General features: G+C 38.4%; 50 protein-coding genes (2 of these 50 cut by a window edge). 30 read left to right on the top strand and 20 right to left on the bottom strand.

The genetic code is table 11. The annotated features are described in order from the left end of the window. The 8 genes from DC498_RS11530 to DC498_RS11570 all read right to left on the bottom strand — a co-directional run. A protein-coding gene (locus tag DC498_RS11530) for an efflux RND transporter periplasmic adaptor subunit (protein WP_240627980.1) crosses the window boundary here: on the bottom strand, nucleotides 1-553 show its 5' portion. The gene continues 608 nt to the left of window position 1, outside the view; the window shows 553 of its 1,161 coding nt (coding positions 1-553); it begins with the start codon at nucleotides 551-553; its stop codon lies off the left edge, out of view. Nucleotides 554-595: 42 nt separating this feature from the next. Further along, nucleotides 596-1,954, bottom strand: a complete 1,359-nt coding sequence (locus DC498_RS11535) for a TolC family protein (RefSeq protein WP_116874311.1) — start codon at nucleotides 1,952-1,954, stop codon at nucleotides 596-598. Then, complete coding sequence (locus DC498_RS11540; RefSeq protein ID WP_133176836.1) at nucleotides 1,951-2,589, bottom strand: TetR/AcrR family transcriptional regulator; 639 nt, start codon at nucleotides 2,587-2,589, stop codon at nucleotides 1,951-1,953. The genes DC498_RS11535 and DC498_RS11540 overlap by 4 nt, the downstream gene beginning before the upstream one ends. A 682-nt stretch (nucleotides 2,590-3,271) precedes the next feature. Beyond that, nucleotides 3,272-4,591, bottom strand: a complete 1,320-nt coding sequence (locus DC498_RS11550; protein ID WP_116874314.1) for an ammonium transporter — start codon at nucleotides 4,589-4,591, stop codon at nucleotides 3,272-3,274. A 124-nt stretch (nucleotides 4,592-4,715) separates the two neighbouring features. Then, nucleotides 4,716-5,447 (bottom strand): 6-phosphogluconolactonase, encoded by a 732-nt coding sequence (pgl, locus tag DC498_RS11555; RefSeq protein WP_116874315.1) that lies wholly within the window; start codon nucleotides 5,445-5,447, stop codon nucleotides 4,716-4,718. Nucleotides 5,448-5,624: 177 nt separating this feature from the next. Continuing rightward, nucleotides 5,625-7,136, bottom strand: coding sequence for a glucose-6-phosphate dehydrogenase (zwf, locus tag DC498_RS11560; protein ID WP_116874316.1), 1,512 nt, complete (start codon nucleotides 7,134-7,136; stop codon nucleotides 5,625-5,627). A 2-nt stretch (nucleotides 7,137-7,138) separates the two neighbouring features. After that, entirely contained in the window at nucleotides 7,139-8,551 is a 1,413-nt protein-coding gene (gene gndA, locus DC498_RS11565) for an NADP-dependent phosphogluconate dehydrogenase (RefSeq protein ID WP_116874317.1), read from the bottom strand. Between the two features lie 48 nt (nucleotides 8,552-8,599). Continuing rightward, the gene (locus DC498_RS11570) at nucleotides 8,600-8,842 is read right to left on the bottom strand and encodes a hypothetical protein (RefSeq protein ID WP_116874318.1); all 243 of its coding nucleotides are present in this window, start codon (nucleotides 8,840-8,842) and stop codon (nucleotides 8,600-8,602) included. 152 nt (nucleotides 8,843-8,994) lie between these two features. On the opposite strand from DC498_RS11570, the gene DC498_RS11575 reads away from it, so the two are divergent. From DC498_RS11575 to DC498_RS11655, 17 genes are all read left to right on the top strand, one after another. Then, nucleotides 8,995-9,567, top strand: coding sequence for an acyltransferase (locus DC498_RS11575; protein ID WP_206197595.1), 573 nt, complete (start codon nucleotides 8,995-8,997; stop codon nucleotides 9,565-9,567). Next, nucleotides 9,564-10,586, top strand: a complete 1,023-nt coding sequence (locus tag DC498_RS11580) for a Gfo/Idh/MocA family protein (RefSeq protein ID WP_116874319.1) — start codon at nucleotides 9,564-9,566, stop codon at nucleotides 10,584-10,586. The genes DC498_RS11575 and DC498_RS11580 overlap by 4 nt, the downstream gene beginning before the upstream one ends. A 423-nt stretch (nucleotides 10,587-11,009) precedes the next feature. Continuing rightward, nucleotides 11,010-11,507 (top strand): transcription termination/antitermination protein NusG, encoded by a 498-nt coding sequence (gene nusG, locus DC498_RS11585; RefSeq protein ID WP_116874320.1) that lies wholly within the window; start codon nucleotides 11,010-11,012, stop codon nucleotides 11,505-11,507. An 86-nt stretch (nucleotides 11,508-11,593) separates the two neighbouring features. Next, nucleotides 11,594-12,694 carry a non-hydrolyzing UDP-N-acetylglucosamine 2-epimerase gene (gene wecB, locus DC498_RS11590; RefSeq protein WP_116874321.1) on the top strand — a complete coding sequence of 367 codons (1,101 nt, stop codon included), beginning with the start codon at nucleotides 11,594-11,596 and terminating at the stop codon, nucleotides 12,692-12,694. A gap of 185 nt (nucleotides 12,695-12,879) precedes the next feature. After that, the gene (locus tag DC498_RS11595; protein ID WP_116874322.1) at nucleotides 12,880-13,695 is read left to right on the top strand and encodes a polysaccharide biosynthesis/export family protein; all 816 of its coding nucleotides are present in this window, start codon (nucleotides 12,880-12,882) and stop codon (nucleotides 13,693-13,695) included. 69 nt (nucleotides 13,696-13,764) lie between these two features. Next, on the top strand, nucleotides 13,765-16,149 hold the full coding sequence (locus DC498_RS11600) for a GumC family protein (RefSeq protein WP_116874323.1): 2,385 nt from the start codon (nucleotides 13,765-13,767) through the stop codon (nucleotides 16,147-16,149). A gap of 1,077 nt (nucleotides 16,150-17,226) precedes the next feature. Then, nucleotides 17,227-19,038 (top strand): ABC transporter ATP-binding protein, encoded by a 1,812-nt coding sequence (locus DC498_RS11605; RefSeq protein ID WP_116874324.1) that lies wholly within the window; start codon nucleotides 17,227-17,229, stop codon nucleotides 19,036-19,038. Between the two features lie 102 nt (nucleotides 19,039-19,140). Then, on the top strand, nucleotides 19,141-19,962 hold the full coding sequence (locus tag DC498_RS11610; protein WP_116874325.1) for a hypothetical protein: 822 nt from the start codon (nucleotides 19,141-19,143) through the stop codon (nucleotides 19,960-19,962). Nucleotides 19,963-20,013: 51 nt separating this feature from the next. Next, nucleotides 20,014-20,955 (top strand): glycosyltransferase family 2 protein, encoded by a 942-nt coding sequence (locus DC498_RS11615; protein ID WP_116874326.1) that lies wholly within the window; start codon nucleotides 20,014-20,016, stop codon nucleotides 20,953-20,955. 101 nt (nucleotides 20,956-21,056) lie between these two features. Continuing rightward, a complete protein-coding gene (locus tag DC498_RS11620) occupies nucleotides 21,057-22,220 on the top strand; it encodes a hypothetical protein (RefSeq protein ID WP_116874327.1) in 1,164 nt (387 codons plus the stop codon). A 57-nt stretch (nucleotides 22,221-22,277) separates the two neighbouring features. Then, complete coding sequence (locus tag DC498_RS11625; protein ID WP_116874328.1) at nucleotides 22,278-23,405, top strand: glycosyltransferase family 4 protein; 1,128 nt, start codon at nucleotides 22,278-22,280, stop codon at nucleotides 23,403-23,405. Between the two features lie 23 nt (nucleotides 23,406-23,428). Beyond that, on the top strand, nucleotides 23,429-24,391 hold the full coding sequence (locus DC498_RS11630) for a glycosyltransferase family 2 protein (protein ID WP_116874329.1): 963 nt from the start codon (nucleotides 23,429-23,431) through the stop codon (nucleotides 24,389-24,391). Nucleotides 24,392-24,835: 444 nt separating this feature from the next. Beyond that, the gene (locus DC498_RS11635) at nucleotides 24,836-25,876 is read left to right on the top strand and encodes an MBOAT family O-acyltransferase (RefSeq protein ID WP_240627982.1); all 1,041 of its coding nucleotides are present in this window, start codon (nucleotides 24,836-24,838) and stop codon (nucleotides 25,874-25,876) included. Between the two features lie 125 nt (nucleotides 25,877-26,001). Next, nucleotides 26,002-26,817, top strand: coding sequence for a hypothetical protein (locus tag DC498_RS11640; protein WP_133176838.1), 816 nt, complete (start codon nucleotides 26,002-26,004; stop codon nucleotides 26,815-26,817). 30 nt (nucleotides 26,818-26,847) lie between these two features. Continuing rightward, entirely contained in the window at nucleotides 26,848-28,008 is a 1,161-nt protein-coding gene (locus tag DC498_RS11645) for an acyltransferase family protein (protein ID WP_116874332.1), read from the top strand. Nucleotides 28,009-28,034: 26 nt separating this feature from the next. Continuing rightward, the gene (locus tag DC498_RS11650; RefSeq protein ID WP_165813822.1) at nucleotides 28,035-30,776 is read left to right on the top strand and encodes a LamG domain-containing protein; all 2,742 of its coding nucleotides are present in this window, start codon (nucleotides 28,035-28,037) and stop codon (nucleotides 30,774-30,776) included. A gap of 16 nt (nucleotides 30,777-30,792) precedes the next feature. Next, nucleotides 30,793-31,839, top strand: coding sequence for a glycosyltransferase (locus tag DC498_RS11655; RefSeq protein ID WP_116874334.1), 1,047 nt, complete (start codon nucleotides 30,793-30,795; stop codon nucleotides 31,837-31,839). Here the strand turns inward: DC498_RS11655 and DC498_RS11660 are convergent. Further along, nucleotides 31,799-33,106 (bottom strand): O-antigen ligase family protein, encoded by a 1,308-nt coding sequence (locus DC498_RS11660; RefSeq protein WP_116874335.1) that lies wholly within the window; start codon nucleotides 33,104-33,106, stop codon nucleotides 31,799-31,801. The two genes, DC498_RS11655 and DC498_RS11660, sit on opposite strands and share 41 nt — an antisense overlap. 69 nt (nucleotides 33,107-33,175) lie before the next feature. Here DC498_RS11660 and asnB point away from each other — a divergent pair, with 69 nt between their 5' ends. The 5 genes from asnB (at nucleotide 33,176) to DC498_RS11685 (ending at nucleotide 38,356) form a co-directional block, all read left to right on the top strand. Continuing rightward, nucleotides 33,176-35,035: an asparagine synthase (glutamine-hydrolyzing) gene (asnB, locus tag DC498_RS11665; RefSeq protein WP_116874336.1), complete on the top strand. Its 1,860-nt coding sequence runs from the start codon at nucleotides 33,176-33,178 to the stop codon at nucleotides 35,033-35,035. Further along, the gene (locus DC498_RS11670) at nucleotides 35,022-36,170 is read left to right on the top strand and encodes a glycosyltransferase (RefSeq protein ID WP_116874337.1); all 1,149 of its coding nucleotides are present in this window, start codon (nucleotides 35,022-35,024) and stop codon (nucleotides 36,168-36,170) included. The genes asnB and DC498_RS11670 overlap by 14 nt, the downstream gene beginning before the upstream one ends. 6 nt (nucleotides 36,171-36,176) lie before the next feature. Then, complete coding sequence (locus tag DC498_RS11675; protein WP_116874338.1) at nucleotides 36,177-36,734, top strand: WcaF family extracellular polysaccharide biosynthesis acetyltransferase; 558 nt, start codon at nucleotides 36,177-36,179, stop codon at nucleotides 36,732-36,734. A gap of 6 nt (nucleotides 36,735-36,740) precedes the next feature. Then, nucleotides 36,741-37,490, top strand: coding sequence for a glycosyltransferase family 2 protein (locus DC498_RS11680; protein WP_116874339.1), 750 nt, complete (start codon nucleotides 36,741-36,743; stop codon nucleotides 37,488-37,490). A 125-nt stretch (nucleotides 37,491-37,615) separates the two neighbouring features. Beyond that, a complete protein-coding gene (locus DC498_RS11685; protein WP_116874340.1) occupies nucleotides 37,616-38,356 on the top strand; it encodes a tyrosine-protein phosphatase in 741 nt (246 codons plus the stop codon). Between the two features lie 2 nt (nucleotides 38,357-38,358). On the opposite strand, the gene idi is transcribed toward DC498_RS11685, so the two are convergent. Beyond that, the gene (gene idi, locus DC498_RS11690; protein ID WP_116874341.1) at nucleotides 38,359-38,892 is read right to left on the bottom strand and encodes an isopentenyl-diphosphate Delta-isomerase; all 534 of its coding nucleotides are present in this window, start codon (nucleotides 38,890-38,892) and stop codon (nucleotides 38,359-38,361) included. A gap of 151 nt (nucleotides 38,893-39,043) precedes the next feature. Here idi and DC498_RS11695 point away from each other — a divergent pair, with 151 nt between their 5' ends. From DC498_RS11695 to DC498_RS11710, 4 genes are all read left to right on the top strand, one after another. Beyond that, entirely contained in the window at nucleotides 39,044-39,526 is a 483-nt protein-coding gene (locus DC498_RS11695) for an RNA polymerase sigma factor (protein ID WP_116874342.1), read from the top strand. Between the two features lie 20 nt (nucleotides 39,527-39,546). After that, on the top strand, nucleotides 39,547-40,692 hold the full coding sequence (locus tag DC498_RS11700; protein WP_116874343.1) for a hypothetical protein: 1,146 nt from the start codon (nucleotides 39,547-39,549) through the stop codon (nucleotides 40,690-40,692). A 24-nt stretch (nucleotides 40,693-40,716) separates the two neighbouring features. Next, entirely contained in the window at nucleotides 40,717-41,580 is an 864-nt protein-coding gene (locus DC498_RS11705) for an outer membrane beta-barrel protein (RefSeq protein ID WP_116874344.1), read from the top strand. 505 nt (nucleotides 41,581-42,085) lie between these two features. Beyond that, a complete protein-coding gene (locus tag DC498_RS11710; RefSeq protein ID WP_116874345.1) occupies nucleotides 42,086-42,943 on the top strand; it encodes an OmpA family protein in 858 nt (285 codons plus the stop codon). 142 nt (nucleotides 42,944-43,085) lie between these two features. Here DC498_RS11710 and DC498_RS11715 read toward each other — a convergent pair whose 3' ends face one another. Beyond that, entirely contained in the window at nucleotides 43,086-45,170 is a 2,085-nt protein-coding gene (locus DC498_RS11715) for a M48 family metallopeptidase (RefSeq protein ID WP_116874346.1), read from the bottom strand. A gap of 127 nt (nucleotides 45,171-45,297) precedes the next feature. On the opposite strand from DC498_RS11715, the gene DC498_RS11720 reads away from it, so the two are divergent. Beyond that, a complete protein-coding gene (locus DC498_RS11720) occupies nucleotides 45,298-47,163 on the top strand; it encodes an ABC transporter ATP-binding protein (protein WP_116874347.1) in 1,866 nt (621 codons plus the stop codon). 91 nt (nucleotides 47,164-47,254) lie between these two features. Further along, nucleotides 47,255-47,986 (top strand): SDR family NAD(P)-dependent oxidoreductase, encoded by a 732-nt coding sequence (locus DC498_RS11725; protein ID WP_116874348.1) that lies wholly within the window; start codon nucleotides 47,255-47,257, stop codon nucleotides 47,984-47,986. 734 nt (nucleotides 47,987-48,720) lie between these two features. Here the strand turns inward: DC498_RS11725 and DC498_RS11730 are convergent. Together DC498_RS11730 and DC498_RS11735 are read right to left on the bottom strand one after the other, a co-directional pair. Beyond that, a complete protein-coding gene (locus DC498_RS11730) occupies nucleotides 48,721-49,332 on the bottom strand; it encodes a hypothetical protein (RefSeq protein WP_116874349.1) in 612 nt (203 codons plus the stop codon). A 50-nt stretch (nucleotides 49,333-49,382) separates the two neighbouring features. Further along, nucleotides 49,383-49,865 (bottom strand): hypothetical protein, encoded by a 483-nt coding sequence (locus DC498_RS11735; RefSeq protein WP_116874350.1) that lies wholly within the window; start codon nucleotides 49,863-49,865, stop codon nucleotides 49,383-49,385. 309 nt (nucleotides 49,866-50,174) lie between these two features. On the opposite strand from DC498_RS11735, the gene DC498_RS11740 reads away from it, so the two are divergent. Both DC498_RS11740 and DC498_RS11750 read left to right on the top strand, forming a co-directional pair. Then, entirely contained in the window at nucleotides 50,175-50,417 is a 243-nt protein-coding gene (locus DC498_RS11740; RefSeq protein WP_116874351.1) for a helix-turn-helix domain-containing protein, read from the top strand. Nucleotides 50,418-50,834: 417 nt separating this feature from the next. Continuing rightward, complete coding sequence (locus tag DC498_RS11750; RefSeq protein ID WP_116874352.1) at nucleotides 50,835-51,854, top strand: AAA family ATPase; 1,020 nt, start codon at nucleotides 50,835-50,837, stop codon at nucleotides 51,852-51,854. A gap of 13 nt (nucleotides 51,855-51,867) precedes the next feature. Here the strand turns inward: DC498_RS11750 and DC498_RS26640 are convergent, their stop codons facing one another. From DC498_RS26640 to DC498_RS11785, 7 genes are all read right to left on the bottom strand, one after another. Then, complete coding sequence (locus DC498_RS26640; protein ID WP_255415844.1) at nucleotides 51,868-52,929, bottom strand: S8 family serine peptidase; 1,062 nt, start codon at nucleotides 52,927-52,929, stop codon at nucleotides 51,868-51,870. A gap of 20 nt (nucleotides 52,930-52,949) precedes the next feature. Then, on the bottom strand, nucleotides 52,950-54,314 hold the full coding sequence (locus DC498_RS26645) for a S8 family serine peptidase (RefSeq protein WP_116874354.1): 1,365 nt from the start codon (nucleotides 54,312-54,314) through the stop codon (nucleotides 52,950-52,952). Nucleotides 54,315-54,361: 47 nt separating this feature from the next. Then, nucleotides 54,362-54,952, bottom strand: coding sequence for a virulence RhuM family protein (locus DC498_RS11765; RefSeq protein ID WP_116874355.1), 591 nt, complete (start codon nucleotides 54,950-54,952; stop codon nucleotides 54,362-54,364). 14 nt (nucleotides 54,953-54,966) lie between these two features. Continuing rightward, nucleotides 54,967-55,356: a hypothetical protein gene (locus DC498_RS11770; protein WP_116874356.1), complete on the bottom strand. Its 390-nt coding sequence runs from the start codon at nucleotides 55,354-55,356 to the stop codon at nucleotides 54,967-54,969. Nucleotides 55,357-55,617: 261 nt separating this feature from the next. After that, entirely contained in the window at nucleotides 55,618-56,286 is a 669-nt protein-coding gene (locus DC498_RS11775; RefSeq protein WP_116874357.1) for a hypothetical protein, read from the bottom strand. A 28-nt stretch (nucleotides 56,287-56,314) separates the two neighbouring features. Further along, nucleotides 56,315-57,043 carry a class I SAM-dependent methyltransferase gene (locus DC498_RS11780; RefSeq protein ID WP_116874358.1) on the bottom strand — a complete coding sequence of 243 codons (729 nt, stop codon included), beginning with the start codon at nucleotides 57,041-57,043 and terminating at the stop codon, nucleotides 56,315-56,317. A 117-nt stretch (nucleotides 57,044-57,160) separates the two neighbouring features. Next, nucleotides 57,161-57,671 carry the end of a PVC-type heme-binding CxxCH protein gene (locus tag DC498_RS11785; RefSeq protein ID WP_116874359.1) on the bottom strand. Its footprint extends 2,561 nt past the window's final position, so only the last 511 of its 3,072 coding nucleotides appear in the window; the start codon falls outside the window, past its right edge — the gene reads right to left on this strand; the stop codon is at nucleotides 57,161-57,163.

Consider the following 57,671-nt stretch of genomic DNA (forward strand, 5'->3'; position numbering starts at 1 on the left):
TTTCAATATTGGCCACATTGTTTTTTGCATTCAGCAATTGTACTTCTGTACCAATTTTCTGATCCCACAAATTTTGCTGTCTTTGCAAAAGATCTTTTGCATAAGCCAGCTGGGTGTTCAGCTGGTCAATCTGTTTTTGATAAATAACATCATCCAGTTTCAGCAGCAGTTGCCCCTTTCTTATATTATCACCCTGCTTAACGTATACAGCTTTAACAAGTCCGCCCTGTCCGCGCGGCGCTACATACGCAATATTGGTAGCATCAAGCTTACCCTGCAGGTCAATATAGTGCGTAAAGTTTTCGGGCTCCAGTTTTACTGTAGCAACCAGCCTGGCGTTCTCCTTTTTTAATGAAGGGTCAAGCTTTATCAATTCTTCTTCCAAGGCCGCAACTTTATCATTCAGCGCTTTTTGTTCAGTTTTTAATTTTTCAAGCTGGACTTTCTTATCCGCAATGGCTTTATTATCTCCCGGTTTTGAAGTAGAAGCACCACATGCAGCCAGCAATACCATTGCTGCAATAACCGAAGCAGTTTTAAATGAGTTTTGCATATAATAGTTTTTATAAGTCATTCAATTTTTTTTAAAAGCTGTTTATAATTTTCCTGTTGCTTTAATGTAATCAACTCTTGCTATGATGGCGTTGTACAAAGCATTGATATAATTGGTTTGTGCTGCCTTCATATCCGTTTGTGCCTGTATGATCTCTGTGTTTGAGCCTGTTCCAACTTCAAACTTCTTTTTAGTTTGATTAAAAACAGTTTCAGCCAGCTGCATATTTTTCTTTTGATAATCGAGTGTAGACACTGCGGTGCTGAAATTGTTTTTTGCAGTGGTTATTTCATTATCAATATCATTTTTTAATGCTTCCCGTTGATTGATGCTTTGTTGCAATGACAGGTTAGCCTGTTGGATACGGGCATTGGCAGAAAAACCGGTAAAGAGTGGAATCTGCAGTTGCAGTGTGATAGCAGAAATGCCAAACCAGTCTCCCTTTCCTAAAAAATCAAATTTATTCCGCTGCGCGTTTTTATTATAATAGCCATTAAGCGAAAGAGTGGGTAGCTTGGCAAGCTTATACCGTCTTACATCAAACTCTCCCAGCTTAACGCCCAAATCAGCATATTGAAAATCCTTGCGTTGGCTGTAATCAAAATTGCCGGCATCCAGTAAGCCATCTTTTATTTGTTCATCAGTAATGGTATCAATGAGTATAAGAGCATCTTTAACAGGCATACCCATTAAAACTTTCAACCCCAGCATTCCATTCTGAATTTGATTCAACGCACTTATTTTTTCTGTTTGAAGATTAGCGATCTGCACTGTCAGCTTATCAATATCCAGTTGCTCGGCAAAGCCATTATCAAACATTATTTTAGTGTCGTGCTGCAGTTTATCCAGTAATGAAATGTTGGCATCCAGTAAATCAATTTGTGTTTTGCCGGCTACCAGCTGGTAATATATTTTGGTAATATTAGCCCTGATGGCTTCTTCTGTTATTGCTTCCTTTGTAGTAGCAAATTCCATAAGGGTGTTCCTGGCCTTGAGTCCTATAAAAACCTGTCCGTCAAATAACAATTGATTTAGTGATACACCTCCGGTAGCGCCCCACTTTACACCAAAAGCCAGTTTTTCAAAAGTGCCGGGTTGTCCTCCAAAAAATTCAGCAGGAACAAGGCTTACAGGAAGCTGTGCATTATACACCAGCGAACCGCTGGCGCTGATCTGCGGATAAGCCCTTCCCGTCACCTCACGGTTAACCTGTTGCTGAATCTGTATATCTATCAATGCGTTTTTTACCTGCATGTTGTTTTTACGTGCATAGTCCAATGCCTGCTGAAGGGTGAAGGCATGTTCATGCGCAGTATCCTGCTGGGCATATAGCAAAGTGCTGCAGCATACAGCGCATACTGCTATGCCCCATTTAACCAATTTCCATTCTTTCAAATTCATATATGTTTGTTTTGTCGTTGTTGTTGATATTTCTGTATAAGCTTTACGCCTTTAGGCGTAGCAAGCCCGTACAAAAAATGGATGCTTATCTCTTCCATTATCATATCCAGCTTATGCTTTCCGGGAGGGAAGAAATCAGGGGAGAAGAGCATGAATGTGGTGACAAGCCTGAATCGTGAAAGGATCTCAACATCGATATCATCACGATATATTTGCAATTCAATTCCTTTCTCAAGATTTTCTTTAATCTGCTTATACAGAAACTTATTCTTATGATCACTGATCTTTTGAAAAGCAGCGGGATGGTATTTCTGCAGGTCATACATTACCGTTGGGTTCATTGCTCTCAGCATTTCCTGTACCATCTCTATCGCCACAAAAACCTCGTGGATCGGGTTCTCACTTTTCCGCTGGCAGCAGAAGCATTCATCTTCATTCTCTTTTACCACAATAGCGATCACACTGTCAACCAGCGCATCCTTATCTGTGTAAAACTGGTAAATGGTTTTTTTACTGATGCCAAGCTGTGCAGCAATTTCGTCCATGCTGATGCTGCGAATACCGTACTGTAAAAAAAGATCATGCGCCTTTTGGGCAATTCGTTCCTGTATCTCCATAGCTTCAAAATCAGGCACAAAACTATGGAAACTTTATTCGTAACCAAAGTTTCCGTCAGTTTTTTTTACCGTTTATCTAAAAAATTCAGCTACTAAACGTGAAACTTATCATGAGCGGTATGTGCCGCTATATAGGGCTTGCTGTTTAACTCCATTTTGGTGATATGCTGATAAAGATCATTGTATATTCATGCTTTGGTTATTAAATTGCTGCAAGGGTTTTGAATCAAATTTTTCAAAAGCCATGCAGCTGTTTCGCCATAATTAAATTTTACGAACCTTTTTTGCCTCCACAGCCGGCGGGCTGCGTAACCGGAGCGCCACTGCTTTTTGTCTTTTGAAAAAATATGCTTCGCATTTTTTCAATTTTGCCTTCGGCGAAACCTGACAAAAAGAGGCTGCTAACCCGGTTACTGGTAAAAACTTAAAAAAATAAATACCGGGAGATAAACAGCAAACCCTGGATAAAAAGAGCATAAGATGCCGGGGAGATTTTAACCCGGGTTTTGAGTGTTATAATTTGATTCAAAAAGTATGTTTCGCGCAACGAAAGCAGCGGAGAAAGGTTTGCAAAGTGAAAAACTTTGCTTCCCGGCGAACGGTGCGTGAAAAGCATTCATGATACTTTCAGGAGCTTATTATATCAACCTGTCAATTATCATTTTTTATTATAGTGTACAGGCTTTATATCAATTCTTCCTTATAGTTTTTCATCATGCTGCGAAACATCCAACCCTTCTTCTTCTTCTTTTTCACTTACCCGCATAGGATGTATGAGATCAGTTAATTTAAAAACAACAAAACTCATGGCTAAAGAAAATACCACTACTATAATACAGCCCAGGCATTGCACCAGGAAGAAATGCGTTCCTCCGTAAAACAATCCGTCAGCGCCTGCAGGATTAATGTCCTTGCTTGCAAAAATGCCGGTGCATATCATACCTGTTATACCGCCCACGCCATGGCAGGGAAATACATCCAGTGTATCATCAATGCCTGTTTTGCTTTTCCAATGCACTGCAAGATTTGAAATAATGGCCGATATAAAACCAATAAAGCAACTTTGCGGAAGCCCTACAAAGCCCGCGGCAGGCGTAATAGCAACAAGCCCAACAACAGCGCCTATACAAAACCCAAGCGCCGAAGGTTTTCTGCCGCCCCTGGCATCAAAAAATATCCATGATAAACCCGCAGCCGCTGAAGCAACATTGGTATTTGCAAAAGCATCAACCGCCAGGCTGCTTGCGCTTAAGGCAGAACCGCCGTTAAAGCCAAACCAGCCAAACCACAGTAACCCGGTTCCCAATAAAACATAGGTTATTCTTGCCGGCTTTACCTCTTCTTTGTTGAGATGCACTTTTCTTCTCTTCAGTACGATAGCCCCAACCAATGCGGCGCAACCTGCAGAAATATGAACAACGGTACCTCCTGCAAAGTCCAGCACTCCCATCTTTAATAATAAGCCCTCCGGGTGCCAGGTCCAGTGTGCTATAGGAGCATAGATCAGCACACTAAAAAGTATCATGAACAAAACGTATGAAGTAAACTTTATCCGCTCAGCCGTTGCACCAACAACCAGCGCCGGCGCAATAATGGCAAATTTTAACTGAAACAATGCGAACAACAAAAGCGGGATAGTTGGCGCAAAAGTCCAGGGCGCATGACCGTTTATGCCCTGCATAAACAAGAACGCTGCCGGGTTGCCGATAAAACCGTGAAAGGAATCGCCAAATGCAAGCCCAAAGCCAAATACCAGCCATAGTACACTGATCAGCCCGGTAGCAATAAAGCTTTGCAGCATGGTAGAAATAACATTTTTCTTGCTTACCATACCTCCATAAAAAAAGGCAAGCCCCGGGGTCATTAAAAGTACAAGGGCTGAAGATATCAGCACCCACGACATATCTGCCTGGTTATAAACCCCTGCACCATCAAAATCGCTAACCAGGGGAACAAAAAGCCCTGCCAGTGAAACAAAACCCAATAAATAAAAAGGAGCAGAGCTGCTGAACTTATTCATAGCCGAGTAAAGTTTTTAAGTGCGGGAAGATAAAGGGTTTCTGCTTTTCTTTCCTAAAAGAACTGCATCAATTTTGAATAAAAGGAAGGCTATGGGCGGTAGCTGACTGCCGAAAGCTGATAGCTTACGGCTCACAGCTTAGCTTCGCTGCTGCAGCCGTATCAGTAAACCAATGCAGTTCGCCTGCTTCAGGTTGTATTACCTGTGAGGGATACAGGTCAGGATCAAATTTTCCTTCAAGCACTTCTTTAAGCGCATGAGCTTTGCCGGCGCCAAAAGTGAGAAAGGCGATTTTAGCGGCCCTGTTTACTATCGGAGCCGTAAGTGTGATCCTGAACATCTGCTGGGGGGCAAGATAAAATGCTTTAACCCATAACTTCTTTTCATGAATAACCTCTGTACCCGGGAAAAGAGATAGTGTATGCCCGTCATCGCCCATACCGGAGAGCACGATGTCAAAGCTTTTACCTGTTTCTTCAAAATAACTGTGTAATATCTTTTCATATGCAGCAGCGGATTGTTCCGGTTCAATATCCGTTTGCATAATGTGAACATTCTCCTTCAATACCGGCACTTTGCTTAGCAAATGACTATAGGTCATTTTAGCGTTATTGCGGTCATCCGTAAAAGGAACAGCGCGTTCATCACCCCAAAAAATATGGAGCCTGCTCCAGTCAATGCGTTCATTGTACGGAGCGGTAGCCAGCAGTTCATATAAACGCCTGGGCGAATTGCCCCCGGTTAATACCAAAGTGCATTTATCCTGCTTTTGTAAAACAGACGCTATAGCTGCTGTTATCCATTCAGCCAGTTCAAGGCTTACAGCTTCGGGATTTTGTTGTATATGAAGGTGCATAGTATTAAAGGTGTGAGATTAAAGGTATAAGGCTGAAGGTAGAAGGTTAAAGGTATAAGGAAGCAGGAAGGCCCTCTTGAGCATCCCCTGTTTCCACATTCTCATATTCTCACATTCCCATATTTCCCAATTCTCTCCTCCCTCATTTTCAAATTTTCAAATTCCCCCATTTTCAAATTATGCCCCCTCCGGAGTATTCAGCGTAACCCAGTTAAACCCGTCTCTTGCTATCAGCGCTTCCGCGTCTTCAGGTCCCCATGAACCGGGAGCATAATTAGGGAAATCAACCGGTTGCCTTGTTTCCCAGGTTTCCTGTATCGGCATAATGATCTTCCATGCTGCTTCTACCTGGTCTGCACGCATAAATAAAGTAGCATTGCCCTCCATTACATCCAGCAGCAGGGTTTCATACGCTTCAGGCTCATGCTCATCATAAGCGTCGTAATTAAAGGTCATATCAACCGGGCTGAGGATGAGGTTTTGCCCCGGGCGTTTTGCCTGGAAACGAAGACGGATATCCATTTCCGGCTGAATGCCTATCGTAAGGCGGTTAGGCCGCCAGCTATTGGCTGCTTCCGGAGGAAACGCATAGTTGGGAGCCGGGCGGAACTGTATGGTAATAAATGTGCTTTTACTATGCATGCGTTTACCCGTGCGCACGTAAAAAGGCACATCCTGCCAGCGCCAGTTATCTATATAAAATTTCAGCGCTGCAAAAGTTTCAACGTTTGAATGGGGATCAACATTTTTCTCACCTCTGTAACCTGTCACTTTTTCGCCCTGCATCCAGCCCTCGCTGTACTGACCGCGGACAGCATAATCCTGCACTTCACTATGATCAATCTTACGGATGGCATTCAGTACATCCACCTTTTTATTCCGGATCTCATTGGCATCAAAAGATACCGGGGCTTCCATACCGATCATGCACATCAATTGCAGGATATGATTTTGCACCATATCACGCAAAGCGCCGGATTTTTCATAATACGCGCCGCGGCTCTCCGCTCCTACTGTTTCTGATGCGGTGATCTGTACGTTTTCTATATAGTTACGATTCCAGATAGGCTCAAACAATGCGTTGGCAAAGCGCAACGCCAGTATATTCTGCACGGTTTCCTTACCGAGGTAGTGATCTATGCGGAAAATCTGGTTTTCATCAAACATCGTGCTGAGCAGGTGGTTAATTTCCTGTGCGCTTTTAAGATCATGGCCAAAAGGTTTTTCAACCACAATACGGGTGCATTTGGTATCCGCGCAAATATTCAGCGGTCCAAGCTTGCTGGCGATATCAGGCACCAGTTGCGGCGCAACAGCAAGGTAGAAGATCACATTAGGATGTTCGCCATATTCCTGCTCTTTTGCTTTTACAAAATCGCTGATCTTAGCGTAAGATGCATCATTCTCTGCATCCATCTGCAGATAGCTTACATGCTGCGCAAAACCATTCCATTGATGGTCTACTTCCTCTTTACGGCGGGAGAATTTTTTAATTCCTTCCAATAAATGTCCCCTGTATGTTTCATCAGAATAATCAGATCTTCCTATACCAACAATGCCAAATTTTTCCGGCATCCACTCGTCAAGAAATAAGTTATATAAAGCCGGAGTAAGCTTACGGAGATTAAGGTCTCCGCTTCCTCCAAAAATAAAAATCAGTGAGGCAGGTGGCCGTTTATGGTTTTGCATTTTTATTGCCAGTTGGTGTGAAATATTCCGGGTTCATCAATACGCTGATAGGTATGCGCGCCAAAGAAGTCGCGTTGCGCCTGTATCAGGTTGGTTGGCATTGTTTCGCTCCTGTAGGCATCAAAATATCCCAGTGATACGCTCAGCGCGGCAGCAGGAATACCAGCCTGAACAGCGGTAGCGATGAATTTTCTTGTATTGGCTTCTCTCGATTTAATTAAAGCGGCAATATTGGCATCAAGCAAAATATTAGATAAAGCAGGATTGCTGGTATAAGCCTTGTAATAAATCTCAAGCAAGGTTGAGCGGATAATACATCCTCCCCTCCAGATTTTTACCACCTGGGGTAAAGGAATTTCCATATTATATTCTTTAGAAGCTACATACAATAAGGCAAGCCCCTGCGCATAGCTGATCAATGTGCCGAAAAACAGCGCTTCTCTTGCCTGCTGTATGATTTCTTCCTTTGAAACACCGGTGATTTTAACAGCAGAGGGATAAATTTCAGAAGCCGCAACCCTTTCATCTTTTAAAGCAGAGAGGTTACGCATGCTCACCGCAATATCAATGGTGGGGATGGCAATGCCCAGGTCCATCGCGTCCTGTGATGTCCATTTGCCTGTGCCTTTTGAACCGGCCTTATCTAAGATAAGATCAACCAGTCGCTTTCCTGTTTTATCATCAACTTTAGGGAAGATGTCGCGGGTAATTTCAACAAGAAAAGATTGCAGCTCGCCATCATTCCAGTCTTTAAATACCTGGTGCAGCTCATCATTGGTAAGCCCGTAGCCACGGTGCAGCACATCATATACTTCACTGATCAGTTGCATGATACCATATTCAATGCCGTTATGCACCATTTTTACATAGTGTCCTGCAGCGCCGTTACCCAGGTAAGCCACACAGGGCTCACCATTTACTTTCGCGGAAACCGCTTCCAGCATTGGCCTCACATGAGGGTAGGCTTCTTTATCGCCGCCTGGCATAATGCTGGGACCTCTTCTTGCGCCCTCTTCCCCGCCTGAAACGCCCACACCCATAAAGTGAAAGCCTTTCTCCTGCATATATTGCACCCTGCGCAAGGTATCTGTATAATGAGAATTTCCACCGTCAATTACAATATCGCCCTTATCCAGAAGAGGAATAAGTTCAGCCAAAACAGCGTCTACCGGTTTGCCCGCCTGAACCAGCATCATAATCCTGCGTGGCGTTTTTAATTCCTTAACCATAAGGCTAAGGTCTGAAGTGCCTTTTACAGTTGTGCCGGGCACAATTTCCGATTCAAGCTCGGTTACTTTTTGCGGACTTCTGTTGTATCCTATCACTGCAAAACCATGATCTGCCATATTAAGCAAGAGGTTGCGGCCCATTACGCCCAAACCTATTAACCCGAAATCGAATGATTGATTTGCCATAGTTATTAAAGATGTGATGAAAAAGGATGGCAAATGTAGGTTATTTCATTATTTCACCTCTTCAAAGTCAATATATTCTCCAGCAGGAGTGGCCGGAGACGGCTTTTCTGCCTGTGGCGCATTATTTGATGCAGCCGCCTGTTGTTGCCTCATTTGTTCTTCCATACGCTGCTGCATATCGTTGAACTGCCTTTTAATTTGTTTTCCTGTTCTGAAAACAGGAATTACAAAGCCGGTAATAAACCTGAAGAGAAAATACCCAAGAATAATATATAGTATAAATTTCAACATAATCGGAGTGCTAAGATACCAAATCAGGAGGTTTTTGGTGGTTAAAAGTTGTTAAAGGTTTTGGTATATATTTGCGCACGAAATCCGCAAACATTGCGTTATTAATCACCTGTGATTTAATATTAATCGCTCCGGTTATCTTATTAATAATTATGGACTACTTTGCTCACCCTACCGCGGTTATTGATGAAAATTGTACCATTGGAAAAGGAACCAGGATCTGGCATTTCTCTCACATTATGTCTCACAGCACTATTGGAGAAAATTGTAATATCGGTCAGAATGTAGTGGTATCGCCAGGGGTTATTTTAGGTAATAATATTAAGGTGCAGAACAATGTTTCTGTATACACCGGTGTTATATGCGAGGATGATGTATTCCTGGGGCCTTCTATGGTTTTTACCAATGTTTTCAACCCGAGAAGCGCTGTCTCCCGCAAGGAAGAATACAGGAAAACAATCGTAAGGAAAGGCGCCAGCATTGGTGCAAACGCCACCATCGTTTGCGGCTACGAGATTGGGGAATATGCATTTATAGGAGCTGGTGCGGTTATTACCAAACCTGTGCCTGCTTATGCATTAATGGTGGGAAACCCGGCAAAGCAAACCGGCTGGATGAGCAAGAACGGGCATAAGCTGAATTTTAATAATGAAGGCATAGCTTTTTGCCCGGAAACAAACGAAAAATATATTTTAAAAGATAAAATGGTAACGGCAGCATTATGAACGACGGTAATAAAATAAAATTTGCAGTAGCAGGATTGGGACATATTGGAAAACGCCACGGGGCAATGATCAGCCAGAACGCTGAGTGTGAATGGGTTGCAGGATGTGATATGCTGCCGGAAGCGGATGTTAAATTTACAACACATAAGCCAACACATTACTTTAATTCACTGGAAGATCTTTTGAAAAGCAACACGGAGTTTGATGTTTTAAGCATCGCCACTCCCAATGGCTTTCATGAGGAGCACGCCTTGATGGGTTTAAAAGCCGGCAAGCATGTGGTTATTGAAAAGCCGATGGCATTGACCAAAGCCGGTTGTGAAAAGATCATTTATGAAGCGCTTCACCAGCATAAGCAGGTGTTTTGTGTAATGCAAAACAGGTATTCTCCCACATCCGTTTGGCTGAAAGATATTTTACGGCAAGGCATTTTGGGAAAAATATTCCTGGTGCAGGTTAATTGTTACTGGAACAGGGATGAGCGTTATTATACCAAAGGCAACTGGCACGGCACGGCAAAATTAGACGGGGGAACGCTCTACACGCAGTTTTCTCATTTTGTAGATATCATGTTCTGGCTGTTTGGAGATATCAGCAATATCAGCGGGCGATTTGCCAATTTTAATCATAGCGGTTTAACGGAGTTTGAGGATTCGGGCTTTGTGCAGTTTGATTTTGTAAATGGCGGTATGGGCAATTTCAGTTATTCAACATCCTGCTGGAACAAAAACCTGGAAAGCAGCGTAACCGTAATAGCAGAAAATGGTATGGTAAAAGTGGGGGGTCAGTATATGAACGAGGTAGAGTTTTGTCATATAAAGGATTATGTTATGCCTGAACTGCCGCCGGCTAATCCACCCAACGATTATGGCCCGTATAAAGGTTCGGCAGCAAACCATCATTATATTTTTGAAAATGTTGTTGATGTATTAAAGGGGCGTTCACCTATTACCACCAATGCCCTGGAAGGATTGAAAGTGGTAGAAATAATTGAGAGAATATATAATTTGAAGAAATAGTGCTGTATTCAAAGTGCCATAAACGCAATGATGCTGATCTTTGCTTAAAATACAATGCTGTAAAACCTTATAAGATCATGTCCCTTTCTTTCCCGGTTTTCGGGAAGGGCTGAAACTCAAACATTACTGGAATCTTTTTTACATCTATATTTGCGCTACAAAAACAAGGGCGGCTTCGTTCTTATAATCGCCTGACATTGTTTGAGTTCTTATCCTTACAGCGAAAAACTATGGTATACCGGGCTTCCTGAACAGGACCTGGATTTATTTTAATTAACTATTTTAAATAGAAAATAATGTTTGCCGCGGTATTGATATTACTCAAACAATGATTATGTAACAGCCACAAAAAGAAATATGTGACTGAGAGGGCGAAGCCGTGCAGCTACATGGCACATGTAAAACATTTAAATACCGCCAGGCATGAACTGTATAAAAAGATGGCATGCAGTATATACCAAACCCAGGTGGGAAAAGAAGGTTTTTGCCTTGCTGGAGGAAAAAGGGATTATTGCTTACTGCCCTTTAAACAAAGTGCGGAGAAAATGGAGCGACCGGTATAAAATTATAAATGAGCCCCTGTTTAAGTCCTATGTTTTTGTAAAAATTAATGAAGATGAGAAGAAAAAAGTGCGAATGATACCAGGGGTGGTAAATTTTGTATACTGGAATGGAAAACCGGCAATCATAAAAGAAGAAGAGATTAACATCATCAGGCGGTTCTTAAATGAATACGAGTTTGTAGCAATTGAGCCAGTGCAACTCCGACAACGCCAGAGGGTGAAAATAATGAGTGGAATTTTTATGGACCAGGAAGGCGTTGTTATCCGTTCGGGTAAAAACAAAGTACAGATCATTTTGGAAAGCCTGGGCTTTATGCTTACGGGAAAATTGAATAGAAGTGAAATTCAGCCCATATAATTGTAAAAGAGTATCAAAACGATAGAATATTAAGAAAGCCCAGGTACATTCCACATGAGGGGTGGGACTGGATCCAACTTTAAAGAATGGCAGTAAAGCATATATATATTGTTGTAGGAACCAGGCCTAATTTTATTAAAGTTACTCAGTTCAAAAGGGTCGCTGCGATGTATGAGGACATAGAGATCAAAATCATACATACCGGTCAGCACTATGATACAAAAATGGCAGATGTGTTCTTTGAGCAGTTTGAACTTGTTCCAGACCATTTTCTGAATATACCACCAGGCTCTCCTAATAGCCAGACAGCAGAAATCATGCTTCGCCTGGAAAAACTGATAAAAGAGAACGGCGCCCCGGATTTACTTATGGTGGTTGGAGATGTTAACTCAACGCTGGCAGCAGCGCTCACTGGTTATAAATTAAGCATACCTGTTGCTCATTTGGAAAGTGGGTTGAGGAGTTTTGACAGAACAATGCCTGAAGAAATAAACAGGATTCTTACTGATGAGATATCCGGTTACTTTTTTGTTACTGAACAAAGCGGTATAAATAATCTGGCTAAAGAGGGTAAACCCGAGGATACAATATTTTTTGTTGGTAATACCATGATTGACACCCTGGTAGCCTTCAAAACCAAAATAGATCAAAGCACGATAACAGCGCAATTGAATATTGCTGATGAGCGTTTTGCTTTGATGACTATGCACCGTCCTGCTACTGTAGATAATAAAGAAGGCTTACTTAAATTGCTTACTGTTATAGAAAATATAACCCTGTATTATAAGCTGGTTTTTCCTATCCATCCAAGAACATTAAAGAATTTGTCTGATTTTGGATTGGCAGAATCATTTAATACTAATAAAAATATTGTTACCACCCCTCCCCTGGACTATTTCTCTTTTCAGAAGCTTATTGCTTCTTCTGAATTTGTAATAACCGATAGCGGAGGTATTCAGGAGGAAACAACGTTTATTCAAAAGCCATGTTTAACACTACGTCCAAACACGGAGCGTCCTGTTACCTGTACCGAAGGCACTAATACCCTGGTGCCATTTGATGCAGACTGCATTGCCCGGTATATTGCTGAAATACATAACGGGCAATACAAGTCGGGAAAGATTCCTGATTTGTGGGACGGAAAATCGTCAGAGCGAATTGTAAGGATATTGGCGGATATACTTTAGGAATTATAGCTTTTTTGCATAGTCATCTGTGATTAGTATGAGAATGTAATGTCTGTCGATATCTTTTCTTAATATTGAGAATTCAATTGATTGTTAATCATTTTGGTCTATAAGAATAATATACCTTATTTAACATACGTTAAATCTTCCAAAGAATAAGTTTACAGAGCATATCCTGATTGAAAATGGGTTTACACTATAAAAATAAAGCGGCTATCCCGGTACTGGCAATGTGCTTATTGCTCTTTTCGTGTCGTGCTACCAGGCCAATACAATACCTCCAGGGACCGATTGATACCTCGGCGTTGAGCGCCATAGCCCTGCCGGAACCCCTTATTCAAAAGGGTGATCTTATCGGGATAACGGTTTACAGCGATAATCCTGAAGCAACAGCGGTATACAACCAGCAGATGAATACAACCATGTCTTCCTCTGCCCAGGCTGCAGGAGCCGCCACGACAGGGCAGTCAGGTGCTGTTATGCCGGGTTACCTGGTAGATGCCAATGGCGATATCCGTTTCCAGTCGCTGGGCTTATTGCATGTAGAAGGCATGACCAGGGCGGAGCTGGAACAAATGCTTAAAGAAAAGCTCAGCCCCTTTCTCAAAAACCCTTATTGCAATATCCGGTTCCTGAACTATAAGTTTACCATGCTGGGCGAAGTTACCAGGCAGGGGGTGTATTCCATTCCCAACGAAAAGATCAGCATACTGGAGGCTTTGGGACTGGCAGGAGATATTACCATGTACGGTGAAAAAGACAGTATACTGGTGGTGCGGGAAATAAACGGTAAAAGAAGCTTTGGCTACCTGGATGTGAGCAAGCCGGAAGTAATGCTTTCTCCTTATTATTACCTGCGGCAGAATGATGTGGTGATTGTAAAAGCTAATCCTAAGAAGCCGGGTATTTCAGAACAAACAGCTACCAGGAGATTAACCAGGGTTACTGCCATCATGTCTATTCTAGTTTCGCTTACTTTGATCTTTACGAGAGTGCGGTAAGAGCATTGTGGTGGTAAGATTAAAGATTTGGCACCCTAAAAACAATAAAAGCATATAATTAAATATTACATGTCTGACGATTTTGAAACAGGATTTGAAGGTAATGCAAACCGGAAGGAATTTCAGTTAAAGGAATTTATATTCAAGTACCTGAGGTATTGGCCATTGCTGTTTGCCTTTGTCATTATCGCGCTTACCATTGCTTTTACTGTTATACGGTATAGTACGCCTGTATATAGTGTATCAGGTTCTTTATTTATTAACAAACAACCTACCAACAACTCACCAACAGCAGACCTGCAGAACATGTTCATGTTCCCGGACAATGTGAACCTGAAAAATGAGCTGGAGATCCTTAAATCCAAACCCCTGCTGAAGCGGGTTGCACAAAACCTGGGCTTACAATTTAACTACCTGAATAAAGGTAATGTACGGTCGTCTAATATTTACCGGGAATCGCCTGTTGAACTGGAAATTGTAAGCCTGAAAGATGCTTCCGGTAGTTTTTCCCTTGATATTGAAGCGACCGAGGAGAATTTCAGGTTTACCAATACCAAAGCGGTATTGTTGTACAATGCCGAATTTCAAACAAGGGCAGGAACATTTCGCTTGCATAAAGTACCAGGAAAATCTTTTAGAGGATTTAACAGCAGCAATTATATCATTCAATACAGACCTCTTTCATTGTCTGCTAATATCCTTGCATCTCAGATTAAAACAGCCCAAAACATTGAGCAGGCCACTATTCTTAATATCACTATTGAAACTGATAATCCTGCCTATGGCAAGGATGTGGTAAACGAGCTGATGAAGGAATATGGTAAAATGAATATCGAGGAAAAAAGGGAAATATCGCAGGTAACTATGCGGTTTATTGATGAACGCTTAGATACCATTAAAAACGAGCTGGGTGGCGTGGAAACCGGTTTACTGCGCTACCGGGAAAAAAATGAAGTAATTGATCTGTCAACCCAGTCACAGCAATATTATCAAAACTTTTCTGAGCTTAACCAGAAATTCAATGAACAGCAGGTGCAGATGGGTGTGCTGGATTACCTGCTCCGTTATATCAATGATGCAGGTAATAAGCATAAACTGGTACCCACCGACCTCGGTATACAGGAGCCTGTATTGCTGCCCCTGCTGAGCCAGTATAACACCCTGCAGTTGCAGCGTAATACCCTGGAGCAAACCACAGGTCCTGCCAATGCGGCGCTGGTTAATATGGATATCAGCCTTTCCAAACTCAGGGAGCAGATAGCAGAAGCGCTGAAGAATGTAAAAAGGTCATATACCATAGCAGCAGATAAAATGCAGGAACAGATCAGCCGGGTACAGTCCAGCTTAAAGGCTGTTCCGTCTAAAGCAAAGGGGCTGCTTGACATTGAACGGCAGCAAAAGATTAAGCAAGATCTGTATCTTTTCCTTTTGCAGAAGCGGGAGGAAGCGGCTATTGCCGCTGCCGCTACTATTGCCAACTCCTATCCCCTGGAAGAAGCCGCATCTTCCGGCGCTCCGGTAAAACCCAATAAAAGAAACATTTATCTGGTTGCGCTGCTGGTGGGAATTTTGATCCCGGTTGCCATAATAGCTATCATGGAAATGCTGAATGACAAGGTTACCGAGCGGGAAGAGATTGTGAAGTATACGGCAGCGCCAATAGTGGGAGAGATAGGACATGCCGGTGATGAAAAAACCCTGGTGGTGCTTGCCGGCAGCCGCACCATAGTGGCCGAACAGTTCCGCATTATGCGCACCAATGTGCAGTACCTGGTAAGCAAAGTAGAAAAACCGGTATTGCTGGTTACCTCTTCTGTAAGCGGTGAAGGAAAATCTTTTATAGCCACCAATTATGGCGCCGCCATAGCCCTTACCGGCAAAAAAACCGTGGTGCTGGAGTTTGATATCCGCAAACCCCGGCTGCTGAAAGGGCTAGGCATGCAGAGCGTCAAAGGACTGAGCAATTTTATTATAGGCAATATAACAGATATAAACGAGATCATACACCCAGTGCAGGATTTTCCCGGGCTGCATGTAATCGGTTGTGGGCCCATACCCCCAAATCCTTCTGAACTATTGTTAGACAGCAATGTTGCGCTGCTTTTTGAAAAACTGAAAGAGCGGTTTGATTGTATTATTATTGACAGCGCCCCTGTAGGGTTGGTAAGTGATGCCTTTACCTTAAGCCCTTTTGCGGATGTATGCCTGTATATAGTTCGGCAGGGATACACGCTCAGGCGGCAACTCTCGATGGTGGAAGATTTATATGCTAAGAAAAGGCTAGCAAATATGGGACTGGTTGTAAATGATATTCAGGCCCAGGGCAGGTATAAGGGCTATTATGGGTATGGTGGTGGGGCAGCTTATGGATATGGGTATGGGTATGGATATGGAGGAGATTATTTTCAGAAAGAGTCATTCAAACGACCCAAAAGTAAGTTTTGGAACAAATAATAGCTTTTATAATATAATCTTAATAACCGAAGTCTTAAAAGATTCATTATTCTGCAATACGGTTTTCTTAGTTAATGGCTTAGCTTAGGTAAATGAAAGAAATTTGCGTAGTTGTAGGCACTGGCCATTTTATTAAGGGTACTTAATTTGAACACCTTGCAGAAAGGGTTGAGAATATCAATATACAGGGTGTTCACATCAGGCACATTAATAATGGCAGATGTTTTTTGAGTAATTTGGGCGTACTCCTGATTATTTTTAAAAACAAACGAGACACTCAAAGTAGACTGTTATAATATTTTCAGTCACCGAAAGGAGTGTAAATTAAAATATTGAATAAATACAAATGAGAAGGTAAGTGAGCCTTGGCAATCAAGATACGAAGGGTAAATGGGAGCAAGAAGATAATAAGTCAGCAGACAGTGGGGTTCGGAAATTAATAAAAGGCTCCAAAAATAATATGCAAAGCATTTGAGCAGAAACTAGAACATGTAAAGCAATAGTTGGACAAGGATTACCCTGCTATTAAGAAGCGTGCGGCGAAAGATAGTGCGATAATTTATTTTGGAGATGAAATGGGAATGCGTAGTGATTATCAGGCATGAAGCAGTTGTGCACATAGAGAGCAAACGTCTAGCAAGATCAACGATTCAGAGGGTTTCGTTAAATAGATAATATCAACAATATAGGTCATTTGCAGTGTATGCTGATGGACAAATTTAACGACGAAGTATATATTGAATTTTTGAAACGGATGAACTCCCCATAAAACAAAAAGGTTGAAAGTATAGCTGGAAGAAGATAAAAACCGCATAGAGGGTTTTTCATTCCACCTTATAGCCCGGAGTTGAAAGCCCAGGAACCTGAATAGGATGTAAAGACAAAGTGTGATCGGTAAAATGTCCTATTAATAAAGCGGAAATGTATGCCAATGTGGGAAATTCTATGAATGAAAGAAAAATAATAAAAAAGGTGCAAAAGTATTTTCATGCAGCGCGTAAGATCATGCTGTGTAGAGAATTACACGAACTAAATTGGGTAAAGATTAATAATTCATTTATCTAAAATAACTATTCTTTGATAATTAAACGCAAAAGGGAATTTCTACTCGCTATAGCAATTAGGTTAATTTTAAAGGTACTTCCACGTAAATTTAAAATAAAGGCGGCACTTAATTTATTTTATATTTTCCTCAATTCTGTAATTGAATTGATTGGTATCGCTTTTTTGATTCCTTTATTGATTATTATATTAGATGAAGAAAAAATAAGAACTAACATCTGGCTTCATAAGCTCTATACAGTATTGAATTTTGATTCAAATGGACAGTTCATTATTTTTCTTTCGCTGATGGTATTGCTTATTACGCTTTGTAAGAATATTGTTAGTATTTATTTAATTAAGCTTCAATATAACTTTTCATTTTCACTCTATAAGTTTATTTCGTTGTCTCTCCTTCAACAATATTATGATTTGGGTTTACAGCAATTGAAAACTCATAATTCCAATAGAATTGTCAATCATATTACCTCGGTAACGCTTATGTTTTCTCAGAATGTCGTTAGTTCTGTATCGGGAATCATAAATGAATCATTTGTTTTTATACTTTTTGCAGTTGGGTTATTTGTTTATGATCCTTCCGTGATTTTACTAATTACTTTTACTATTATGCCTTTCGTTTTGATTTTTCTAAAGTTGATAAGAAATAAAATACAAAATATCGGAAAAGAGAAGAATCGAATAGCTGTTGAACAAAGTAAGTTGCTTTATGAAACTTTTCAAGGGTATGTTGATATAGAGATAAGAAATAAAAAAAATTGGGTTTTTAGACGGTTTTTGTCATTGCTTCAAAACATGAGCATTGTACAGATCAGAAATGCCGTATATCTTCAACTCCCATTAAAGTTTATTGAAGTTGTTATTGTATTGGCATTAGTTTCTATCGTTTGTTTTGGCATATGGATGAATAAGAGTATAGAAAGTGTTGGAGTATTGCTGGGGGTCATCGCAGTTGCAGCCTACAGGCTATTACCCGGGATCAATAGATTAATGAATTTTTCGATGACATTACGAAATCATGTCTATACTTTCAGCGTAATAGAAAAGGTTATTCCTGTGAAGAATAAGAAGGTTTTTCAGCATGCGAAGGAGGCTGCAAGTCAAACAATTAAGTTTAATCAAAAAATACAAATTAGCAACATCAGTTTTTCATTTGATGGTAAAATACCTATATTAAATAATGTTGATTTTACCATACAAAAAGGGGAAATCATTGGTTTGATTGGAGGTTCTGGATCTGGTAAAACAACATTGTTAAATATTTTACTACGTTTTTATAAGGAAACTTCAGGTACTATATGTGTTGATGACAAGAAACTAGATGATGTAGATGTAACTTCTTGGAGACAACTAATTGGATATGTACCCCAGGATGTTTTTATATTTGATGGGTCACTTAAGGAAAATATTGCATTGGGCGATAGTATGGAAAATATTGATGAAGGTTTGTTATTAGAGGTCATTGATAGGGCTAATCTTTCTAGTGTAGTAAAAACTTGGGAAAAAGGAGTGGATACAAACCTTGGTGAAAGAGGAGGAAAGCTATCGGGTGGCCAAAAGCAAAGGTTAGGTATAGCAAGAGCGCTCTATAAAGGAGCAGAGATTCTATTTTTTGACGAAGCTACTTCTGCATTAGATATACAGACAGAAGAAGAAATTAATAATTCAATTAAAGAATTAAGTGAAGCAAATAACCAACTTACCATTGTTATTATTGCTCACAGATATACGAGTCTTAAACATTGTACAAAGATTATTGAATTAAATCAGGGTAATGTAGTAAAGGAATGGACATATAACGAGCTGATCGAAAAAAGAATATTTACTTAGTATATAACTAAGTTTCTTTTAGTTACTAATGTATGCTTCATTACTTGTCATGCAATAGCTGATATTCCGTATTGATAGAATGTTAAAAATAATTATCAATAAATGTCTAAATCTTTTTTATTTATTATTCCCTTGACTCCTGATGAATATTTAACTTCAACGAGAAAGAGACTAAGAATATTATGCCTGACAACTCTTAAAGAACAAACTTATAATAATTGGAATGCATTGTTAATTGGGAATTCAGAAGTAGAAGTTCATGATGATCGCTTTGTAATTTTAAAAAAAGAGGGATTAAAAGAAGAAAAATTACAATTTGCAACAAAGCATATCACAATTAATATGCCTGAATGTGATTACATAATTCGTCTAGATGATGATGATATATTTAATCCTAATATTTTAGACAAAATAAGTTCTTTAGAGTTCGATATTTTTGTGGATAAGTATCATTATTACTTCGATTATGAATCAGGAAGTATATCAAGACAGATAAAATACTGGTTCCCTAATACATGCATTCATAAGAAAAAACATGCCCTTGCAAAATTTGGCAATCTATCAAAGAAACATTTACCTGTTTTAAATGAATATGTTTCCTTAATTGAGAATGATCATTCTAAGCTACATATTTATTATAAAAATAGAAAAGTTTTATATGCTTCTCCTAATAATCCTATCTATTTGAGAATGGTTAGCAAAGATTCAATAACAAGTAAAGGAGAAATGGCGTATGAATCTTATTTAAAATTCTTTGGTATGTGGGATAATTCTTTACCTACCAGTTTTAAGGAAATTTTGTCAAAAGCAAATCTATATAAAAGAAATGCCAAAAGGAATATTCCAATATTAAAAAGATTAAAATATAGAATAAATGAGCTTAGGACTTTATTTAATTATCGAAAGATTATGTTTGGAAAATAAGTTAAACGTAAATATTTGTGTATATCCTAAATACTTACATCAATAGCGAATATGCTGATATCTGTCGTTATACCTTGTTATAATGTTGAAAAATATATACAAGAGTGTTTAATTTCAGTATATAATCAAACACATCCTTCATTAGAAGTTATTTGTATAGATAACAATTCTACAGATTCTACATTCGAATATTTAGAATATTTAAGAAATACTTATTATCCAAGTCTAATTGTTTTGTCTGAATCTAGAGCTGGTGCCCCGTTTGCAAGAAATAAAGGAATGTACAATGCTAAAGGAGATTGGATTCAATTTTTAGATGCAGATGATATAATTGAAAAAAATAAAATTAGTCATCAATGTTCATTAATTCCAATGAACGAAAATATCGGCTATATTGTTTCGGGTTGCAAATACAAAGACATTGACGGCAATTTTATTATAAATAGCTTTCTTAGCAATGATAAATTTACATCAGCATTTATAAGACAAAGCGGTAATACATGTTCTAATTTGTGGAACAAGAAGCATCTTCTGGCAATAGGTGGTTGGAATGTTGAGTTAAAAAGTTCTCAAGAGACTGATCTTATGTTTCGATTAACTTTAAACGGATCTTCATATTTAGTCGATAATGAGATTAATACTGTAATACGTGCGAGAGAAGAAGGGCAAATATCTCAGTCGGAGCCTGGTTTACGTTGGAGCAGATTTATCGATGTAAGATTGTGTTATTTAAAATGCCTTAAATCAAAATACCCAAATGTATACAATACAAACCGAGATATTTTTTATAACTATCTTCTATGGGCTATTTTAATTCTACTGAAATATGATAAATCCGCCGCTTTAAAATACTTCACCTATATAAAAAAAGAAAATTGGAGAGTTCTAAATTTGTACGGAATAAGTAAAAAAAAGGGATATTTTATTAGATTTCTTGGTCTAAATGCATATAATGAGTTTATGAGAATAAAAAATATCTATACTAAATTATGATAAAGAATGAATAAGAGATTTTAGATTGCCTAATTAAATCTAACACTTAAATAACCTTTAAGACAACAAAAAAAATAATCAGCATAAGTTTTTATTGAGGTATGAAACAATTTTTTTACTTGACAAATAATGAATTTTATTCAGGAATTTATCAGAGTCAAGTAATTGATGTAATAGAATTCCTGAAAAAGCAATATCAAGTAAATATTCGTCTTATTGCTTTTATACCATTAAAAATATACTTCAGGGAGAAAGCTATCATAAAAAAGTTTTCAAAGGATGCGATTGTTCTTCCCAGTATGCCAAAACAAAGTAATGGCAAGATGTGGAAATACAATCGATATTTATTGTATGTAATATGTATTATCTATAGATGTAAAGGGATAATAGCCCGTAACCCTATTGCAACAAACCTAGCGCTATATGCAAAAAAAAATAGATTGATACAAGTAGTATGTTATGATGGAAGGGGAGCGGTTGCTGCTGAATCTAAGGAATATAACATATATCCTCCTGAGGTAGCAAATATTATTGAACAACTTGAGCAAAAATCAATTTTGGAAGCTACCTATAGGATATGTATCACGAATAACTTGTTGAAATATTGGAAAGAAAAATATAAATATGAAGGAAATAATCATGTCATAATCCCGGGAACTTTGGGATATAGTTTTGTTAATTTTAATTTAGAAGAAAACGAGATATCAAAAATTAGAAATGAATTAGGTTATTCAACGAACGATATATTATTGGTTTATGCAGGTTCAGTGGAAGGGTGGCAATCTTTTGATTTGCTGTATGGTTTTTTAGATCAACAAATCAGGGTAGATGACAGAATAAAAATATTGTTTTTGTCAAAAGCAGATAGAAATATTCAAAAAATAGCTGATGCCTTTCCTGATAAAGTTAAAAGACTATGGCTTAATCCATCGGAAGTAAAAAATGTAATGTCCGCCGCAGATTATGGTTTAATCATAAGAGAAAATTCCACAACAAATGTTGTTGCCTTGCCGACAAAGTTTCCAGAGTATTTGGCTTGTGGATTAAATATTATTGTGAGCAATGCAGTCGAAGAAGTTTATCGTTTTGTGGAATTACATAATTGCGGGATTCTTTGGAATGGAGATAGGGAGATCTCATTTATGCCAAGTACTTTTGAAAACAGGCAAAAAAATAGAAAACTTGCTCTTACGTATTATAATAAATATAGTGAAGAGATAACGAGTCGATATGCAGATTTTCTTAAGAAATTGGATTTATTATAAAGAATTTTAGTAAATAGGTTTTTATAAGAAAATATACTAACAAATTGAAAAAAGCAAATGCGCATAATATTTATTTCAACAATGGCAGGTAATCCTTGGGGAGGAAGTGAGGAATTGTGGGTTAAAAGTGCTGATTATGCATTATCTAAAGGGCACGAAGTAATTATTTCAGTTTATGATTGGGGTAAACTTCATCATAAATTAACGATTTTAAAATCAAAAGGAGCTCAATTTCATTTTAGAAAAAGAATTTTTTATGGACACAGCCTTTCTAAGCGGGCATATGGAAAACTAGTAAATATTATTTTTTTTGCTAAGCAGATAATAACATTAAGAAAATTTGCTCCTGACGTTGTGTTTGTCAGTCAGGGAACTATTTATGAATCCATGCAACCTGCATTTGTTACATTAATAAAAAGAACAGGAGCCAGACTTTTTATTATTACTCAAGCAAATACGGAATACGAAACAATTCCAAATCATTGCTTTAATGTGGGACGGACACTTTTTGATATTGCCGAGCGATTATTTTTTGTGTCAAATAGAAATAAATGTGTTGCCGAACGGCAGTTGGCAATGAGATTTAAAAATTCTGGAGTTATCTCTAATCCTGCAAATTTACATAGTGTTCATTCAGATTGTAAATGGAATAATTCGGAGATAATAAACTTTGCATGTGTTGGACGTTTGAACTCAACCGTAAAGGGCTTGGGCGTTTTATTTGAAATATTGGGTCAGCCTCAATGGAAAAACCGTGAATACATTTTAAACTTATACGGAAAAGGGACTGATCAGCATTATTTGCAAGAATTGGCAAGTTTATATGGAGTTGAAAAGCATATCTTTTTTAGAGGATTTGTAAATAGCATTGAAGAAATTTGGAACGAAAATCATGTTTTATTAATGCCGTCTACTCTTGAAGGTACACCTTTGGCTTTAATAGAAGCAATGCTTTGTGCTAGAACCGCCGTAGTGTCAGACGTCGGAGGTAATGCAGAGCTTATTGAGGATGGCGCATGCGGATTTGTATCTGAGGCCCCCTCTCCTAATTCTTTTGGAAAAGCAATGGAAAGAATGTGGGACCAACGAAAACAATTACAAATGCTTGGAGTGAAAGCAAAAAAAGTTGTTTTAAATAAAATTGATCTAGAGTCATACAAAAAAATCATAGACTCTCTTTCTTAGTTCTATCTGCTTAATATGAGTTGATGAATGGTTATATTGAATTGCCCACTAAGGTATCGGTTATAATACCAGTATATAATAGATTAGAGTTTCTGTCCGAAGCACTGGAGTCTATATATGCTCAATTACATCGACCAATAGAAATAATTATTGTTGATAATGGGAGCAGCACAGATAATGCGACGGAATTAGACTATATAGCACAAGCATACAAAAATAGAGACAAAGATATTGGACTAAAGCTGTTGAGAACTGATAAAAAAGGAGCTCCTCATGCCCGAAATACCGGATTCAATGCTTCTACATCTGAAATCATTCAATTCTTAGATTCAGACGATGTTCTATTGCCAGAAAAAATCAGCGAGCAACTGGACGTCTTAAATAAATACCCCAATTTGGACATGGTATATTCGAAAGCACAGCATACCGATGAGCATTTAAACAGGATGGATAAATTTTGGGGGCGCAAATTAGATGGTACATCAATGGATTATTTTCTATTTTCATGGCAAACTATGTGTCCACTATATAAAAAAAGTACCATTTTAAAATACGGCTTGTGGGATGAGTCATTGCAAATTAACCAAGACTGGGAATTTTCTCTAAGATATATAATTAAGGGAGCTAATGCTTTTTTTCTTGATAAAGTGCATTGCCTGTTCCGTATCCACACGAAAGGAAATATTGGCTCTATTGAAAATGACTTAGCCAAGGTTGAAAGTAAATGGCAGAGTACACAAAAAATATATCGACTACTACAAGAAAAGAGAAAAATAGACGGGATCGTGAAAAAAGCATTTTTGAAACGTTGGATATATATACTTTTAATTACTTCAAAATTGGGTGCGAAAAAGGAATTTAATCAACAGTTGACGGAAATTAGAACTGAGATTCCTTCTGCTCTCTACTTGTTAATGGCCACCTTTAATTCAGCGAGAATTTCTAAAATTTTATTAAAATCACTAGGTTATAATAAAACTGCGTAAAGCGCTATACAATATCAGGTCATGGTATATTTATAAATGCATTATTCAACTATGTTATTTAATTCAGCAGAATTTTTACTATTTTTTATTGTTGTTACTATTCTCTTTTTTTTGCTACCCCACAAATTTAGATGGTTTCACCTCCTACTCGCAAGTTGCTATTTTTATGCATCTTTTGTTCCCATTTATATCTTAATTCTTTTTTTTACTATTATTATTGATTATTTCGCAGGTTTATTTATTGAAAGAGCAACCGGCAAAATCAGGAAACAATTTCTTTTCATAAGTATCATTGCAAATGTGTCTGTGCTTGCTTTTTTTAAATATTATAACTTTTTCATTGACAATATAAATGAAATATTTTCCTTTCTCGGGACCACAGCTAATCTACCATTTTTAAATATTCTATTACCTATAGGTCTGTCGTTTCATACTTTCCAGGCTATGAGCTATACTATTGAAGTATACAGAGGTAATCAAAAAGCGGAGAAGCATTTTGGCATTTACGCGTTGTATGTAATGTTTTATCCTCAACTAGTGGCAGGTCCTATTGAAAGGCCTCAGAATATTCTTCATCAGTTTCATGAGCGTCAATCTTTCAGTGCGGCTAATTTATATTTTGGGCTGCGATTAATGTTATGGGGGCTCTTCAAAAAAGTAGTTATTGCCGATAGGCTTTCTATTTTTGTTGACCGTGTTTTTGACAATCCATCAGCACAAAATTCTATAGTGCTGGTGTTAGGTGCTGCTTTTTTTGCCATCCAGATATATTGCGACTTTTCGGGTTATTCTGATATGGCTATTGGCGCTGCAAAAACTATGGGATTTAATTTAATGACAAACTTCAACCGCCCTTACTTTGCAACCAATATTAAAAATTTTTGGGACCGCTGGCATATTTCACTTTCTACATGGTTTAGGGATTATGTTTATATTCCATTAGGAGGAAACAGGGTAAAAGTTAGCCGTTTATATTTTAATATAGCAATAGTTTTTTTATTAAGTGGTTTTTGGCATGGTGCAAATTGGACTTTTATTATTTGGGGAGCGTTACACGCCATATATTTATTTTTTAATATGTTTGTTTCCAGAAACATTGGCTGGGGTTGGGCTACTAAATATAAGTTTTATACTTGTGTAGCTTGGATAATTACATTTTTATTTGTTTGTTTCGCTTGGATTTTTTTTAGAGCAGAAAGTGTAAACAATGCATTTGTTTACATCAGGAGTTTAATCAATAACATTGGGTTGGGGCATAACATTAGAATCCCACCCGCAGGCTTAGTTCTCGGCTTTGGCGCAATGAGTTATTCTATTGTGATTATTTCTTTAATTACAATGTTTTTTGTTGAATACAAATTCAGTCCAAGATTAGAAATTAAACTATCATTTAAGAGAGATCTGCTCTTCTGTTGTAGTGTTTTAATTATGATTTTTTTATTTGGAGTATTTGAGAAAAACAGCTTTATTTATTTTCAATTCTAATGAGATACTTAACTAGTATTATTCTAATTCTTGTTATTACGGCTACAGTTCTCTTTGTATCATATTTTGCCGTTGATCGTGGACTTAGGCAATTCTATAGTGGCCGATATGAAAAATTTGATGAAATGTTTAACAGGACTAATTACTATGATGTTTTATTATTGGGATCCTCGCGAACTCATAGAAATATAGACCCACGAATATGTGACTCTATTGCTGGAGTCTCGTTTTATAATGGGGGGATTTCGGGAGCTGAAGGGTTTGAGATGGATGCGGCTCTTCAAGGGTATCTTGAGGTACATCCTTCTCCTAAATATGTTATACTTAATTATGATTTAGGTGTCTTAAGTTCAGAAAAAAGATTATACAACCCCATATTTTACTATTACTTTCTTAATAATAAAGCAGTTTATAACGCTGTAGCTGATACCGATAAATTTACATGGTTGTATAAACATTTCCCTTTTATGCAATATCTAAGATTTAATGATGACATAAGAATAGAGGCAATAAAGGGTATAATGGGAAAACACTATACTTTCGATTCTAATTATAAAGGATATTCGAGGATGGAAGAAACAATCGGAAAGTTTGATACCACATATCTTCATCGTGATTCACTAAAATACGAGGTGCGCAATAATGATTATCTGAATAATATTATTAACACATGCAGGCAGAAGGATATTAATTTGATATTTTTCGTAGGGCCTGTCTATAATCATCACTTCGATAAAAAATATGCTGATTATAGTAGTATTATTAAGTCTTCAAACCTTTTTGCAAAAGAAAATAACATTCCTTTTATCCGGTTTGATAGCATTCCATTAAATACATCATCTGATAATTTTTCTGATAATATACATTTGAGCGAAGTAGGATCAAAAATATTCTCTTTGATTTTAGTGGAAAAGTTAAAGTTTTATTTAAAGGATTATTAAGAACAAAGATGGACAATTGGTAATATAAAAATGGCAGAAAAAGTATACTTTAAAAACTTACAAGGATTTAGATTTATCGCAGCGGTGCTTGTGATTCTTTCTCACATCGAACTTTTTAAGAAAAGAGTTTTGTTAAGCAATATTTGGGACAGCCCCTTTTTTTTTGAAGCTGGAAGTGCCGGAGTTGACTTCTTTTTCGTATTAAGCGGTTTTCTCATTACAATGTTGTTATTAAAGGAAATTGAAAAAACAGGTAGGGTAAATGTACGGAAGTTCTATATGCGACGCATTTTGCGGATATGGCCTTTGTACTATTTGATAATATTGATATCTTATTTTATTGTGCCTCATTTATCAATATTTTATATCCAGGGATATACAGAAGGGCTTAATGAGAATTTCTGGGGAAAATTTCTTTTTTCCCTGTTTTTTATTCCAAATGTGGCTCTTGCATTCTTTGAGAGTATTCCGTACGCTGCGCCACTTTGGTCTGTCGGTGTGGAAGAGCAGTTTTATGTTTTTTGGCCTTTCCTGCTGTCGACTTTTAATAGAAAAATTAGATCAATCCTCATTTTTATAGTTGTCTTTGTTGCTGCAAAAGTTATTTTTATTCTTATTAATAAGATGTTTCATTTGGATGCTGAAATCGCTGTGAAAATAAAAAACCTGCTTGTCGGTATAAGGATGGAATGTATGGGGATTGGAGGATTAGGAGCGTACTTGATTTATAGAAATCATAAAGTTGGGTGTTTGATAAAGAGCAATATTTTATTATTAGTGGCAATAATTTTGTTGCCACTTGTGTTTCTGTTTGCTAAAAATCTTTTTGAGCTTCATCATATCTTCTTCTCATTACTGTTCCTCGTCATTATTGCAAATGGTGCTGTTAATAAAAGCACCCCAATTAAATTGGAAAATAAGTTCTTTTTTATGATGGGAAACATCTCGTACGGTCTTTATTTGTGGCATTCTCTTTGCATAGGCCTGATAATTAATGCGTTAAGGGCTAATCCCTCCTTTTTGAATAATCTATTTTTGTTTAACCTGCTTTTGTATGTGGGTGTATTTGGTTTTAGCATTTTGGTTGCATGGATATCGTATACTTTTTTTGAAACGCCCTTTTTAAGGATGAAACAGCGATTTTCTATAATTGTATCAGGGGCAGCAGCTGCAGGAGAGGAGAAGAAATAATAAAGCAGATTTATTATATGATGTTTATGGGAAAAATAAATTTTTTTGTTTTTTTCTATTTTACAGTACTAACAACAACAGCTCAAAAACCTGTTCATTATTGGTCTTTTGATGGAAGGAACATTTTCTCGGATACAATCACCGGGCAAAAAGTAATAAATCAAACCGATATTCGAAAGGTAATAAAAGTAAACGGTGTATTAAATTTTGGCTTGGCACCGAGTTCCTTGGATAATTTACTTCCTTTTAATTTATTTAGAAGTGTGCCTGTATTAAATGATTTTACACTCGAGTTTGCTTTCAAGAGTAGTCAGTTTACTTTTTTAGTTTTCCCCAAACAAAATTTCAGGCTGAATTTTTCCCTGAATAATTTGTATATCAGCTACACTGTTTCAAGAAATAATAAAGTTAGTAAAGAGAGATGGGATATACCTTTAGTGGGAAGTGGTATAACCAGTTATAACAATCTTGCTGATAATCAATGGCATCATTTGGCTTTGGTTGCCCGCAAATCAGGTTCATTTGAGATTTGGATTGACGGCAAAACGGATTCTTTGTTTAAAAAAGCATTTCCCTCTTTCGACAATTGGGTAATCGATGGTGCTGATGGTTTTAGACTTGATGGGGCGATAGACGAATTGGCGTTTTATGCCAGTGCTCTTTCCCGAGATCTCATACAGCAACACGCACTTGAATTAAAAAAAGGCCAGCACTATAGTTTCCTGGTTAATTCTGCAATGATCTCTCAAAAAGAAAAAATATCACATCGGGAAAGCTATATAATGGATGAAAAAGAATTTGCTCCAGGTTATCCCAATTATACAGTCCAAGCCACTGATCAGTTGAAGGCGTTTCCTCTTCCTCGTTACGCTTCAGGAATAAGCATGCCTCGCAATTTCCCATGGATGGATATTACTTACCTCCACAGAGAGTTGCCCGGTGATGGTGGTAAAGGTTTCGGTAAGGTAGATCCACAAAAAGCCGTGCAGTTAACCGCAGAACTGGCTAATAACTGGAATTATTATATTGAATTACCGACACTCAGAATTGATTCCGCTACAGCGCAAAAAAGGTATGAGAGTCCAACAGATGTCTTTTCTTCCTTAATAGATTATGCCAATAGGCATCCTCAAATACAGGTAGCTACAGTGTTGATGCAGGTACAGAACAAGCCGGCCCATGCAGGGTTCAATCAGCCCTCGCCTTATGTCACGTCAAAAAAACTGGCTGATAAGTATTATCTTCAAGACAAGAGTGGCAAACCGATAGTGTATAGCAACAAGAAATGGTTAAGTCCTTTTACTTCAACAGATATTGTACGAAAAGACGGTCTTACCTCTGCATTTTATATAAATCAGTTAGCTAAACATTTGACCCGTAAAATAGATATGATCAATGAAAACGGGGAATGGTTTGGTCATAAATGGCCGCAACAGCTTTTGGAACAGTCTCCAGAAGTAGTATCTTTTTTAAAAAAGAGGGGGATGGATTACGATCGGTTTAGTGGTTGGATGCAGAACCAATTTGATTCAGTATATAGGACGTCTATACTTCAGAATGTCCCTTGGAGCAATGTGGCGTTTACTTTTTACAATGTAAGTGCTTATAATAGTGCATATTGGCCGGAATATAGAGAAAGAATAAGGACGAATAGTTTGTTTAAAGAAAGTCCACGCTCTACGCCGGCATTCTATCCTGCTCGCCCGGATAATTGGCGTGTAGCATCGGGACCGTCAAATGGTTATGGCACAGTAGCGGAGGGTAGAAAGAAAGAAATGGCATTAGGCATAAAATTTTTTGCCCCTTTTATCAGTGCTGGCTGGAGCCTCGAGGAAAATAACATCCGTCCGGCACAATGGTTGGGGTTATTGAAATCTATGGTAATGCTGGGTGCAGACTTTTTTCATGTAGGGTATTTTAATGTTACAGGCAAAACAGGTTGGCTGGACGGTAAGGGACCCAATGATCCACGAGGGTATATTTATCAGGCTGCTATGCCAGCTTACGCTCAAGCAATTGCCTCGCAGGTATGGGATTTTTTGGACAAGGGTATGTTATTACAAGATTCTTTATCAAAAGAAAAGCTGATGCCTTTCGCATTTGCTGCTTCCTCCTCTAATCATCTGGTGTTAGTGCGTAAGCTGGGAAAAAGATATCTTATCTATGGTACAGTGCAACCAAATTCAAACTACAAGGACAATGCTGCTCTTGAAGCCTTAACATCGATAAACCTGGAAGGTAAAAAAATAAGTTTCAATATCAGGAGACAGGGTAGTATGTATGTGTTTGATCTTTCAGGAGTCCAGCCTGTATTTTATCAGATAGATGGATGGCATCAGTATGAACATCCGTATTATTGGGATAAACCCTATTCTATAGAAGCAGAAGTGTCATTGCTTTTAACAAACGATCAAAGGATTAGGGTTGTTACAAACTGTAATAAAAAAGATATAAATAACTTCTCTAATTTTACTACTCATATAATCTTACCTAAGGGAGAACATTTTTCTATCCCAGTATTTTTACGTGCAGCGGGAAATTACGTTATTTCGATACGGAGTAGGGTACCTGCTAATAATATTACTTTAGAAATAACATTTGGAAACGAAAAGAAAAGAGTTGGAATAAGTGGATCTGAATGGACGATCACAGAGACCGATATAACCATATCTTCTAGTAATATTCAAAAACCTGCTTCGGTAAATATAATGGCTGTTGATGGAACTGTTGAAATAGATTGGATCAAGTTAAAGACAAATAATAAGTAGGTAATATATTTATTGTATGAGAATTTTATTTCTATACACAGAATTAGCGGATTATACCCTTGCTTGTCTGAAAGCCCTTAAAAATACAAAAGATGAAACTGAGATTTCTGTAGTCCATTATCCCATTAATCCAGAAGCACCTTTTGATTTTGATTTTGGTGAAACCGGTACATTTACTAATATAAGAGAATTTAAGAGTTATAATAATTTAAAAGAATATGTTGATGCTTTCCATCCGGAAAAAATTGTGCTAAGTGGGTGGAGTAATAAATGGTATTTACGCATTTGCATGGCGTATAAGAAAAGAGCTATCTGTATACTCACTATGGATAATCACTGGATGGGTACTTTAAAGCAAGCTTTCTTTATACTTGTTTTTCGTATAGTATTGATTTCTGTGTTCAAAAAGATATGGGTACCAGGCGAGCCTCAGAAAGTGTATGCGAAAAAGCTGGGGTTTAAGGAACAGCATATCATCAGCGGATTTTATTGTTGTGATGTGGATTTTTATTCAGATTTAGGAAACCGGTTTTTGGCTCTGAAGGAAGAGTCTTTTCCCAAACGATTACTTTGTGTAGCAAGGTATATTCCTGCTAAAAACTATGAAACCTTATGGCAGGCTTTCATACAATGGAAGGCAGAAACAAATAATGACTGGGAGCTCTGGTGTGCCGGAACAGGGGAGGATTTTTCTAAACGTATTCAGCATCCAGCTGTCCGCCATTTGGGGTTTGTGCAAAAAAAGGATTGGGATGATATTATTGCAAAAACCGGTGTATTTATTCTGCCCAGCAGCTTCGAACCTTGGTCTGTAGCGGTTCATGAATTTGCTGCAGCCGGATATCCCTTAGTACTGAGTTCAAAAGTTGGTGCTTCTTCGACTTTTCTAGAAAAAGGGAACGGGTGGCTATTTGACCCTTTTGATAAAAGGAGGCTAATTAGTATTTTCAGAGAGATAGAATCATTGCCACTTGAGTCTATATACGTAATGGGCGCTAAAAGTATAGAAATGGCGTGGAGGATCACGCCGCTATCGTGGGCTTCTGCTTTGCAGGAAGTTTGACACTGCTCTTCGCAATTTTAGACCATGTCATGTAATAAATAAAAAAGAAAAGAAAGAATCCGATGTTTATATAGTTGCCATTTCTAATAACGCAGAGCATTATATATACAAAAATACTATAGTTAATTGCTCCTAAATTTTTTAGAGTGGGACTATTCATTTTTCGTTTTGGAGCAAAAAAATGAATAAAAGCATATATGAATAACATAAGTCCTACCAAACCAGTTTCAGACATGAGCCGGAGAAACTTTGAATTCGCATCCTGCTGATTTTGGGCACCATATATTAAGAGGTAATTAGATGGAAAATATTTTAAAAATGTTTCCTTGTAAATTAGTGGATGAGAGCCTAAACCAGACCCAAACAATGGACTTTCTATAAAGGAATCTCTGGCAATGGCATAGTTGGAATACAAAGCAAAAGTACTGGAGTTCGATTTCCCGGCTTCTTTGGCCTTGATCTCTGATGATAGAAAAAGGGATGTGGTGTCATAAAACCGGGCATTAATAAGGCTGATATTATCTACCAGAAAGCTTACAAAAAAGATAACGGGAGCTATTACAACCGGTACAAGTATCAACTTTCCCTTGCGAGTATTGAAGAAATCGTTAATATAAAGCGCAAAAAAAACACCTAATACAAAGCCAAGTATAGCTATAGAAGAGTAAGTAAGCAGATAACACAGAATAGTAGTTAAAAACCGGAATTTGGCATTGCGCCAGGCAGTATTAAAATAGCAGAGGTAATATACAATTGCGGGGGTTAAAGCTATTGCAAGATAAAAAGGTTCACCCATAATACCGTATTCGCGGTAAAGCCCACCGGTAAGGTTTACGGTAGTAAGATGAACACCTGCATAATGCAGGAGGTTGTCTATTACTCCATGCAGGGCTACCCAAAAAGCGAACAGCAGGTAATAGTTGAATATTTTTTTTATATCAAACTTTAATATGTACAGGGCATTATAGTATACTAAAGAGGTAAAAACTATTCCGAAGACCTGTTTAATAAATTCAAAACCTAATAAGTCTTTATACCAGGTAATAAAAAATCCAAATACAAAAATGATGAGTGTACCGGTTATGAACCAGCGGGGTGGGCTGGTAATTTTACCTGTTTGAAGAAAGAGAGAAATTAAGAATAAAATAAATATAGGATAATAATAATAAAAGTCAAAAGGCAAAATACCTCTCAGTGCCTTATCTAAGAATACTGAAAATATGCAGGCAACGGCGAGCCATTCCGTAAAAGTTTTGCTTCTTTTCATTTCAGTTACTTGAAGTGCAAAGTAACTGTATTTGATTATTCCTGATTAATAATTCTATTTAAAAACAATATGTGTGGTATAGCAGGTGTTTTTTATTTTAACAAAGAGAACTCTATCCCAGGTCTTATAAAAATGATGAATCATGCCATGGCTCATCGTGGGCCCAATGCCGAAGGCATTTGGTCAGAAGGGACGATCGGTCTTGGGCATCGCAGGTTATCCATTATTGATCTTTCTACGGCGGCCAACCAGCCTTATCACGACAACAGCAAAAGATTTGTAACGGTTTTCAATGGTGAAATCTATAATTACCAGTCAGTAAAAGAACAGCTGCAGAATTATGATTTCAAAACGACCAGTGATACGGAAACGCTTGTTGCGGCCTATGCAGCCTGGGGAACAGCATGTTTACAGCACTTAAAAGGAATGTTTGCCTTTGCCATCTGGGACAGGGAAACAAAAGAGCTTTGCCTGGTACGAGACCGAATGGGGGTTAAGCCTTTATATTATTACATGGATGAAGAAAAAATCATTTTTGCTTCAGAAATAAGAGCCCTACTGGCTACAGGCCTGATTGCCCGCAAGGTTAATCCTGAGGCTATTCACGAATATTTATCCTACCAGTCTGTAAGTTCTCCACTCTCCATGATTGAAGGCATCCAGCAACTTGAAGCAGGATCATGGATGAAGATTAAAAATGGCCGCACGGAAATAACAAAGTATTGGAACCCCTGGGATAGCAGTAATAACGATTACCCGGATCTTTCATCCGTTAAGAAGAAGGTTTTTGAGTTGCTTGGGGAGTCTGTACAAAAAAGACTGGTGAGCGATGTGCCGGTTGGAGCATTTCTTTCCGGCGGCATTGATTCAAGTATTGTTGTGGGATTAATGGCAGAAGTTTGTGGCATACGCCCGGCAACATTTAATATATCGTTTGCAGAAAAAGAGTTCGACGAGTCTTTGTACGCAGAGATGATAGCTAAAAAGTTTAATGCCCATCATACGCGTATCCAGCTATCTCCGCAGAACATGCTTGATGAGTTGGAAAATGCCCTTGGGGCAATGGATACTCCTTCCGGGGATGGCATTAATACTTATGTGGTTTCAAAAGCAATTAAAAATGCAGGCATTACTGTGGCTCTTTCAGGTGTAGGAGGCGATGAGCTTTTTGCAGGATACCCGATCTTTGAGCAATTCAGGAAAATAAATGCGCAAAAAAAATGGTGGGATAATACTGCTCTTATCCGGAAAATGGCGGCAGTACTTCTTCCGGGAAAACTATCCAACAAACAGTCGCGGATGCGCCAGCTTTTACAAACACCGACTGCAAATATTGAATATATATATCCATTGCTCAGGCAACTTATTACACCTGAGCAGGTAAATATGTATACTACACTAAATCATAAAAGAGAAACAGAGATATATAACCGTCTTCGTGAAAACGGAGATGTTTTGCGCGGGCTACCAGTGTTGAGCCAGGTGTCTGTTGCTGAATATATGGGCTATACACAGCAAACATTATTAAAGGATACAGATCAGATGAGCATGGCGGTTGCACTTGAAGTAAGAGAACCTTATTTGGATACTGACCTTGTGCAGTATGTTTTAGGTATCCCGGATCAGTATAAGCAACCTGTGTATCCTAAAAGCTTGTTGGTAGAATCTGTTAAGCCCTTGCTTCCGGATGAAATCGTATTCAGGAAGAAACAGGGTTTTGTATTTCCGTGGCAACAATGGATGCGCGGTGAGCTGAAGACATTTTGTTCAACACACCTGAACAGGCTGGAGCAGAGAGCATTCATTAACGGGAAATCATTATCAAAGTACTGGAATCAATTTCTGAAAGGAGATGATTCCATACGTTGGATGGATATATGGATATTTGTTGTATTAGAATATTGGCTGGAAAAAAATGGAATTGAATAAAAAAAATAAAAAGGTGCTCATTTTCGCAGATTGGTATGAGCCTGGTTATAAAGCCGGTGGTCCAATCAGGTCTTGTGTAAACTTTGCCTATTATATGCAGGATGATTTTGATATATATATTTATACAAGAGATAGAGACTTTGGAGACAATAAAGCATACAATGATGTTAAGGCGAATAAGTGGTTGAATATCAGTAATAAATATATATTTTATGCATCACCTGAACATTTAAGCTGGGAACAAATACTTTCACGCATTAAAGAGGTAAAACCGGATTGTATTTATTTGAACAATATGTATTCCCGTTACTTTACTATATATCCTATTTTAATGAAAAAGAGGAGACTTTTAAATAGTAAATTAATTTTGGCGCCCAGGGGAATGCTAAAAGCCTCGGCTCTTCAGTTTAAATCCCGAAAAAAAAATATTTATTTGAAATTATTTAAGACCTTTCGTCTTAATAGACTTATCAGGTTCCATGCAACTGACAATACTGAACAGAACGATATTATGCGGCAATTTGGTGAAAAAACAGATTGTATGGTACTTCAAAATTTCCCTTCACCACAAAGCGATTTTCAAGTAATTGAAAAAAAAACCGGGAGTGTAAAAATTATTTTTATTGGTAGGATACATCCAATAAAAAACTTAGATTTTTTGTTGGAATGCCTCTGTAAAATGAATGCTGAAATTTTATTGACAATTGTCGGCTCAATAGAAGACGAATTATATTGGAGAGAATGTGAAAAGTTAATAACATCTCTTCCCGAAGATATTAAGGTAGACTTTAAGAAAGATATGCCACATAACCAGGTAGCCGCTCTTATACAGTCTCATCACCTTTTTGCTTTGCCGACATCAGGAGAGAATTTCGGCCACGCTGTATTTGAAGCGCTTGCCTGCGGCAGACCTGTTCTGATCAGCGATCAAACACCTTGGAGAAACTTAAAGGAATATAAAGCAGGGTGGGACTTACCTTTAAAAAACAGATCTTTATTTAATGAGATATTGAATAAGGTAGTTGAAATGAACAATAGTGAATATCAATTATGGAGTAATGGGGCATGGAACTTCGCAATGAATTATCAAAATATAGATCTCTTGAAAGCAAAATATATTGATCTTTTTTCATAATATGGTATGACTACAGTGGATTTAAGTCAATATAATAATGATTGGTATAAGCCAACAATAGGTGCGGGGATACTAAAAAGAGGACTTTGGTATATAGTCAATGTATTATTTTTCATTAATCCCCTTAATCCTTTATCAGGATTTAAATGTTGGCTGCTAAAATGTTTTGGTGCAAAGCTGGGACAGGGTGTTGTTATTAAGCCGGGCGTAAATATTAAGTATCCCTGGAAGCTTAAAACAGGAGATCATGTTTGGGTTGGAGAAAAAGTATGGATTGATAACCTGGCAGACATAGTTATTGGTAATAATGTATGTATATCACAGGGAGCAATGCTGCTTACGGGAAATCATAATTATAAAAAGATAAGTTTTGATCTGATGGTTGCAGGCATACACCTGGAAGATGGGGTTTGGATAGGTGCCCGGGCTGTTGTTTGTCCGGGCGTAACTGCATATAGCCACAGTGTACTTACCGTTGCTTCTGTATCTGCAAAAAATATGGAAGCGTATACTGTTTACTCCGGTAACCCTGCTGTTCCGGTAAAGCAACGTATAATTGAATAACCTGTCATGAAACTCTCCATCATCACTGCCACATACAATAGCGCTGCTACCTTAGCAGACACACTGGAGTGTATTCAAAACCAGGATCACCCGGATATAGAGCATATCATTATTGACGGGGGATCTGCTGATGATACGATAAACATAATTAAAAGGTATAGCCACATCAGCCGGTTTGTTTCAGAAAAAGATAACGGCATATATGATGCCATGAACAAAGGCATTGCAATAGCAGGTGGCGATATCATCGGTATACTCAATTCAGATGATGTATATGCTTCGCCGGGTATACTTTCCCTGGTTGCAAAAACTTTTGAGGAGGACCCGCAGGCAATGGCTTTGTATGCAGACCTGCAATTTGTGCAACGCGATGATATGTCAAAAGTTGTGCGCTCATGGAGGGCAGGAAAGTATACAAAAAGCAGTTTCTATTATGGCTGGATGCCGCCACACCCTACTTTTTTTGTAAGGAGAGAAGTATATGACAAAGTGGGCACGTTTAATATTAATTTAGGCTCGGCGGCAGATTATGAGTTGATGCTGCGTATTTTATTGAAACATAATATAAAAGCCGCCTATATTAACAAAGTAATTATAAAAATGCGGGTAGGGGGCGTGAGTACCGGGTCATTAAAAAACAGGATCAAAGCCAACAGGCAGGATAGAATGGCATGGAAAATCAATAATCTTAAACCTTTTCCGTTTACTTTGTACCTGAAACCAATGCGCAAGCTTGGCCAGTTTTTTATAAAATAGGTGAAATGCACCCGTAAAAGGTGGAAGGTGAGCCATTCTCGTCTATCATCTGTAATTTCGCATTTGGCTTCTCAAGTTTCACGATATTATTTTTCATCGCTTTACCTGGTAAAATAACAACATTCATGTTCTCCTTCTTCAAAAAAAAGAAACCTGTTTTCTCCGGCAACCTGGGCATCATAGGCACCGATATGCATTCACATTTGCTTCCGGGTATTGATGACGGATCGCCTGATATTGATACGTCTGTACAATTGATTGAAGGATTAACAGCGCTGGGATATAAAAAATTTATTACTACCCCGCATTTAATGATTGACCTCTATCCCAACAACAGGCAGACCATAACCAGCGCCTACAATAAGCTGACCGCTGAATTGGAAAAACGGAAAATGAATGTTGAAATAAAAGCAGCGGCAGAATATTTTCTTGATGATCATTTTGACAGCCTGCTCGAAAAGAAAGAACCATTGCTTACCATTAAAGATAATATGGTGCTGGTTGAGTTTTCGTTTGCAAGTCCGCCGCTCGATTACAAGCAAAAAATATTTGACATACAAATGAAGGGGTATAAACCCATTTTGGCACACCCCGAACGGTATGGTTATTTTCATAGTAAGCCAGAAGTGTATGATGAACTTCGGCATGCGGGTTGTTTTTTCCAGGTAAACCTGCTTTCGCTTATTGGATATTATGGAAGAGGTGTGCAGCAGGCCGCGGAACGGCTCTTTAAGAAAAAACAAATTGAATTGCTTGGTACCGATCTTCATCACGAAAGGCATCTTAATAACCTGCAAAGACCGGATTTGCTGCAGAAAGCAAATGAAATTGCGAATGCGCTACCACTGCTTAATGCGCAGCTATGATCTTATCGTTTTGCCAGGTATTCCTCAATTTTAGGAAAAGCGATAATAAACCATGCGGTATATAACTGCGGGTTGGTAATCAATGCTTCTTTGATCTTTTCCATAGGTTTATAGTTATAATCCATCACTTCTTCCGGGTTAGGTTCAACCGGTCCATCGTATATCCCGGTAAATACATGATCAAATTCGTTTTCGGTAAGCCCGTTATCAAAGCTGGCGCTGTAAGTAAAATCAAAAGCTTTTTTAAGCTCAGCGGTAAAACCCAGTTCTTCCTTTAATCTTCTTTTTGCTCCATGTATGGTTTCCTCACCAGGGCGGGGATGACTGCAGCAGGCATTGGTCCATAAGCCGGCACTGTGATATTTGGATAAGGCTCTTTGCTGCAACAGCATTTCTCCTTTGGTATTAAAAATGAATACGCTGAAGGCTCTGTGTAATAAAGCCTTATGGTGAGCTTCCATTTTTTCTGCGGTGCCTGTTTGCTCGTCAAGCTCATTTACAAGGATAATTTCATGAGCGGGGTCGTAAAATGACATATCAACTGAATTTTCAATTGCAAACCTATGGATTTCCGGTTTTTATCATCAAATCATTTTTTTTGAGCTTATGTAACCTTAATGCCACTCATCCGTATAATATATGAATCACTTAGAATAGGAAGTAATTTTATCGGGAATAACTGACTGTATGACAGAAAAAGAGTACAATGAATGTGTGAACCTGTACGCAGACAATGTGTTTCGGTTTATCGTTAAAAATTTAAAGCATGAAGAAGACGCGAGGGATGTGGTGCAAACTGCTTTTGAAAAACTATGGCGTAACAGGGAGGAAGTAATATATGAGAAAAGTAAATCTTACCTGTTTACAGTTGCTTATAACCAGATGATTGATCATATAAGGAAAGGAAGCAGGGTCAGCCTGAAGGAAGATTTTAAAGATGATGTCAGCATCCACCATCCCAAACAGAACCTGAAAAAAATCCTGGAACACGCATTGTCCCGTTTAAATGAAACACAACGGTCGCTGGTGATGCTTAAGGATTATGAGGGATATTCTTATGAGGAAATAGGTAAAATTACAGGATTAAGTGAAAGCCAGGTAAAGGTATACCTGCACAGGGCAAGGCTTCAACTGAAAGAATACCTGGTTAAAATGGAGAACCTGGTTTAGTGCATCAAAATCTGGAACAAATGAAAATCAACAGCAATAATTACGAAGCATTTTTCCTGCTGTACGCGGATAATGAATTGACAGAGAGCGGGCGTGCCGAAGTAGAAAAATTTGTTGAGGAACACCCTGATCTCCGGGACGAACTATACCTGTTTGCCCAAACAAAATTACCGGTAGAAGATGCCCTGGTATACCCGCATAAAGCAGGATTGTTCAAACACATTGAACCGGGCATGGTTAATGAAAACAATTACAGCGAATATTTTTTATTATATACGGATAATGAGCTGAACGCGGAAGAAAGAAAAGCCGTTGAAGCATTTGCGGCAACTCATAAAGAAAAGCAGGCTGAACTGATCCTGCTGCAAAGGGTAAAATTGGCGCCGGAAGAAAATATAGTATTCAGCAATAAAGATATTTTATACCGTACAACGCAGAAACCTGCCCGCATCATCTCCATGCGTTGGATTAGCGTAGCTGCAGCAGCGGCAGTGCTGTTAACGGGCATCGCGGTTTGGACAAATATCTATGATAACGAAACTGCTGAAACTGCTCAACGCGCTGCGCTTGCCGGCAAACCATCAGGAATAAAAGAAGTTAAAAAAGCACAGGAAGATGTTACACCACAGCTTACGGAGCCTTTACATGATGTTGTTGCTGAGGAAAAGCAGGCAATAGCGGCAACGGAGAAGATTGAACAACCGCGTAATACCATCAATCATCCTGTTGCAACTAAGGAAACAGGAATTGTTGAGCCTGCCGTTAATAATATACAGGAGAAAACCGTTGACAGGGAAAAGAGCATAACAAATCTTATAGCCGGGGTGCCATCAGATGAACGCAGGGAGGAAGGGCTATATAATAAGACAATAGCTGATAAACAAATTGCTTTAAATGATATTGCAAAACCGTCAGCTACTGTAAAACCTTTGATCCTTGATCAGCAGGCTTTTAACGGGGAAGATAAAAGCATATTGCAAAATGAAATGGAGAACAATGAAAATATTGTTTTCCTGGATACCGATAATAACGAGAAAAAACCCAAAGGAAAACTCCGGGGTTTATTTAGAAAAGCATCCCGCTTTGTTGATCACGTAACAAATACCGGTAATGAAAATGATCAGTCAGTAGTAAGGGTTGCCAGTTTTGAAATTGCTAAAAAATAAGTTCACATTATTAAATCAGGAATTATGAAGAAAGCACATCTTATGATGATGGGAGGATTATTGCTTTGCCTTGGCGCAGGCGCACAAACAGATACCACAATCGTACAGCCGGCCTCACCAGATACGATCAGGGTAGGAAGCATTATTATTATAAAAGATGGAAAGGAACAACCAGCCGGTTCTTCCGAAAGTGAAAAACGCCGCAGTTATACGCACCATAAGCCATCCCGCTGGAGAAACAATATTTCTACCAACTGGTTAATTGTTGACCTGGGATTTGTAAATCACGATGATAAAACAAATTACGCTTCTGCTGAAGCCCGGGATTTTGTGCATGGGCAAACAACGGGTCATCCTGCTGCAAAAAGTGATTTTGCTGTTAAAGCAGGCTCTTTCAATTTTAATTTATGGCTTTTTATGCAGCGGATGAGCCTGGTAGATCGTGTAGTGAATTTAAAATATGGTATTGGTATTGAGTTATACAAGTTCTATTATAAATCAGATATAAGATATATAGAAGGAGCAGATCCTTATGTGGAAAGACAGGCTGTTGATTTTACCTGTAACAAACTTGCGGTAGATTATGTTACTGTGCCGCTGATGCTGAATATTAACCCTAATGGGAAACGGGGAAAAGAAGGGTTAAGTCTTAGTGTTGGTGCAAGCGCCAGCTATTTATATGGCGCAAGAAACAAGCAGCGCAGCGATGATTTTGGCAAACAGAAATTTGCAGGCGATTTTAACCTTGAAAGATGGAAATTGGCTTATGTAGGTGAAGTTGGTCTCGGCCCTGTAAAACTATACGGCTCTTATGCTATAACGCCACTTCATCAATATGGCGTAAACCAGCATCCTTATACGGTTGGTGTGCGGTTAAGCAGCTGGTAGCATTCAATGAATTTGTTTTTTATAAACCTCCGGAAGGAGGTTTTTTTATGTATATAACGCGAGGTATCAATACTATAATCATATCGTTACGGTGTCATGCCCGGGGCAGAGCAGTAGTATCTACCTCGAAATTTTGAAATGCAGCCTTTGTCATATCCCATCATTCCTTTGTGCTTCTTTGTGAAACGCCTTTGTGTATTTTGTGGTTAATACCTGATTTACAGAATCCGCTCTTCATCATTTAATCACGAAGTTCCCCAAAGTATATCACAAAAGCCACGAAGGGCTATAAGCTGTCGGCTTTCAGCTTTCAGCTTTCAGCAGTCAGCAGTCAGCTTTCAGCAATCGGCGCTACCCTGGTTATATAAAGCATACCGTACCGGAGCATGCATTGGGAGGTTCTTGCTTTATTAATCCGGAATGCACCTCATCCAATTATTAGCTAAATTTATTTTACATTTGGCATCAATTCTGCAAATATCTTATTACAAAAACTTACTGAATAATGAAATTCATTCGGCTCCCTTTTACTTTCGCTATTGCAACTATTGTATTATTCTCATGCGTATCAAAGAAAAAATTCCTTGAAGCAACAAATTCAATAAAAGCATTACAGCAGGACAGTCTTCAACTTGAATCAAGCCTTGCTACAACCCGTGATAATTTAAGAGACAGCAAGCAGAAGCATGATGCATTGCAAAAGAAATATAATGATCTGCTGCAGGCAAGTAACCTGAAAGAAGAAGCATTGAGTTCTACGCAAAAATTGCTTGAAAATACCACCAGCCAGCTTAATACCACCAAAGAAAAATTAAGCAGCAGCTCTCTTACCATCGAAGAACAACAAAAAAGATTGCAGGACCTGCAGAAACTGATAGATCAGCAGCGCAGTGTTGTTGAAAACCTGCATAAAACCATTGATAATGCACTTGGACAATATAAGGCTGAAGATTTAGACATATATGTGAAGAACGGAAAAGTATATGTTTCTCTGCAGGAGAAACTATTATTCAAATCGGGCAGTGCTGTAGTTGGAAAAGAAGGTACAGAAGCACTGGGAAAAATAGCCCAGGTGTTGAATACAGACCCCAAGATTCAGATACTGGTAGAAGGACATACAGACAGCATTCCCATTAGAAGAACATTTGAAGACAACTGGGCGCTGAGTACTGCAAGAGCTGTATCTATAGTTAGAATACTTACTACGAACTACCAGGTAGACCCTGCCAGGGTAATTGCTTCAGGCCACAGTTATTTTGATCCGCGTGATACCAACGCGACTCCTGAAGGCAGATCCCTGAATCGTCGTACAGAAATAATACTTTCACCAAACCTCGATGAATTATATCGCTTAATGCAATAGTGTATAAAATACACTTTTTTGGTTATTGCTGGCATAGGTGGAAAATAAGAACGAGGTACGAAAGCATGAATCTAAGCGACTGGCCGGGGTCGCGGTGCAGGATGCGCTAATCGTGCACGTAACAACTTTTTTCAGAGAGTAGCTAATACTTCAACTGTTCTTCCAGTATTTTCTTAAACACTTTGAATTTATATTCATCCCATGCCCCGGCTACAGCCTGTATAAGCTCATTTAATTCCAACAGCTCATGATCCTGGAATTCTCCATTAATAAAATAAGCATACTCCCTGCCCAGGAAACCGTTCAGTTTTTTGAACAGCTCATGGTTATTTTCTGTTGTTATGATATTGCTGCTGACAGTTTCGCGAAATACCTTTTTCAATTTGGGTTCAGCATCCTGCTTTAAATCAGCAATAACAGTATTCACAAAATCAATGGAATTACCATTCCTGTATAAGGGATTGATCGTGTCAAGTGTTTTGTTGGCAATGTCGAGATATGCTGTCTGCTGTTCAGTTAAAGCTATATAGTGTTCGTATCTCAGTTTAAGTGATTCTCTCTCCGCGCCGGCTTTATGATAAAACAAACGAAATACTTCTTTATCTGCATCACTCAATGATTTTTTCTGATTTGCTATATCGTCTTCCAGTTTTTTAATAACCGTTTGTGCGCCTGCGGCATTGTACTTTTCCCCGTCAAAATCAAATGTCTTTGTATTAATCTGTTTTTCGGCAATGGCCTTTACAATATCAAGATCTGCTTCATTTTGTTTGATTGATTTGTATAAGGCTGCATTCTCATCTGTAAATATTTCTTCAAAAGTTTTTGCAGGAGCTGTAGCTAATATTTCACTGATATTCCAGTCTTTAATGTCAATATACCTTCCATCATAAAACCCTTTATACACTTCGGGCAATCGGTATAAATCGCGATCCTTATGATATGATTCGTCAAATTCGTTTTTGTCATACAGTGCAGGCTCTTTTTCCAAACTAACATTTGCATAAATTTTAGCTGTCAGCATTTCCTGCCATTGCTCAGCGTTATCAAAAATGCTCCATGCCCTTGTAGTATCAGGCGCTTTGTTCATGCCCAGTTTATCTACACTGGCTTTTCTTTCCTCCAGCGTGGGATGGCTTGCCCATTGATTTTTAAAGTTTACCCGCGATGAAGAAAAGGATTGAATGAACTGGTAAGAAATATCAGGCAGGTCTTTTGTAATATCCAGCTTGTGTTCTTTGGCAAGCGTTTGAAAAATGGTTAGCTGGTTGTTGAAAATATTCTTCGACTTTTTATGCTGCTTCAGCATTTCGCCTGCTTTGTTTAAAGCTGAATCATAACAATTCTGGGCAACTTCTATCCTGCTTAGTCCGGAAATAATATTATTGCCGCCGGCAACACTTGCGGCAATCGCGTCTGCATGAAATTCCATTTCCCTGCTCAATCCCATATAATTTTTATTGATAAACCCATACATCCCTCTCAATATCCATTGTATGCCCTGTGCTATTTTGCTGGTAACAATAGCAAGCAGGGCAAGCAGTCCATGTATATTTCCCCATGAGCTTAAAAAGCTGGTATAGCTGTTGTTCTCATAGAGCATATTATAAATCACCCGGTTTACATTATAAGTAAAGCTTCCCAGCTTCATGCTGCGCTGGCTGAAATGCCCGAATTCATGCGCCATCACTGCCTTAAACTCGCTTACGTTTACGGAGTTAACCAACCCTAATCCTATCTCAAGATTTTTTCGTACCGGCAAAAACATGCTCCAGAAACTGGAATTATAAAATACACATGCATTTACCTCTGGTGAAAGAAATATCTTTTTCGGGAACTGTGTATTGGTTTGCTGTGTTAATTCACGTATCAATGCAAATAAGCGGGGCTGATCGGCTTCTTTAATTTCCACCCTGCCGGGGTTTTCATTTTTGGAAACAGCAAATATGAATTTGACCAGGAAGAATATTACTGATCCGCCCACTGCAATCAGTCCAAGCCCGAGAATAATGGTGATCAGTCGTGGTAAAGCAACAATGATGGCTATACCCATATAAAAGCACGCGATGGCAAGCGCTACCGAAGCGGCTACCAACAGCAGGTAAACTATAAAAAATAAAATGATGGAGGATACAACCTTACCACCCTGTTTTTTAAATGATTCAGACACTTCAATGGTCTGCTGACTGGTAACAGGCTGGTTAGCCGAATATGACAGCGTGTTCATATTATAAGGGTTTAGGTAACACAACTTAAAAAAAAAGAAACGAATAAAAAAAGCATTTATGCTTTTTAAGAAATGATAATTTTGCCGGCGTCAGGAAACTCATTCACTCAGCTTTACATATTCTTACATGGCAAAATCAAGAAGGGATAATAATGGTAACGACGCATCGCCCAAGGCTAAGATCTCCCGGGAAAATATTTCACAGGCGCTGAGTCTTTTTAAATACCTCAAACCCTACCGCATAAAATTTGTTTGGGCATTACTGTTCATAGCTTTATCAGCTTTTACAACAAGCCTGTTCCCATTGTTCTTAGGCAAGATGATTGATGCCGCAGTGCCGGGAACGACCATTCCTGTTGCCGGTAATACCGGTGGCTTGGGATTGGATTTAAAAAATATTCACTGGAGCGTGAATACTACACTGCTGTTTATATTCCTGCAGTTAGGTGCACAAACCATTTTCTCTTTTATGCGGGTATACCTGCTTACCGAAATTGGCGAAAAAGGACTGGCAAGAATGCGACAGGATGTATACAGTAAATTGCTGAGTATGCCCATGTCGTTTTACGCGGAGAAAAGAGTGGGGGAACTGAGCAACAGGATATCTTCTGACCTCTCGCAGATACAGGACGCCATCTCTTTCACCTTTGCTGAATTTTTGCGTGCGGTATTTACTTTGATCATCGGGTTGTTTTTTATTTTCTGGGTAAGTACAAAACTTGCGCTGATCATGCTGGCGGTAGTGCCGGTGGTTGCTGTCCTCGCCGTTGTATTTGGTTCACGCATCAGGAAAATGTCCGGTAAAGCCCAGGATCAGTTGGCAGAAAGCGGCACTATAGTGCAGGAAACATTCCAGGGCATTGCCATTGTAAAAGCGTTTACAAATGAATATTATGAAATTGCCCGTTACGCAAAGAGTATTTACGCTGTTGTGCAAACTGCCATTACCAATGCCCGTTACCGCGGAGCGTTTATCGCGTTTATGATATTCAGCGTATTTGGCGGTATTGCTTTTGTGATGTGGAACGGTATTAATATGGTGCAGGCAGGTGAGCTTAAGATTGGATTACTGGTAATGTTTGTAATTTTTTCTGTTTTGGTGGGAACAACCTTTGCCGGCTTTGCAGATATGTTCAGTCAGCTGCAAAAAACATTGGGCGCCACGCAAAGCATCCGCGAAATATTGCGCAGCGACGGAGAGCCTGTTGCATTAAATGATATCATGGTTGAACCTGCTTTTACATTGCACGGTAATGTAACATTTGATCATATTGCTTTCAGCTACCCTTCAAGAAAAGATGTGCAGGTATTAAAAGATATTTCGTTGACCGCCAACAATGGAGAACAAATTGCGCTTGTGGGTCCGAGTGGCGCAGGCAAAAGTACCATCACTTCATTATTGCTCCGCTTTTATAAACCAGATAGCGGCACCATTTTTTTTGATGGTAAACCTGCCGCGGCTTTTCCTTTATCTCAGTTGCGTAAACAAATGGCTTTGGTGCCGCAGGATATTATTTTATTTGGCGGAACCATTAAAGAAAATATCGCTTACGGAAAGCCTGGCGCTACCGATGCGGAAATTATAGCGGCGGCAGAAAAAGCAAACGCGCATTTATTCATTTCTTCTTTTCCTGAAAAATATGATACTGTAGTTGGGGAGCATGGCATGAAGCTGAGCGGCGGGCAACGGCAGCGTGTTGCTATTGCAAGAGCAATTTTAAAAAATCCTTCCATACTTATATTAGATGAAGCTACTTCCTCGCTTGACAGTGAAAGTGAACAACTGGTACAGGAAGCATTGGAGAACCTTATGAAAGGAAGAACATCTTTTGTAATAGCGCACAGGCTTTCAACCATCCGCAACGCAGATAAAATTATGGTGATAGATAAAGGCGTTATTGCAGAATCAGGCACACATAATGAACTGATGAATAGAAACGGTTTATACAGGAGGCTGAATGAAATGCAGTTTGATATCAGCGAGCTGACTTAGCCGTTAGTTTGTGTTGGATAGCAGGGCTTAAATTAAAGGTTACAGGTTACACGATTGATGACAACGAAATACGCTTAACACAACAGTATTTATGAAAGTAATTTCTCCATCTGTGTTGATTCTTGGCGCTAATGCTGATGTGGCAAAGGCAGCCATTCCCATGTATATTGCTAAAGGGTATGGAGTAATTGCTGCATCGCGAAGCACAGGCGAATTGCAGGAATTTGCACTGAAACGTCAATATAGCATGTCACAAATGACGGTACTGTATTTTGATGCTGCGGCATTTGAAACGCACCAGGTATTTTATGATAATCTTCCGGCAAAACCTGCTATAGTTGTGTATGCGGCAGGATTTTTAAAAAATAATGAAGAAGCATTACGAGATTGGAAAGGGAGCTTTAATATGATGAAAGTGCATTATTGCGGAGCGGTATCTATACTCAATATTATTGCGATGGATGAATCCAATCAAAATTTAAAAAGGATTATCGGGGTATCCTCTCTTTCGGGTGTGCGTGGGCGTAAGAGCAACTTTATTTATGGCAGTACCAAATCTGCCTTTACACAATACCTTGCCGGGTTAAGGCAATATTTATTTAGCAGGAATATACAGGTGAATGTAATTGTAGCCGGTTATATCCAAAGTAAAATGACTGCCGGTCTCGACCTTCCCGAATCCCTCATGCTTGAACCATCATTTATTGCAAAGGCAGTGGTCAATGCCGGGCGGAGTTTTGTTATTGTTCCCGGGTTTAAGTGGAAAATGATTTATCATATATTGCGGCTGATGCCGGAAAGGCTGGTAGCGAAGCTGCCGTGATGAGGTTCCTGTAACCGCTTTCCGTCATTTCGATCGAGCCAACACGAACACTGTAGTTTAATCACTCTTATGCGAGGGAGAAACCTGCCGGGCATTCGTACTGCTGTTCATCTTTTGCACTACAGCCCAACAGATTTACCTTCGGTGAGAAAAGTTCTCACCCGGCGTAACATGGTTTGAATTCACTACAACTGGAGGGCTCTGTCGAAATGACGAGGGTGTTCCGTCCTTTCGACCAAGCCAACACGGGTTCTGTAGTTTAATCGCTGGTTTGCGAGGGAGAAATCTGCCGGGCATTCGTACTGCTGTTCATCTTTTGCACTACAGCCCAACAGATTTACCTTCGGTGAGAAAAGTTCTCACCCGGCGTAACATGGTTTGAATTCACTACAACTGGAGGGCTCTGTCGAAATGACGAGGGTGTTCCGTCCTTTCGACCAAGCCAACACGGGTTCTGTAGTTTAATCGCTGGTTTGCGAGGGAGAAATCTGCCAGGCATTTGTACTAATGCTCAACATCTGCACTACTGCCCAACAGATTTCTCTCCCGCCGCAAGATGCTTTTAATTTAATTTTCAGAATGGCGGGATCGAAATGACGGCGAGAGTGTTTGTATTTTGCCGTCAGCACTAAGGCAAAGTTTGTAATTTTTGAACCACACGGTCATTATGCTACCGTACCTATAGGAAACGGAATCTCAATTCCCTCATCAACTTTCTTTTATTGTAATACCTTTTAAGTAGCTGATACCACCCTGCCATTCTTTACACATTCACCCACATGCGTTACCTCCCTTACATCAATAAGGTGCGCGGCTTCTACCAGCTTTATTAAATGGATGCACACCGTTAGCGGGGCTGTTATAGCAGTAGTATCACTGTTCAGGGCATATTCTACAACCTGCTCCCAGCACTGCTGCCAGTTGTTGAGCGACCGGTAGCTGAAAAACTGTTGAAATACCCTGTAGGGATCACTGTATTCTTTTTCAGACAGGAAGCGCGGAAACTCCTTCCACGCATCAGCGCTAACGTAATGGCTGCAATAGTATTTTTTATGGAAAAGCTCTTCTTTTTTAATAGTAACTGCGCTGTGCTTTGTATGCCTCAAAGCATGGGCGGCTTGTATAAGCGAGCGGATGAGTTTGCTGTATAAAAGTATATCGGCAGGTGAATCTCCTTTGTATACACCTGCCCCGCTGGCATGGCATACGAGCTTTTTGATGAGCCTGCGAAAGTGGTGCACATGGGCTTCGGCAAAGAAGTGGGCGATTACCTGGTAAGGGTTTGTAATGCATTCACAGAGCCAGCATTGGGTGGTAAACGGGTCTTTGTGGTGCTTGGTTTTCATCTTTTTGTTTTTAGGTGAGGCTTAGACAGACCTATAAGGTTTTAGAAACCTTATAGGTCTTGCGGCGGCAGCAGTATGCCGGGGAAGGCGGTGATGATCTCTCCGCCGGTGCTGGTAATGACCGTAATGGTGGTTACGGTATTGCCCGAAGTATCGTGTCCGAGCGGCGTGCCGGTATCCAGTACCCGCTGCAGGTGGGGACTGCACGGAATAAGTTGTGGCGGTTGCTGGCAGGCATCTCTTATGCAGGCTACAATTTGCGGTATGGGTATGGTAAACTTGCCGGTAAGCGGGTGGCGCGGTACTTTGTAATAATGCCGCTCCAGTATATGCGCCAGGGCTTTGCTGCTCAGGTAGGAGCCTTTGCGCAGCAGCTTTTTACGGTGCTTTACGGGCAGTTGCCATATAAGCCCCTCCTGCAATTGCTGCAGCCAGCTTTGGGTATCTGCCAGCAGGAACAGGGCCTGCAGCCATTGGGTTTCGTTAAAATGGATGTTGGTGTTTTGTGCAGGTGTGGCAACGGCGTTGTTCATAACAAAAAGTTTTAGGCTGGCACCCGCACAAAAAAGGCGTGGCGCTCAACTTACCGACTTGAGGTACTGGTATACCCACACACGGATAAGAGAGCTCACGCCTAGGTCGTGAGCCATTCTGCTTATCATCTCGTGTGTTAAAAATTACCAGTTTTCAAGTCGAGATTCAAAGCGAATGCTTCAAATGATTTTATGAAGTAATCGCTAAAATAATTTCTATTGCGAATATAAGAACAAATATTTGATCGTAGTCCAAAAAGACCACAATATTTTTTTAAACTATTCTCACCTTACAGCAAATATTTGAGCATGGATAAAAATCTTGCTGATAAATTTCTATCGGAGTTGGGAAACAAGCTGGCTACTTTCCGAAAACGGAAAAATTTAAGCTATAGAAAACTAGCTCAACTATGCAGTGTTGATCACAGTAAAATCAGCAAAATTGAAAAGGGTCAAATCAATGCACAAATGCTAACCATACTTGAACTTGCTAAAGGTTTAGGCATTCACCCCAAAAAGCTGCTGGATTTTGAGTTTGAGTTTGAGGATTGAATTTATACGCAATAGTTTTGATGTTACCCCCGTATTTCCGTGATATAATATTATGTTGGCTGTGCTTTTCTATTCAATTTTTCTAACAACTTCATTCATTGTGTAATGGTCAAACTGTTTACCTAATTCAGTAAGTTCATAACTATCTTCATCGTCAAAGGCAGACTTCAAAGTTCCGTTCGTAGACTTTTTTCTTGTGTTTTATTTTAAGAAATTTCCATAGTAATCCGTTCTTCTAAATTGCCTAATTACACCTTCTAAAGCTTAAAAAATTGTTGATCTGACTGTAACAAACTAAAAAACAATGGATATTACAATAAAAAAACTGAGATAAAAATATCATATTCGTAAAACGGATGCAATGGTATCATAAAATTTATATCTTTATTCATATTTCCAATTTGGAAGTAAATCATAATGAGCCAATTTAACTACATAAAAGATATTGCAAAGTTCGGGTTAGATAATGACCAGGAAAAGCTATTGACTGCTCTGAATGAATTGATAGAACATTCTAAGCAAACAAAGAAGATAAATTTTGCTTTACAATTACAATCAATACTGAAAGAGTCTTTAAGGCAAAATAAAGCAAGTAATCTTGTTAAAGCTGGTTCAGAAAGTCATTTCAATCGTATTGAAGATAGGGAATACAATGACTTGATACTTGAAAAACTGACCTCGGATTATAGATTTAAAAATCTTGTGACAAGTGAAGAAACAAAGAGAGAATTAGAGTTATTTGTAAAGGAACACCATGCTGTGGACATATTGAGAAAATATAATTTACCAATTGCAAACAAGATTCTTTTTCATGGCCCATCCGGGTGTGGGAAAACTCTTGCCTCATATGTTATTGCTGGTGAACTGAATAAAATAATGGTTGTTGTGAATCTCGGGTCAATCGTTTCCTCTAAATTGGGGGAGACAAGTAAAAATCTTGCAAAAATTTTCAGGAAAGCATCTTCAGAAGATTGTATTATATTCATTGATGAGTTTGATTCTTTGGGTAAGGTCAGGGATTATAGTCAAGACCACGGTGAAATGAAACGTGTTGTAAATACAATTTTGCAATTGTTTGATTATTTACCGCAAAGCAGCATTGTCATCGCCGCAACTAACCAAAAAGATATGCTTGATTCAGCTTTAATGAGGCGTTTTGATGTTAATATAAAATTTGATTTACCTAATGAAGCACAAATAGCTGAGTTAATAGAATTAACTTTAAGAAACGGCAAAATAAAGTTGCCTGCAAAATCTTCTTTGAAATCTATAATTAAAGCAGCTTTAGGGTTAAGCTATTATAGCATACAAAGGACACTTATCACCGCAATAAAAAGAAGCATTTTCGCAAATATTGAGAATAAGTCAATTACAACACCTACAGTAGATATGAAAGTTTGGAAGCTACTTCTTGAAGCAGAAAAAAAAGCGTTGTAAACATGGAAACAACTTAGCTTTCTAATTCAATTGTTGCATCACCGGCAGTTTCAGCAATATTCAAAATATCATTGCAAGCAATCATCTCTGAGTAGAGTTGGTTGCTTGCTTTATTTTCCGGAAGTTCCGTTACTCTCATCGCTACCGAAAAATAATGTTTCCGACTTTTTAGATGACTCAAATGTGTTGCAGGTATTTCCTCTTTTGCGAGACATCGCACACCTAAAGCGATTGAATCGCCTACTGCATTCAAATCATTGGACTGCAAAGTGTATGATTTAAATTGAGCATTTGAGAAAATACGATTTTCAATTCCATGATGGTCTTCACTCCAACTAAAGCCAGTCTTAATACCATAAACTGCATGGTCTTTTTCTGCAACAATTTTTATATCGGTATTCTGCACCAGATTGAATGAAATATAGAGTGGCAAGTAGTTTAAATGATTGTCCTTGACGGGCAAAAAACTATAACATAAAGAAATATCAAACTTTAATTTATTGCCGGTCTCCTTTAAATATGATGGAAGAATAATTGGTATGGTTAATATTTGACCAATCTCTATTTCGTCCTCAACTAAAAAAATTATTGAGTTATTATCAGTTGAAAGGAGTTTGTCTTTTTGAGGTTTACCAAATCCAACAAGGCTTTTTAATACTGATTCAGTGCTTATTCTAAATTCAGGTAAGTTATTCTTTTTAAAATAGGATGCACTATTAATCAACAGGGCTTTTACTGTTTGAGTTCTTAGGCTTGGGTAAGTGTTCAAAATTTCTGCTGCATAAGATGTTACCAACGGTGTGGATAGGCTTGTACCACAAGACCTCCCATAATATTTTTCACCATCAGCCATAGGCGAACGTAATATTTCAATACCAGCTTCATATTTAAATAAGTCGCCGCCATCAAAAACTAAATCAGGTTTATTAAGATGCTTATTGCTTTGGTTTCGTCTTAAAGGTTGTTTATTAACTGGCTGGCTGTAATCAAAATGAAATTTACGAGTATAATAAGCTGGAGAAAGATTATTTGGAGTTACATCTGTGTTATCACCATCTTCCAAATTACCCGCCAAAGCTCCAACTGAAACATTATTCAGAGATTCAGACGGTTCTGAAATATTTGTATTCTGACAATTATGAACTTGACTTGTGCTATTAAGGTTATAAAAAAAGTAGGGTAGTCATGGTCAGGGTGAGTATCACTGATAACTAAATCATGCAAACTGTCTTCGTCAAAATTCCCAACAGATAGAAATATCAGAATATCTTCCTCGTAAGCCAATTTATCTAATTCATAAGCAAATTGACAATATGTATCATTATACCGTTTCGCTAAAGGTATATTTAATGACATATTAAATAAACGAACACCATGTTTTTGTTTAGCATCCTTAATGTCATTCAATAATTGTGGAATATTAATATCATCATCTGTAAAATGTAAAGCCTTAATTGTGATAAGTCTTGCTTTGGCAAGATAGCTTTCTTTAATTTCTTTTTGAAAATCATCCCCCAATACCACTAAGCCAGCCACCATTGTACCATGTCCTGCTTCATCCCAAAATGCGCCTTTACCAGTATGGTCATAATTTGTTGCAGTAATTATATCATTCAGAGGTTCTATTTTGGTAATTCCTGTATCAATTATTCCAACTAAAGTAAGATGTTCGGATGCGTCGACAGTAAATCCATATTCTCGCCTTACTGAACCATATTCACCTGGGCGTACTTTTAAAGCTCTTGTACTTGTAATTATACGAACTATATCAAAATTGTCCGCAATGAATTTAGTATCTGCTTTATTTACGGTGCTAATTTCAATTATATCAGGCGCAGCCGGATTATAGGTATATGTTATATTTTTAGATTCAAGAAATTTCAAGAGAGTTTCTTTTTGTTCCGAAAAAACAATATTTGAAGAGGATATAAGCGTTAATAAAATTCCTGTCTCCCTTGAAGTTAAAAGACGATAATTTGTTCCAATGAACTCAAATTTTAAAATTAATGCAATAAGATTGAAAGGTTGATTATCGTAAGGCGTTTCATCAGGACTTTCTACTACCTGCACAATGTGCTTCTCAAAATTCAAAAAGAGTTTTTCATTAGTAATTTCAAAAACAACAGTTTTATTATAGTGACTAAAAGAGACGGGGCTTAATCCATATCTTTCTTCAAATTTTTTTATTAAGTCAGCATTAAAAATTGTATGAAAATAAATACGAACTAAATCTATGTACTTAGGAAATATTATTTGCCTTGTTTCTCTTCTTAATTTTTGTTGAGCATAAAATGAAATATTATCAGTCCGAAATCTTTCTTTCTGAAAATCTTTAATAAATTTTGGTTGAGGCGGAACAACAGGTTCATCATCTTCTTTGTTTTTCCATCCCCTTTGTCTTTTGAACTTTGGGTTATCCGCTTTTTCGTTTATTAAAAAAACATGTTTGTTATCTGGCATACACTTCCTTTGTTGTTTTCATGTCTACATCCTCCGTGGTTCATGTCTCACGAAACACCTCTATGCTGGTGCACGGCCCAGTGCAGATTATTTTGCATGAAAGCAAAAAACTTTTGCGTGGTAGCAGCATTCCGGTCATAATCTATACTGGTGGCGTATATTTCTTTTACTTTTTCATAAAAGATCTTTTCGGTGGAGCGTATATCCCGTATACGATCCAGCAGCTCCTGGAAATAGTTGGGCTGGTTGCCGGATTTTAAGCGCTCATCATCCAGCGTAAATCCTTTTACCAGGTATTCCTTAAGACGCCGGGTGGCCCATATACGAAATTGAGTACCCCGGCGGCTGTCCACCCGGTACCCAACGGATATAATGGCATCCAGGTTATAATATTTGATAGCTCTTTTAATAGACCGTCCCCCTTCCAATTGAACTGTCAAGTAATCCTTGACGGTTAACTCTTCAGCCAATTCTCCCTCTTTAAAAATATTCTTTAAATGAAGGCTAATGTTTTGCTTTGTTGTTTGGTACAATACTGCCATTTGCACTTGAGAAAGCCAAACATCTTCGCTCTCAAGCCTTACTTCAATCCTAGTGTCGCCTCCCTCCGTTTGATAAATTAAAATTTCACTTTCCATAGATTAGCTGTTATTTAAAGTTCAATACCCGCTTTTTTGGTGTTTTTTCTGCGGGAAAATTTAAAAACGGTATCATCTCCAAAGGTTACTTCAGAAATATCATACACCACTGATTCCTGCTTATAATTGATTTTCAATGCATCAAATAACGCCTTCAGGTTAATGTAATAATACTGTCCTGCCTTAGCGATGCGAAAAGCGTCGCTCCTAACCTCATTATATATAATTATATACAGAGAATCGTCTGAAGCGTCATCCTCATTTGTTCCTATTGCAGCGCTTTTGTTAGTTTCCAGCCTTAGTCTTCTTGCAGCATCTACCGTAAATCCAAGTTTTCCGCTTTTGTGTGCGGTAGCTTTCAGATTTTTATCAAGACTATCCGGATTAAAGAATTTTATTTTCATAATACAAATATATTTATATGTATTTATAATTCAAAACATATCTATTATCCATCTTTTTAATTGTTTGATTATTTGCATAAAAGTATCTTATAAATATCAGGTCCTATATATTTTTCGGAGCCCCGCTGTATAAGCCGAATATGGGGTATATAACTGGCTCATGACAGCTATGGTGAGACACGAATCAAGGCAGGTGAGATATGGTGACGAAGTTGCTGTAAAGAAATTTTTTAAAGAAGATAATCCTGACTGTGATGGTTATTATTGATATTGATTAATTTTTATCATTATAAAAATTCCTATCCACACAATTAAACTAATTATTCCAATTAAAGTAATTCGCTCACCGTGTTTTCTTTCTGTTTCATTGTATGTATACACTTGCTCTCCATTAGGCAAGATCTTTTTCGAATAAGCTATATCGTAACCCCAAAAAATAGCAAAAATTCCACCAAATAGTGCTGCCCAATAGCCGCGATAAATCAAATACTTATTTACACTTTCTGGTTTTGTTATTTCTCTGGTTCTTTCCACTTTTATTAATTCCACAATCTCTGGTTTAATTTCCAGTCCTCTATCTTTTAATATGTTTTGGGCAAGATGAAAATCGAATTCCCCCCACTCATCAGGCTTTAAAATAATTTCCATTAATTCGTTATCGCTAAATTGAAATAGATAATAATCGGGACTAACTGTTTGTATCTGTTTCCTGTAGAAGTTATCTAATATTTCTTGCGCTTTTACAAAGTCAGTAGCTTGAAGATTAAGGGAGATAGCGTTTTCAAATTGAGCCCTGGGGAAATTTATGTCAGAGAATTCTTTATCATCATTTAGTGTATAGGCTATGCCGTTGCTTTTTAATTCCTCACAAATTACATTTGCGACTTCAATATTATTGAATTGTTTAAATGTGATATATTCATTTTCCATCTTACAATAATATTATTTTTTAGATACTTCACTTTTCTATTTCATACATTAAAAAATGCTGTATCGGAAGAAAATCTCCTTTACGGTATAGTGTAAAACCATTGGCAGACATTTCTTTATTTGCCTGTGTTACCGTCATTTTATGCAATGGCTTTATGGGTATAGATGGATCTTCTCCCCTGTATTCAACCAGTAAAATTTTACCACCGGATTTTAATGCTTTTTTGATGGACTGCAATATCTCATGCGGGTATTCCAGTTCATGATATACATCTACCATTATAGCAAGATCAATAGAGCTGCCTGGTAAATTCACGCTTACAGCATCGCCTTTTACTATCTCAACAATTTTATCCTGTAATTGTTGCTTTTCAGCTTTCAAAGCATTGATCATTTCATCCTGCACTTCTACGGCATATACTTTTCCGCTGCCGAGTTTTCTGGCTATCCTGAAACTATAGTACCCGGAACCTGCGCCGATATCGGCAACTACCATTCCCGGTTTTATTTCCATACTATCAATGGCAATGGTTACATTTTCTTCTTTATCTCTTTCTGTTCTGTTTAGCCAGTCTATTCCAACGGGTCCCATCATGTGCGCTATTTCCCTGCCCTGGTAATATTTACCAATACCATCAGGTGTTTTATTTCCGTAAGTATAGAGTTTTTCCTGTGCAGGAATTGGAGGTTTGTTTTGTGAAGTATTGCAATTAATAAAAGTGCAAAAAACTATTATAATATGGAAAAAGCATTTCATTTACAAAGCATATTGTTGAATAAAACAATTTCACGCGGCGAACGCAGCGGAGCAGCGCTTACAGTAAACGTTGTCTTTGCGACGCCGCTCCGCTGCGTTCGCCGCGTGAAATTCATTTCATTTCTTCTTCAACTCGCTCAGATACTCTACCAGGTTCACCAATTGGTTTACGCCCATCCCTTCTCCCAAACCTTCAGGCATTAATGATTGCTTTAGCGGCGTTTTGTTTACTATATCTGACTTCTTTTGCTTTTCTATTGCGCCGCCAATGGTTTTGATGCTTACTTCATCTTCTGTCTGGCTTGCTATATAACCTGTTACTTCGCTGCCGTTTTTTAATTTGAACGTATATCCTTCAAAACCAAAACTTATTCCCTCGCTGGGTTTTAAGATAGCGGTATACAATGCTTCCTTTGGCAATTTTGTTCCTATTTCAGAAAGGTCAGGACCAAAAGCAATGCCTTTACCCTGCACCTGGTGACAAACACCGCAATATGTTGTATATGCAATCGTGCCTGAGTCAGCATTTCCTTTCATGCCCACCATGGTTGAAATATCAGGCAGGCTTGTTTTTGCAGCAACCATACCCCCCATTTGTTTTGCCGCTTCATCTTTTAAATCCTGCCGG

It is taken from the genome of Terrimonas sp. (genome assembly GCF_003075435.1).
GTDB lineage: Bacteria > Bacteroidota > Bacteroidia > Chitinophagales > Chitinophagaceae > Agriterribacter.

Excerpts from the sequence above, each read along its gene's own strand:
- DC498_RS11595 (WP_116874322.1), top strand. The coding sequence starts at position 12,880 with ATGGGTTTACACTATAAAAATAAAGCGGCTATCCCGGTACTGGCAATG.
- DC498_RS26645 (WP_116874354.1), bottom strand. The coding sequence starts at position 54,314 with ATGCCAGATAACAAACATGTTTTTTTAATAAACGAAAAAGCGGATAAC.
- DC498_RS11660 (WP_116874335.1), bottom strand. The coding sequence starts at position 33,106 with ATGAAAAGAAGCAAAACTTTTACGGAATGGCTCGCCGTTGCCTGCATA.
- pgl (WP_116874315.1), bottom strand. The coding sequence starts at position 5,447 with ATGCACCTTCATATACAACAAAATCCCGAAGCTGTAAGCCTTGAACTG.
- zwf (WP_116874316.1), bottom strand. The coding sequence starts at position 7,136 with ATGCAAAACCATAAACGGCCACCTGCCTCACTGATTTTTATTTTTGGA.
- DC498_RS11570 (WP_116874318.1), bottom strand. The coding sequence starts at position 8,842 with ATGTTGAAATTTATACTATATATTATTCTTGGGTATTTTCTCTTCAGG.
- DC498_RS11710 (WP_116874345.1), top strand. The coding sequence starts at position 42,086 with ATGAAATTCATTCGGCTCCCTTTTACTTTCGCTATTGCAACTATTGTA.
- gndA (WP_116874317.1), bottom strand. The coding sequence starts at position 8,551 with ATGGCAAATCAATCATTCGATTTCGGGTTAATAGGTTTGGGCGTAATG.
- DC498_RS11685 (WP_116874340.1), top strand. The coding sequence starts at position 37,616 with ATGTTCTCCTTCTTCAAAAAAAAGAAACCTGTTTTCTCCGGCAACCTG.
- DC498_RS11580 (WP_116874319.1), top strand. The coding sequence starts at position 9,564 with ATGAACGACGGTAATAAAATAAAATTTGCAGTAGCAGGATTGGGACAT.
- DC498_RS11705 (WP_116874344.1), top strand. The coding sequence starts at position 40,717 with ATGAAGAAAGCACATCTTATGATGATGGGAGGATTATTGCTTTGCCTT.
- DC498_RS11765 (WP_116874355.1), bottom strand. The coding sequence starts at position 54,952 with ATGGAAAGTGAAATTTTAATTTATCAAACGGAGGGAGGCGACACTAGG.
- DC498_RS11670 (WP_116874337.1), top strand. The coding sequence starts at position 35,022 with ATGGAATTGAATAAAAAAAATAAAAAGGTGCTCATTTTCGCAGATTGG.
- DC498_RS11575 (WP_206197595.1), top strand. The coding sequence starts at position 8,995 with ATGGACTACTTTGCTCACCCTACCGCGGTTATTGATGAAAATTGTACC.
- DC498_RS11735 (WP_116874350.1), bottom strand. The coding sequence starts at position 49,865 with ATGAACAACGCCGTTGCCACACCTGCACAAAACACCAACATCCATTTT.
- DC498_RS11770 (WP_116874356.1), bottom strand. The coding sequence starts at position 55,356 with ATGAAAATAAAATTCTTTAATCCGGATAGTCTTGATAAAAATCTGAAA.
- DC498_RS11720 (WP_116874347.1), top strand. The coding sequence starts at position 45,298 with ATGGCAAAATCAAGAAGGGATAATAATGGTAACGACGCATCGCCCAAG.
- nusG (WP_116874320.1), top strand. The coding sequence starts at position 11,010 with ATGAACTGTATAAAAAGATGGCATGCAGTATATACCAAACCCAGGTGG.
- DC498_RS11700 (WP_116874343.1), top strand. The coding sequence starts at position 39,547 with ATGAAAATCAACAGCAATAATTACGAAGCATTTTTCCTGCTGTACGCG.
- DC498_RS11695 (WP_116874342.1), top strand. The coding sequence starts at position 39,044 with ATGACAGAAAAAGAGTACAATGAATGTGTGAACCTGTACGCAGACAAT.
- DC498_RS11535 (WP_116874311.1), bottom strand. The coding sequence starts at position 1,954 with ATGAATTTGAAAGAATGGAAATTGGTTAAATGGGGCATAGCAGTATGC.
- DC498_RS11630 (WP_116874329.1), top strand. The coding sequence starts at position 23,429 with ATGAATGGTTATATTGAATTGCCCACTAAGGTATCGGTTATAATACCA.
- DC498_RS11635 (WP_240627982.1), top strand. The coding sequence starts at position 24,836 with ATGAGCTATACTATTGAAGTATACAGAGGTAATCAAAAAGCGGAGAAG.
- DC498_RS11780 (WP_116874358.1), bottom strand. The coding sequence starts at position 57,043 with ATGAAATGCTTTTTCCATATTATAATAGTTTTTTGCACTTTTATTAAT.
- DC498_RS11725 (WP_116874348.1), top strand. The coding sequence starts at position 47,255 with ATGAAAGTAATTTCTCCATCTGTGTTGATTCTTGGCGCTAATGCTGAT.
- DC498_RS11625 (WP_116874328.1), top strand. The coding sequence starts at position 22,278 with ATGCGCATAATATTTATTTCAACAATGGCAGGTAATCCTTGGGGAGGA.
- DC498_RS11610 (WP_116874325.1), top strand. The coding sequence starts at position 19,141 with ATGTCTAAATCTTTTTTATTTATTATTCCCTTGACTCCTGATGAATAT.
- wecB (WP_116874321.1), top strand. The coding sequence starts at position 11,594 with ATGGCAGTAAAGCATATATATATTGTTGTAGGAACCAGGCCTAATTTT.
- DC498_RS11620 (WP_116874327.1), top strand. The coding sequence starts at position 21,057 with ATGAAACAATTTTTTTACTTGACAAATAATGAATTTTATTCAGGAATT.
- DC498_RS11655 (WP_116874334.1), top strand. The coding sequence starts at position 30,793 with ATGAGAATTTTATTTCTATACACAGAATTAGCGGATTATACCCTTGCT.
- DC498_RS11715 (WP_116874346.1), bottom strand. The coding sequence starts at position 45,170 with ATGAACACGCTGTCATATTCGGCTAACCAGCCTGTTACCAGTCAGCAG.
- DC498_RS11775 (WP_116874357.1), bottom strand. The coding sequence starts at position 56,286 with ATGGAAAATGAATATATCACATTTAAACAATTCAATAATATTGAAGTC.
- DC498_RS11640 (WP_133176838.1), top strand. The coding sequence starts at position 26,002 with ATGTTTAACAGGACTAATTACTATGATGTTTTATTATTGGGATCCTCG.
- DC498_RS11730 (WP_116874349.1), bottom strand. The coding sequence starts at position 49,332 with ATGAAAACCAAGCACCACAAAGACCCGTTTACCACCCAATGCTGGCTC.
- DC498_RS11615 (WP_116874326.1), top strand. The coding sequence starts at position 20,014 with ATGCTGATATCTGTCGTTATACCTTGTTATAATGTTGAAAAATATATA.
- DC498_RS11550 (WP_116874314.1), bottom strand. The coding sequence starts at position 4,591 with ATGAATAAGTTCAGCAGCTCTGCTCCTTTTTATTTATTGGGTTTTGTT.
- asnB (WP_116874336.1), top strand. The coding sequence starts at position 33,176 with ATGTGTGGTATAGCAGGTGTTTTTTATTTTAACAAAGAGAACTCTATC.
- DC498_RS11680 (WP_116874339.1), top strand. The coding sequence starts at position 36,741 with ATGAAACTCTCCATCATCACTGCCACATACAATAGCGCTGCTACCTTA.
- DC498_RS11650 (WP_165813822.1), top strand. The coding sequence starts at position 28,035 with ATGGGAAAAATAAATTTTTTTGTTTTTTTCTATTTTACAGTACTAACA.
- DC498_RS11645 (WP_116874332.1), top strand. The coding sequence starts at position 26,848 with ATGGCAGAAAAAGTATACTTTAAAAACTTACAAGGATTTAGATTTATC.
- DC498_RS11675 (WP_116874338.1), top strand. The coding sequence starts at position 36,177 with ATGACTACAGTGGATTTAAGTCAATATAATAATGATTGGTATAAGCCA.
- DC498_RS11600 (WP_116874323.1), top strand. The coding sequence starts at position 13,765 with ATGTCTGACGATTTTGAAACAGGATTTGAAGGTAATGCAAACCGGAAG.
- DC498_RS11750 (WP_116874352.1), top strand. The coding sequence starts at position 50,835 with ATGAGCCAATTTAACTACATAAAAGATATTGCAAAGTTCGGGTTAGAT.
- DC498_RS11740 (WP_116874351.1), top strand. The coding sequence starts at position 50,175 with ATGGATAAAAATCTTGCTGATAAATTTCTATCGGAGTTGGGAAACAAG.
- idi (WP_116874341.1), bottom strand. The coding sequence starts at position 38,892 with ATGTCATTTTACGACCCCGCTCATGAAATTATCCTTGTAAATGAGCTT.